The 57,671-nt window shown below is 46.8% G+C and carries 49 protein-coding genes; 3 read left to right on the forward strand and 46 right to left on the reverse strand.

Annotated features, from left to right (window positions below; genetic code table 11):
- The 41 genes from OH663_RS09715 to OH663_RS09915 all read right to left on the reverse strand — a co-directional run.
- Positions 1–163, reverse strand: a 163-nt coding sequence (locus OH663_RS09715; protein ID WP_023892047.1) for a helix-turn-helix domain-containing protein, incomplete at its 3' end; no start/stop codon positions are given.
- 102 nt (positions 164–265) lie between these two features.
- On the reverse strand, positions 266–1,432 hold the full coding sequence (gene ugd, locus OH663_RS09720; RefSeq protein ID WP_045444610.1) for a UDP-glucose 6-dehydrogenase: 1,167 nt from the start codon (positions 1,430–1,432) through the stop codon (positions 266–268).
- Between the two features lie 208 nt (positions 1,433–1,640).
- Entirely contained in the window at positions 1,641–3,047 is a 1,407-nt protein-coding gene (gndA, locus tag OH663_RS09725; RefSeq protein WP_045444613.1) for an NADP-dependent phosphogluconate dehydrogenase, read from the reverse strand.
- A gap of 148 nt (positions 3,048–3,195) precedes the next feature.
- A complete protein-coding gene (locus tag OH663_RS09730) occupies positions 3,196–4,626 on the reverse strand; it encodes an undecaprenyl-phosphate galactose phosphotransferase (protein WP_200012631.1) in 1,431 nt (476 codons plus the stop codon).
- A gap of 94 nt (positions 4,627–4,720) precedes the next feature.
- Positions 4,721–6,145, reverse strand: a complete 1,425-nt coding sequence (locus tag OH663_RS09735; protein ID WP_200012633.1) for a phosphomannomutase — start codon at positions 6,143–6,145, stop codon at positions 4,721–4,723.
- The gene (locus tag OH663_RS09740) at positions 6,129–7,571 is read right to left on the reverse strand and encodes a mannose-1-phosphate guanylyltransferase/mannose-6-phosphate isomerase (RefSeq protein WP_200012635.1); all 1,443 of its coding nucleotides are present in this window, start codon (positions 7,569–7,571) and stop codon (positions 6,129–6,131) included. The genes OH663_RS09735 and OH663_RS09740 overlap by 17 nt, the downstream gene beginning before the upstream one ends.
- Positions 7,572–8,516, reverse strand: a complete 945-nt coding sequence (rfbN, locus tag OH663_RS09745) for an O antigen biosynthesis rhamnosyltransferase RfbN (protein ID WP_200012637.1) — start codon at positions 8,514–8,516, stop codon at positions 7,572–7,574. It lies immediately after the preceding gene.
- Positions 8,517–9,578, reverse strand: coding sequence for a glycosyltransferase family 4 protein (locus OH663_RS09750; protein ID WP_200012638.1), 1,062 nt, complete (start codon positions 9,576–9,578; stop codon positions 8,517–8,519). It abuts the gene before it with no gap.
- A gap of 506 nt (positions 9,579–10,084) precedes the next feature.
- Complete coding sequence (locus OH663_RS09755; protein WP_200012641.1) at positions 10,085–11,089, reverse strand: glycosyltransferase family 2 protein; 1,005 nt, start codon at positions 11,087–11,089, stop codon at positions 10,085–10,087.
- 1 nt (position 11,090) lies between these two features.
- Positions 11,091–12,389, reverse strand: a complete 1,299-nt coding sequence (locus OH663_RS09760) for an MATE family efflux transporter (protein ID WP_200012643.1) — start codon at positions 12,387–12,389, stop codon at positions 11,091–11,093.
- Positions 12,390–12,460: 71 nt separating this feature from the next.
- Positions 12,461–13,477 carry a CDP-paratose 2-epimerase gene (gene rfbE, locus OH663_RS09765; RefSeq protein WP_200012653.1) on the reverse strand — a complete coding sequence of 339 codons (1,017 nt, stop codon included), beginning with the start codon at positions 13,475–13,477 and terminating at the stop codon, positions 12,461–12,463.
- The gene (locus OH663_RS09770; RefSeq protein ID WP_200012655.1) at positions 13,477–14,313 is read right to left on the reverse strand and encodes an NAD-dependent epimerase/dehydratase; all 837 of its coding nucleotides are present in this window, start codon (positions 14,311–14,313) and stop codon (positions 13,477–13,479) included. Before OH663_RS09770 ends, rfbE begins: the two co-directional genes overlap by 1 nt.
- A 36-nt stretch (positions 14,314–14,349) precedes the next feature.
- A complete protein-coding gene (gene rfbH / locus OH663_RS09775) occupies positions 14,350–15,663 on the reverse strand; it encodes a lipopolysaccharide biosynthesis protein RfbH (RefSeq protein ID WP_200012657.1) in 1,314 nt (437 codons plus the stop codon).
- A gap of 26 nt (positions 15,664–15,689) precedes the next feature.
- The gene (gene rfbG / locus OH663_RS09780; RefSeq protein WP_200012659.1) at positions 15,690–16,772 is read right to left on the reverse strand and encodes a CDP-glucose 4,6-dehydratase; all 1,083 of its coding nucleotides are present in this window, start codon (positions 16,770–16,772) and stop codon (positions 15,690–15,692) included.
- Between the two features lie 4 nt (positions 16,773–16,776).
- Positions 16,777–17,550 carry a glucose-1-phosphate cytidylyltransferase gene (rfbF, locus tag OH663_RS09785; RefSeq protein ID WP_045444653.1) on the reverse strand — a complete coding sequence of 258 codons (774 nt, stop codon included), beginning with the start codon at positions 17,548–17,550 and terminating at the stop codon, positions 16,777–16,779.
- Between the two features lie 19 nt (positions 17,551–17,569).
- Entirely contained in the window at positions 17,570–18,544 is a 975-nt protein-coding gene (locus OH663_RS09790; protein ID WP_200012661.1) for a CDP-6-deoxy-delta-3,4-glucoseen reductase, read from the reverse strand.
- 8 nt (positions 18,545–18,552) lie between these two features.
- Positions 18,553–19,101 carry a dTDP-4-dehydrorhamnose 3,5-epimerase gene (gene rfbC, locus OH663_RS09795; RefSeq protein ID WP_045444659.1) on the reverse strand — a complete coding sequence of 183 codons (549 nt, stop codon included), beginning with the start codon at positions 19,099–19,101 and terminating at the stop codon, positions 18,553–18,555.
- 3 nt (positions 19,102–19,104) lie between these two features.
- Positions 19,105–19,983: a glucose-1-phosphate thymidylyltransferase RfbA gene (gene rfbA, locus OH663_RS09800; RefSeq protein WP_045444662.1), complete on the reverse strand. Its 879-nt coding sequence runs from the start codon at positions 19,981–19,983 to the stop codon at positions 19,105–19,107.
- A gap of 53 nt (positions 19,984–20,036) precedes the next feature.
- Positions 20,037–20,936, reverse strand: coding sequence for a dTDP-4-dehydrorhamnose reductase (gene rfbD, locus OH663_RS09805; RefSeq protein ID WP_200012664.1), 900 nt, complete (start codon positions 20,934–20,936; stop codon positions 20,037–20,039).
- Positions 20,936–22,021 (reverse strand): dTDP-glucose 4,6-dehydratase, encoded by a 1,086-nt coding sequence (gene rfbB, locus OH663_RS09810; protein WP_200012674.1) that lies wholly within the window; start codon positions 22,019–22,021, stop codon positions 20,936–20,938. The genes rfbD and rfbB overlap by 1 nt, the downstream gene beginning before the upstream one ends.
- 371 nt (positions 22,022–22,392) lie before the next feature.
- Positions 22,393–23,286, reverse strand: a complete 894-nt coding sequence (galF, locus tag OH663_RS09815; protein WP_200012676.1) for a GalU regulator GalF — start codon at positions 23,284–23,286, stop codon at positions 22,393–22,395.
- Between the two features lie 165 nt (positions 23,287–23,451).
- The gene (gene wcaM / locus OH663_RS09820) at positions 23,452–24,840 is read right to left on the reverse strand and encodes a colanic acid biosynthesis protein WcaM (RefSeq protein ID WP_200012686.1); all 1,389 of its coding nucleotides are present in this window, start codon (positions 24,838–24,840) and stop codon (positions 23,452–23,454) included.
- An 11-nt stretch (positions 24,841–24,851) separates the two neighbouring features.
- Entirely contained in the window at positions 24,852–26,072 is a 1,221-nt protein-coding gene (gene wcaL, locus OH663_RS09825; RefSeq protein WP_200012688.1) for a colanic acid biosynthesis glycosyltransferase WcaL, read from the reverse strand.
- On the reverse strand, positions 26,069–27,349 hold the full coding sequence (gene wcaK / locus OH663_RS09830) for a colanic acid biosynthesis pyruvyl transferase WcaK (RefSeq protein ID WP_200012690.1): 1,281 nt from the start codon (positions 27,347–27,349) through the stop codon (positions 26,069–26,071). The genes wcaL and wcaK overlap by 4 nt, the downstream gene beginning before the upstream one ends.
- 23 nt (positions 27,350–27,372) lie before the next feature.
- Positions 27,373–28,851 carry a colanic acid undecaprenyl disphosphate flippase WzxC gene (gene wzxC / locus OH663_RS09835; protein ID WP_263525717.1) on the reverse strand — a complete coding sequence of 493 codons (1,479 nt, stop codon included), beginning with the start codon at positions 28,849–28,851 and terminating at the stop codon, positions 27,373–27,375.
- Position 28,852: 1 nt separating this feature from the next.
- Entirely contained in the window at positions 28,853–30,247 is a 1,395-nt protein-coding gene (wcaJ, locus tag OH663_RS09840) for an undecaprenyl-phosphate glucose phosphotransferase (protein ID WP_200012703.1), read from the reverse strand.
- A 39-nt stretch (positions 30,248–30,286) separates the two neighbouring features.
- On the reverse strand, positions 30,287–31,657 hold the full coding sequence (gene cpsG, locus OH663_RS09845; protein WP_200012711.1) for a colanic acid biosynthesis phosphomannomutase CpsG: 1,371 nt from the start codon (positions 31,655–31,657) through the stop codon (positions 30,287–30,289).
- Between the two features lie 112 nt (positions 31,658–31,769).
- Entirely contained in the window at positions 31,770–33,206 is a 1,437-nt protein-coding gene (cpsB, locus tag OH663_RS09850; RefSeq protein ID WP_045444690.1) for a mannose-1-phosphate guanyltransferase, read from the reverse strand.
- Between the two features lie 3 nt (positions 33,207–33,209).
- The gene (gene wcaI / locus OH663_RS09855; protein ID WP_200012714.1) at positions 33,210–34,433 is read right to left on the reverse strand and encodes a colanic acid biosynthesis fucosyltransferase WcaI; all 1,224 of its coding nucleotides are present in this window, start codon (positions 34,431–34,433) and stop codon (positions 33,210–33,212) included.
- The gene (locus OH663_RS09860; protein WP_045444694.1) at positions 34,430–34,909 is read right to left on the reverse strand and encodes a GDP-mannose mannosyl hydrolase; all 480 of its coding nucleotides are present in this window, start codon (positions 34,907–34,909) and stop codon (positions 34,430–34,432) included. The genes wcaI and OH663_RS09860 overlap by 4 nt, the downstream gene beginning before the upstream one ends.
- Positions 34,910–34,911: 2 nt before the next feature.
- Positions 34,912–35,877 (reverse strand): GDP-L-fucose synthase, encoded by a 966-nt coding sequence (gene fcl / locus OH663_RS09865; RefSeq protein ID WP_048221100.1) that lies wholly within the window; start codon positions 35,875–35,877, stop codon positions 34,912–34,914.
- A 2-nt stretch (positions 35,878–35,879) separates the two neighbouring features.
- A complete protein-coding gene (gene gmd / locus OH663_RS09870; protein ID WP_045444698.1) occupies positions 35,880–37,001 on the reverse strand; it encodes a GDP-mannose 4,6-dehydratase in 1,122 nt (373 codons plus the stop codon).
- A 24-nt stretch (positions 37,002–37,025) separates the two neighbouring features.
- Entirely contained in the window at positions 37,026–37,580 is a 555-nt protein-coding gene (gene wcaF, locus OH663_RS09875) for a colanic acid biosynthesis acetyltransferase WcaF (RefSeq protein WP_200012716.1), read from the reverse strand.
- Between the two features lie 9 nt (positions 37,581–37,589).
- A complete protein-coding gene (gene wcaE / locus OH663_RS09880; RefSeq protein WP_200012718.1) occupies positions 37,590–38,336 on the reverse strand; it encodes a colanic acid biosynthesis glycosyltransferase WcaE in 747 nt (248 codons plus the stop codon).
- Positions 38,337–38,341: 5 nt separating this feature from the next.
- Positions 38,342–39,559: a colanic acid polymerase WcaD gene (gene wcaD / locus OH663_RS09885; RefSeq protein ID WP_200012720.1), complete on the reverse strand. Its 1,218-nt coding sequence runs from the start codon at positions 39,557–39,559 to the stop codon at positions 38,342–38,344.
- On the reverse strand, positions 39,534–40,751 hold the full coding sequence (gene wcaC, locus OH663_RS09890; RefSeq protein WP_200012722.1) for a colanic acid biosynthesis glycosyltransferase WcaC: 1,218 nt from the start codon (positions 40,749–40,751) through the stop codon (positions 39,534–39,536). The genes wcaD and wcaC overlap by 26 nt, the downstream gene beginning before the upstream one ends.
- Entirely contained in the window at positions 40,748–41,236 is a 489-nt protein-coding gene (wcaB, locus tag OH663_RS09895) for a colanic acid biosynthesis acetyltransferase WcaB (protein ID WP_045444710.1), read from the reverse strand. Before wcaB ends, wcaC begins: the two co-directional genes overlap by 4 nt.
- A gap of 2 nt (positions 41,237–41,238) precedes the next feature.
- Positions 41,239–42,081, reverse strand: a complete 843-nt coding sequence (gene wcaA, locus OH663_RS09900; protein ID WP_045444713.1) for a colanic acid biosynthesis glycosyltransferase WcaA — start codon at positions 42,079–42,081, stop codon at positions 41,239–41,241.
- Between the two features lie 76 nt (positions 42,082–42,157).
- Positions 42,158–44,320, reverse strand: a complete 2,163-nt coding sequence (wzc, locus tag OH663_RS09905) for a tyrosine-protein kinase Wzc (RefSeq protein ID WP_200012731.1) — start codon at positions 44,318–44,320, stop codon at positions 42,158–42,160.
- The gene (gene wzb, locus OH663_RS09910) at positions 44,317–44,766 is read right to left on the reverse strand and encodes a low molecular weight protein-tyrosine-phosphatase Wzb (RefSeq protein ID WP_045444719.1); all 450 of its coding nucleotides are present in this window, start codon (positions 44,764–44,766) and stop codon (positions 44,317–44,319) included. The genes wzc and wzb overlap by 4 nt, the downstream gene beginning before the upstream one ends.
- 5 nt (positions 44,767–44,771) lie before the next feature.
- Complete coding sequence (locus OH663_RS09915) at positions 44,772–45,911, reverse strand: polysaccharide export protein (protein ID WP_045444723.1); 1,140 nt, start codon at positions 45,909–45,911, stop codon at positions 44,772–44,774.
- Between the two features lie 653 nt (positions 45,912–46,564).
- Between OH663_RS09915 and OH663_RS09920 the strand changes: the two genes are divergently transcribed.
- Positions 46,565–48,151, forward strand: a complete 1,587-nt coding sequence (locus tag OH663_RS09920; RefSeq protein ID WP_045444726.1) for a TerC family protein — start codon at positions 46,565–46,567, stop codon at positions 48,149–48,151.
- Between the two features lie 54 nt (positions 48,152–48,205).
- Here OH663_RS09920 and asmA read toward each other — a convergent pair whose 3' ends face one another.
- The 3 genes from asmA to udk form a co-directional block, all read right to left on the reverse strand.
- On the reverse strand, positions 48,206–50,059 hold the full coding sequence (gene asmA, locus OH663_RS09925; protein ID WP_200012733.1) for an outer membrane assembly protein AsmA: 1,854 nt from the start codon (positions 50,057–50,059) through the stop codon (positions 48,206–48,208).
- 26 nt (positions 50,060–50,085) lie between these two features.
- Positions 50,086–50,667, reverse strand: coding sequence for a dCTP deaminase (dcd, locus tag OH663_RS09930; protein WP_045444731.1), 582 nt, complete (start codon positions 50,665–50,667; stop codon positions 50,086–50,088).
- Between the two features lie 91 nt (positions 50,668–50,758).
- Complete coding sequence (gene udk, locus OH663_RS09935; RefSeq protein ID WP_003036776.1) at positions 50,759–51,400, reverse strand: uridine kinase; 642 nt, start codon at positions 51,398–51,400, stop codon at positions 50,759–50,761.
- Positions 51,401–51,716: 316 nt separating this feature from the next.
- Here udk and OH663_RS09940 point away from each other — a divergent pair, with 316 nt between their 5' ends.
- A complete protein-coding gene (locus tag OH663_RS09940; protein WP_263525718.1) occupies positions 51,717–55,046 on the forward strand; it encodes a diguanylate cyclase in 3,330 nt (1,109 codons plus the stop codon).
- Here the strand turns inward: OH663_RS09940 and alkA are convergent.
- The gene (alkA, locus tag OH663_RS09945; protein WP_045449689.1) at positions 55,014–55,883 is read right to left on the reverse strand and encodes a DNA-3-methyladenine glycosylase 2; all 870 of its coding nucleotides are present in this window, start codon (positions 55,881–55,883) and stop codon (positions 55,014–55,016) included. The two genes, OH663_RS09940 and alkA, sit on opposite strands and share 33 nt — an antisense overlap.
- Before the next feature lie 136 nt (positions 55,884–56,019).
- On the opposite strand from alkA, the gene yegD reads away from it, so the two are divergent.
- Complete coding sequence (gene yegD / locus OH663_RS09950; protein ID WP_045444738.1) at positions 56,020–57,372, forward strand: molecular chaperone; 1,353 nt, start codon at positions 56,020–56,022, stop codon at positions 57,370–57,372.
- A gap of 99 nt (positions 57,373–57,471) precedes the next feature.
- Here the strand turns inward: yegD and OH663_RS09955 are convergent, their stop codons facing one another.
- On the reverse strand, positions 57,472–57,531 hold the full coding sequence (locus tag OH663_RS09955; RefSeq protein WP_136345439.1) for a type I toxin-antitoxin system Ibs family toxin: 60 nt from the start codon (positions 57,529–57,531) through the stop codon (positions 57,472–57,474).
- Between the last annotated feature and the right edge of the window lie 140 nt (positions 57,532–57,671).

Here is a 57,671-nt window from a genome sequence, read left to right on the forward strand (position 1 = left end):
GGCCATACTTACGCAACCAGACAAGAACGGTGGAGCGCCCCTGAATACCATACCGCTGCTGGGCCTGTTTATAGGTCATCTCGCCTTTTTCAACCTGCTCAACAACAGCTATTTTAAAGGATAGAGGGTAATCGCGTTGGGTGCGTTTGAACTCAGTCATCATCACGTTCTCCGTATTTAAGTCAGGAACGTGCCAACGCTATTCAGGATGGGTCATTAATGTAATAAAAGGCCTTTCAAAAGGCCTTTTATACAGAAACGATATTTAATCATTGCCAAACAGATCTCGCGTGTACACCTTTTCGGCGACATCATCCAGTTCCGGCGTCATACGGTTAGAAATAATAATATCTGCTTCATTCTTAAAGGCGTCTAAGTCACGTATCACTCGAGAACGGAAGAACTCATCCTCTTTCATGACGGGTTCATAAATAATAACGGGCACACCCTTAGCTTTAATCCGTTTCATTATTCCCTGAATGGAAGATGCACGGAAGTTATCAGAACCACTCTTCATAATCAGGCGATACACCCCCACCACCTTCGGCTTACGGGCGAGGATAGAGTCAGCAATAAAATCTTTACGCGTACGGTTAGCATCAACAATCGCGCCAATAATATTATTCGGTACTGAAGCATAGTTAGCCAACAACTGCTTAGTATCTTTCGGCAGGCAGTAGCCACCGTAACCGAATGATGGGTTGTTGTAATGGTTGCCGATACGCGGATCCAGGCATACTCCTTCAATAATCTGACGCGAATTCAGCCCCAGACTCTCTGCATAGCTGTCCAGCTCGTTAAAATAGGCTACGCGCAGCGCAAGATAAGTGTTGGCGAAAAGCTTAATAGCTTCGGCTTCGGTAGAGTCGGTAAACAGGGTCGGAATATCTTTCTTCACGGCCCCTTCCTGTAGCAGTGCAGCAAAACGCTCGGCGCGCTCGGAACGCTCACCAATTACGATACGAGACGGATGCAGGTTGTCGTATAGCGCACGGCCTTCACGCAAAAACTCCGGCGAAAAAAAGATATTGTCGATACCCAACTGCTCCTTAATGGAATTCGTAAAGCCCACCGGAATGGTGGATTTTATGACCATCACTGCATTTGGATTAATTTCAACAACATCGCGGATTACTGATTCCACACTGGAGGTGTTGAAGTAGTTGGTTTTCGGGTCGTAATCAGTCGGGGTGGCGATAATAACGTAGTCAGCATCGCGGTAAGCATCATTCTTATCGGTTGTCGCACGGAAATTCAGCGGTTTCGTGGCCAGATACTCTTCGATCTCTTTATCAACAATCGGCGATTTTTTCTGATTCAGCATGTCGACTTTAGACTGAACGATATCCAGGGCAACCACTTCATGGTGCTGGGCGATCAGAATGCCGTTCGACAGGCCTACGTAACCTGTTCCTGAGATAGTTATCTTCATTCGCTCTGCAACTTCTTCCGGTTAAACATTTAAGGGTGAACGTGTCACCATCGTTAGACCCAACTTTGTCGTATCGGATCAGCATGCAATCATTATATCGTGATTTATAACTGTAAGGCCTATCAGACCAAGCCGAATGCCGTTTTTTGCCCATAAAAAAGCCCGGAGGAGCGCTCCGGGCCTGCATTTACGGTTGGGTTAAATCAGATTAATCCAGCCATTCGGTGTGGAACACACCTTCTTTATCAGTGCGTTTATAGGTGTGTGCACCGAAGTAGTCACGCTGAGCCTGAATCAGGTTCGCCGGCAATACCGCAGAACGGTAGCTGTCATAGTATGCTACGGCGGCAGAGAACGTCGGTACCGGGATACCATTCTGCACAGCATAAGCCACTACATCACGCAGCGCCTGCTGATATTCGTCAGCGATGTTTTTGAAGTAAGGAGCCAACAGCAGATTTGCGATGCCTTTGTTTTCAGCATAAGCATCAGTGATCTTCTGCAGGAACTGAGCGCGAATGATACAGCCTGCGCGGAAGATCTTCGCGATTTCACCGTAATTCAGATCCCAGTTGTACTCGTCAGACGCAGCGCGCAGTTGAGAGAAACCCTGCGCATAGGAGACGATTTTGCCCAGGTACAGAGCGCGACGTACTTTCTCAACGAACTCTGCTTTATCACCAGCCAGTTTAGCCTGCGGACCAGACAGCACTTTAGATGCAGCAACACGCTGGTCTTTAAGGGAGGAGATGTAACGAGCGAATACAGACTCAGTGATCAGAGACAGGGGTTCCCCAAGATCCAGAGAACTTTGGCTGGTCCATTTACCGGTACCTTTGTTCGCCGCTTCATCCAAGATCACATCAACCAAATATTTACCGTCTTCATCCTTTTTAGTGAAGATATCTTTGGTGATGTCAATCAGGTAGCTGCTTAATTCACCTTCGTTCCACTCGGTGAAGGTGGTCGCCAGCTCTTCGTTAGACAGGTTCAAACCACCTTTCAGCAGAGAGTAGGCTTCAGCAATCAACTGCATGTCACCGTATTCAATACCGTTGTGGACCATCTTCACATAGTGGCCCGCACCATCGGCGCCAATATAGGTTACACATGGCTCACCATCTTCGGCAACAGCTGCGATTTTGGTCAGAATTGGCGCGACCAGTTCGTAAGCCTCTTTCTGGCCACCAGGCATGATAGAAGGCCCTTTCAGTGCGCCCTCTTCACCACCGGACACGCCGGTACCGATGAAGTTAAAGCCTTCGGCCGACAGTTCACGATTGCGACGAATGGTGTCCTGGAAGAAGGTGTTACCGCCATCAATAATGATATCGCCTTTGTCCAGATACGGCTTCAGGGAATCAATGGCAGCGTCTGTACCTGCTCCCGCTTTCACCATTAACAGGATACGACGAGGCGTTTCGAGGGATTCAACAAACTCTTTTACCGTGTAGTAAGGCACCAGTTTCTTGCCAGGGTTCTCGGCAATCACTTCTTCGGTCTTTTCACGGGAGCGGTTGAAAACGGAGACGGTATAACCACGGCTTTCGATGTTGAGCGCCAGGTTGCGCCCCATCACTGCCATACCGACGACGCCGATCTGTTGCTTGGACATTACATACTCCTGTCAGGTGTGGTTACCCACCGGGACAAACTCCGGGGGCTTAAGTGAATAGCATGTTAACTCAGAGGCAAGGCAGGAAGGTAGTAATTGATGTACCAGAGCTTCCTTTTGGGTAGTAATCAGCCATGTCTAACGAGACTCAATACGCGCCGTCTCGATGTAAAACAACCTTCACTGTCTTAAACAAAATGGCAATATCATTCCAGAGTGTCCAGTTCTTGACATACCAGGAGTCAAAATACACACGCGTTTCATAGTCCACATCATTGCGACCACTAACTTGCCACAGACCTGTCATTCCTGGTTTTGCCATCAAATAATAGTCAACATCATCACAATACCGTTCAAGTTCATCCGAAATGATTGGGCGTGGCCCAACCAAACTCATCTCACCTTTTAATACATTGAACAGTTGGGGTAATTCATCAAGACTGGTTTTTCGAATAAAACGCCCAACAGCAGTAATGCGAGGGTCATTTTTAAGTTTAAAATCTTTTTCCCACTCAGCTCTCGCATCGGGATCTTTATCCAGAAGATCTTTCAATACTTCTTGCGAATTCATCACCATTGAACGAAATTTATAACACGGAAATAATTTACCGTTCCGCCCTACGCGTTGATGGCCGTAAATCGCTGGACCTCCATCTCGGGTAACTTTATACCAAAGATAAATCATAAGGGGTGATGCCACTAATAGAATTAATATTGAACAAACGATGTCAAATGTTCGTTTAAGGAAACGGGAGGTACGCTTTGCAAGATTGTTCTGTATCCTTAACAGCATAACTTCATGGCTAAAAATAAAGGACATATCTGTATTATACAATGGCAATCCGCGAAAAGAAGGAACCACAGTTACTGATCGGCAATGATGCTTTGATAACTCACGAAGCCAAAATTGTGTTTTATCTAACTCAGTATATTCATAGGCAAGAATATAATGAATATCACCTGTACGATTCAAACTCCAGATTTCTTTATCTTCTTTTATTATTGGTAACCCATTAATCTCAGAATGAATTGCATCAGTATCAAAGAAAGCAACAACATCAAATCCCATCATCTCTTCACTCTGAAGAGCACTGTATGCTCCGAGTGCATTTTGGCCACTTCCGAGAATGATGGTTTTCTTCTTCCAGATTCCAAGTTTGTTAAGCAAATGCTTTGTAAGTACACGGAATAAGGGTACCAATATCAATGCAAACGACCAGCAAAACCCCCAAACATAGCGAGAAAACTGCCATTTCGTAAATGCAATTAGCGCCAAATCAAAAACAGCAAAAATCACAATGGTACGAAAAATCTCTTTTAATTCATACCAGAATGGCTTGCGATAGGTATAATGACGCAAACGAACCCAAAACCACCCCACACACACTATAGAGAGAATGAAATGGGAAATGACACGTGTATCTAGTTGTTCCTGTGGAACAAATCGCTGTACCCCATCAAAAATCAGGTACACGCATCCCAAAGATAACCACAAAGCCACATTAAAACAAACCAGATCTGATATAGCTAATAAGATCTTACATAAGTGTGGATTATACTTATTATCAATATTATCCATTAACCTTCACCCTCTAAATGGGTATTAACACGTCAAAAAAATTTATTCCGTTTAGTATTTTCAATACATAAATGAAAAGAAAACAGTTTTCTTGTTAAGCATTGCTGATGTATGCGAGAACTCTTTCCACAATATGTTGAGCAGACTCCAGAGAATTAGCCTCAGCATAACAACGCAACTCCGGCGCATTCCCTGACGGTCGTAAATGTACTATACAGCTACTTCCAAGCGTAATCCTAACCCCATCGGTTGTATCTACAGATACAGCGATTTCATCTTGTAAACCAATAACATTCAACAACGATTGCGGATTTTCCATGCCTGTTTTGATCAGCTTACGGCTCTGTTCAAGGCTGACATTCTGTAATCGATCAGAATGGGTATATCGACAAGGTAACTGTTCAACAAGACTGCTAACATTTTTATCTCTGCTGCTGTAAAGAAGCATGATAGCGGGTAATACCGCATCACGAGTTGGTAGAGCAGGTAATAACTTACCGTTGATGACGACATCGCTTCCTAGCAGGAACCCACCGTTAGCCTCAAAGCCCGCAATACGCTCATAACTTTTTGATAATTCAGGAAAGGCAGCGATCACATAAGGTGAGCCAATCTTTGTAAGTTCCACATGCTTGAAAAAATGACAGGAAGATATGATGCTATTACAACTCACAGGGATAGCGACTGCATCAGCATTTAACGCCAATGAGCACAGCAAACCTAATACATCCCCTCGTAACCAGTTCCCTTTCTCATCCGAAATTAAAGGTCTGTCGCCATCACCATCAGTAGAAAAGATAGCATCTAGTTTGAAATGTTCAGCCCAACGAATCGCTTGTTCCCTATCCTCTTCACTTACCGCTTCGGTATCAATAGGTATAAAATTATCGCTTCTGCCTAAGCTGATGACTTCAGCACCTAAGGCCTCGAATAAGGGTTTATAGAGCTCACGCCCTGCACTTGAGTGTTCATAAATACCAATACGCTTATTCTTAAGGAAAGGTATCGGGAACAGGGAGAGATAACGTGAGATGTAATTTTCAGCAGCAATCGTTGAGACTGCCAACGCCTTAAGAACGAGCTGTTTGCATGTAGCTTCAGCATTCAGAATCGCTAACTCATCATCCTTCGTTATTTCACCATCGGGGCGGTAAAATTTTAGACCATTCCGATCAAACGGTATGTGACTACCCGTTACCATGATCGCGGGAATTTTTTCGGCCATCGCCTGAAGAGCTAAAGCCGGAGTTGGAATAACGCCATAAAAAATAATGCTAATTCCGTAATCTTCCAACGCTGCAGCACAAGCCTGAGCCATTGCGTAGCTGCTTGGTCGATTATCAATCGCCAATGCAACCTTTTCAAACGAAAAATGTTGCTGCATAACGGTCACAAACGAAGCGGTAAATGCTGCACAGACCTCAGGTGTAAAATCGATAACAAGCCCCCGCGCGCCACTGGTTCCAAAAGCGATACCTGAAGCTTTAATTACATCGTGGCTATTATAAACTCGGTTCATCTGTCCCTTCCTCCGAAAATCCTGAACGTTGCTCAAGGCGGATAATGTCATCCTCACCAAGATAAGAGCCAGACTGGATTTCAATTAATTCTAATGGAACTAGCCCAGGGTTTTCTAACGCATGAATAGTTTTAAGTGGAATAAACGTTGACTCATTTTCTGAGACCAAAAAGGTCTGATCTCCCTTTGTAACACGGGCAGTACCTGATACCACAATCCAGTGTTCTGCACGATAATGGTGCATTTGCGCAACAAATTTTTCTCCGGGTTTAACAATAATGCGTTTAACCAAATAATTATCACCACTATCGATTACATTATATTTCCCCCACGGACGGAAAACTTCCTGATGTTGCTTATACTCATCTCTATTTTTTTGCTTTAAATGGTCTACAATTTTTTTAACATCCTGTACATCATCTTTATTCGCAACAAGTACAGCATCTGCTGTTTGAACAATAACGAGATTATTTACTCCTACAGTACTCACAAATGCACTTTCCGAATAAATATAGTTATCTGCACTATTATGGGTAAACACGTCACCATGTAAGACGTTTCTTTGCTGATCTTTTGCAGAAATATCCCACAGTGAAGACCATGATCCCACATCTGACCAGCCTGCATCCATCGGCACAACCACCGCATGCTGCGTATGTTCCATCACCGCATAATCGATTGAATCACTCGGGCATAGGGCAAATGCCTCTTTATCAATACGGATAAAATCAAGATCGGGATTTACGCGTCCTACGGCTTTTTCACAAGCGAGATAAATATCAGGTGACCAATGCTTTAGCTCATTTAAATAACTGCTCGCGCGAAACAAGAACATGCCGCTGTTCCAGTAATATTTCCCCGTATCAAGGTAATGGCAGGCCGTATCAAAGTCAGGTTTCTCAACAAACTTTGCAACTGCATATGCATCATCCCCGATATTCTCACCACGACGTATATATCCATATCCCGTCTCTGCATGAGTCGGGACAATACCAAAAGTTACAAGCTTACCCTGGTGAGCTAAGGGTTCAGCCTGCTTAATGGCTCGAATAAAAGCAGTATCATCTCGAATAATATGGTCAGCGGCAAGAATCAATAACAGTGGATCATTGTCCTGCTGATTTTGTCGCGCACCGAATGCAGCAAGTGCAATCGCAGGCGCCGTATTACGGCCCACGGGTTCAAGAATAATATTATTAGCAAGTTTGTCGACAGCACGAAGCTGCTCCGCAACAAGAAAGCGATGACGGTCATTACAAATAACAACCGGCGCCTCTATTGAGAGAGGTGACAATCTCGCTATCGTATTTTGCAGCATTGATAACTTACCTTCAACGCTAAGGAACTGCTTGGGATGATACTCACGAGAAAGTGGCCACAGACGACTACCTGTACCACCTGCCATTATTACGGGAAGAACAGACATTTATCTTATCTCTTTCGATTTTAATCCCTGGAAATTATTCCAGAAACTCTTATACATACTTAAAGTTCGGCACAATGGCAATGGTAGGGATTGCCAACGCTTTCCTAACTTATAGCCCAGTAGCTTCGCAAAGATTGTCAATAATGCTCTAGGTATCCATAAAGGTGATTCTTTAAGAAGAAAACGCATCTCTGATTTAACAAACCGCAATCCTTCTCCACCAGCACCGCCAAAGTCACGCTGGATCCATGGAGTACAAGCATGGAAAACACCCGTATCAAAATATCGCTGAAATTCTTCCCGCGGGGTATAATTATGGGAGTGTTTTACTACCGCCTCAGCGCAATAGGCAACTTTATAACCTGCCAGAATCATCTTAGCCGCCATAAACATATCCTCGGCAAGAATTGTATGTTCAGGGAACCCTCCCAACTCTTCAAAAATAGAGCGGCGATAAGCAGCGAAAGAATTAGACATAAATACAGTTTTGATACCCAAGCTTTCTATATCAGCTTTGCTTTTAACAATAGACTTTGAGCTATAATTAAAATTTCTAGCATGAACTGCAAGGGGGTTAGCATCTTTATGAGGAAGTTGTCTACCGCAAACTGCTGCTATCAATGGATCTGAAAAATAAGAAACTAAATTTTTAAGTGCATCCGTATCTGCGAGAATTGCATCTTGTGTTAGAAATATTATAACATCAGAGCCGAGTGCTTTTGTAACCGCTAGATTCCTTGTACCTCCATGATTAAAGTCCTTAGAGTGAATATGCAAAACTGATATATTATCCAAGTCTGAGGCTAACTGAACCGTACCGTCTTTAGAACCCGAATCTATAACAATCACTTTATCCGGATACATAGTTTGTTGCTTTATAGCATTTAGAACATTAGGCCAGAGCGAACCAGCATTATATGTAGGAATAATTAACGTTATTTTCATTTATTTTGATTCCGCCAGCCAATTCCCAACCATTTGTTTCATATTATCAAAGTCATATCGAGCGACATAATTATCAAATCGATAAATTGTATCAGGCAATTTCTCTATGCTCTTTATTGCACTCTGCCAGCTTTTTGCATCATCAGGATTCACATATAATGCACTATCGGTTAACACTTCTCGAAATACCGGAATATCGGATACTATAACTGGAGTATTTGATGCCATTGCTTCAATTGGAGGTATACCAAAACCTTCATCAAGAGATGGATAAACAAGCGCGTAAGCTTCAGAATATAAAATTTTCAACTCATTAAATGAGATCTCATGTACAAACTTCACTTTGTCTGTGAGTTCCAGTTCAGAGACCATTTTCTGTAGTGATATAGCATAGTCAGTACGACCACATACAATAATTAAATCATAAAGACCAGCCCAGACATTTTTATTTTTTATAAATGAATGAATATTTTTATGTGGCCAACTTGCACCAACAGCCAAAAAATAATTCTTTTTCTCTTTTTTTTGTATAAAATCAGATTCATTAACACTATTATAAATTACTGATATTTTTTCACTATCCACGTTATATATTTTAGCAATGCTATCCTTAACGGTATAAGAAACCGTTAAAACGTGTTTACACCGCTTAACGGACATTTTCAGCATAAACCGGAAATATAACTTTTGGATAAAACTATCTGGATAATAAAAAGGTCTTAAATCATGTACTGTGATCGTTTGATTTCTAAGTAAGGGAATAGTGTGATGTGTAGTACACACCAATTCCTTATTACCATATTTAATAAAAACTCTCAGAGCAAGCCAGTAGCTATATGCATACCATAACAGTGGCCTAATTCGTGATGTTTTAGATGTATTGCTAACAATATTCGGAACTGTAATTACTGCAAAACCGAGATTTTCAAAATATTCAGAATGCACCTTGCTACAGATAATTGCTTCAATATTCTTTATTTCACGCAGTGCCGCTAAAAATTTAATCGAATATTGCCACATTCCCGTACCACTTTTACCTAAACGTGATAGGTTGACTATCATTGAATAGCTCTCCGTTTTTCCATTCGTGCTTGTGTAGCGATTACCATAAGAATAATTAATAGAAAAAATATTTCTTAATAAAATTTTAACTAAAACAAATCGAAATTCATGATTAGAACTAAATAAGGAACCGCACTTTAAATAAATTAATGACTTAGTAAAAAGATAAAAATATCAAGAGTGCTAATTTAATATTCTTTACGACCAATAAAAACATGAAAATAATAGCCCCTCGATCGGATAGCCTCATAAATATATCCTAGATACCATTATTTATAGATCCCAAATCAAACGCATAAGCGGAATAAAATCATTCAGGGTAGAGTAAAAAAATTAGAAATCACTAATGTCAGCAAGTATTAATATTAATAAACACATTACTTGCGTGTAATTTAAATGCCATCTGTCACTGCATATTTCTGCTCAGCATTCTAAAACCCAAAAGTGCAGAGTTACTTAGATAAAAACCATAGCATTATATAGAAAAACATCAACTTTATTTAACATCACACTACGAGTATTTTTTTGACAATATTTTTTACTGCTTTTATTTTTCTTGCATGATTGGCTAATTTTCCAAACTGGAATAAGAAATGAGTAAACCATGGGTGATAACCAAGTTCTTCATAATAAGATGCTAATTCTGCCCTATCAACTGAATTACCATAACATGCCATAGCTAAGGATGTATAAACCCAAGGGCGCTCCTTCAAAAGAACGTGTCCAAATGCGGTAGATAAATTTTCATTATCACTATAAAAATCTTTTTTTAATTTTAAGTAACCAACGAAATCAATTTTTATACGACGAGCCTTGCCATTACTTTCAAATGTATCATTATCACCTCTACAATCAACCAATGGTTGTGATATGTATTGTAAAGTTGAATTCAGATCACTTATTATTCTTAATAAAATATATACATGAGAATATGCAGTCCCAATATACGAATCATCAAACTTAATACTAGACCATCTATCTTTCCTGACTATAATTGAACTTAAATAGCTAAACAAACCACCAACAGAGTTACATTTACTGAAGTATTTAATTAAATCAGAATCATCTCTGAAAGAGAATAACCTGCTATCTTCTGATAACCATTTTCGATGCGGATTGGTTATCTTTGTCATCGATAAATCCAACTCCCTCCTATCACATAAATAAATATCAGATTCATCAGCAAGTTTCTTCTCCATTAATGCCAAGGCATTATATGAAAGAATATCATCACTCCCCAAAATCCAACAGTAATCCCCTCCTCCCATATTAACTGCAGCTAGATAGTTTCTATCAGGACCAATATTTTCACTATGCCTGTGGTAAACAATTGGGAAGTTATATTTCCTTCTCCAGATTTCTATACATTCTTTGGTATCATCAGTTGAAGCATTATCTGAAATACATACTTCTATATTCAACGAATGGTCGGACTGTTTGTTGATGCTACTAAGCAGCTCATCAATAAATTTTGATCTATTATATGTTGGAATACAAAAAGATACTTTCATGTTACGCTAACCCTTTAATTTTATATATATAATACACAGGCAACCCCCAAAAAACTGTTAATGCAAATGAAATAATCAGTCCCCATAAAATGCCGACAATCCCATAACTTCCAGCCAGAATCCATTGAGCCGCTCCACCGATCAAAGCCTGGCAAGGAACTATGAACCAAAGAATTCTTAATTGGTTCATACTTTGAAGTAACATAGCAAATGTATCACACCAGACGCGAAGACTAAAATATACTGCAAGTAAGACAAACGCCATACCACTAATACGGTAATCAATATTTTTAGCTATGATGCTATAAATATAACTTTTAAAAATAAAAATGAATAAAGTGCTACAACTAATAAAAAGAACCCCACCAAAAACATTAATGAACACTAATTTATTTAGCTTCTCCCATTGCATTTTAACTCGTAGTTCGGCACATAATGGCCATAAAGCCTGTAATACAGCCGTATAAATAAAAAATACCAAACCAAAAATCTTCATCGTTACTGTATATTTAACAATATCTGTAGCAGATAATTTTTGTGAGATAACAATATAATCAGCCTGTAGTACCAATATTGATAAAAACGAAAACATTAGGAAGCCAGTAGAACGTGATAATAAAGACTTATAATTATCAAGATTTACGTCAATCTTTATAATTTTTATATATCGATATAGTGTGTATAGAATTGGTAGCAAGGCTACAGGTGCATATAATGCTATTAAAGAAGTTGTAATGTTTGCATTCAAATTCAAATAGCGTATGAGAAAAACACCGAGCAACCCCAACATATAGGATGCCGCATTAATTGCATTTGCTTTCCATCCCAATTGTTCAGCAAATAATATCTTATATACTACATTCCCAATCCCGACAGTTATAAATATTACACTTGCTATAAAAAAAGGGGTAGCCAAACCATTTTTCATCTCATAGCTAAATGAAGATAGATATAGAGATGACACTTTGCCTGACAATAAAAACAATGTGCCAGAAAATATAATTAAGGATGCGAATAAGATGTGTATTGCAGCTTTAATATATGAATCATACGATTCATTCTTTACTCTCAACTCAGATATATAATTCTGTAAGCTACTGCCAACACCGATATCTGCAATGCTAAACCAAATTAATAAACCAGTTAAAAGTGTAAATATTGCGTATGATTCTTCTCCTAATATTTCCAGTAAAAATTTTATACTTACTAACTGAACACTTGCGATTATTATTTTTGATAACCAAGAAGACGCAGCAATAATAAGGTGTTTTGGAACATTAGCCAACCTCAATACTCTCATAATGATTTCAACTTATATATCCCATGAAGATTAATGTATATTAAATCATGCCCGCCTTCACGGGCAATATATCAGATAGTACTTGTCCAATCATACATCTTGTGGACACCATCTGTTGCAGAGACATTTGGAGCCCAACCAATTGCATTGCTAATTTTTGTAATATCGGCAACAAAAACTCGCTGATCACTCTCTCTCACAGGTAAATTTGTATATTTCATTTCTATTTCGCTATACTCCTCAAGTAATTTGAAGAGTTCAAGTAAAGACAGACTGTTAGAAATAGTCCCTCCCACATTAAAGGCATTACCTCTAATTTTTGACACATTAGCTAGAGCCGTAAAATACAATGAAATCATATCTTCAGCATGTAATACATCTCTGACTTGTTTGCCGTTCCCAGAAATAGTAAAGGGTTTAGTAATACCTTTTTTTATTTCAACTGCTTTTTGGCAAAACCAACCAACCCAACCCTGATCATAGCTAGCAAATTGTCTACCACCATACATGGATGAATGTCTGAACACTACCGTGTTTAAGCCAAAAATCCTCGCATAATCAAGCATATATTGGTCTGCAGCACCTTTAGAACATCCATAAGGCGAATGAAAATCTAGCTGGGTTGTCTCATCAAACCCATTGGGTCTATCAGTACAGGTATACCTAGTTTCAGTTTCCCTGTATTCATACTGCTCCAGATCTCCATATACTTTATTCGTAGATGAATAAATTATGTTACATCTTGGCTGATACTGCCTTACTGCCTCTAATAAGTTTAATGTACCACCTGTATTAATTTCAAAATCCATGCAAGGGTTATCAATGGATGTGGTCATTGCCACCTGTCCTGCCAGATGGAAACAGCTATCTGGCATATACTTAGTAATTAATCTTGTAACATCATTTTTATTTCGAATATCACCATGTACAAAATCAAATTTGCCTAATGAAGAAAGCCACTGTAAATTATTTATCGCACCTTTGCGTGATAAATTATCAAATACAATGACCTCAAATCCTTGGTTAATGGCATAAGAGGCCAAATTACTCCCAAGAAAACCACAGCCCCCAGTAATTAAAAGTTTCATTATTTTTCCTTCTCAACTATTTCAGATATTGCGTTAACTAGAGAATACTCTCTTTGCCAGCCTATTTTCTTAAGCTCTGTTACATTAGCACAGCTATACATTAACTCATTCTCTCTTTGTTCCACTGCACCGAACTCAATTTCAGAACAACTTTTAGTAATTCTTTGGACGGTATCAACATATTCGCGAATAGATACAGCCTCGCCGCTTCCTACTTCTATTGTGTGAAACTTCGGAAACTCATGGATATGATTTAAAATGCAGTCAAATGCGGATAGCAGATCTTTAATGTATATAAAATCTCTCTTTTGTGACCCTGAAGTTAATTTTATAGCTTTGTTATTTAAGCAACTTCTTATAACCATACTTGTAAATTTACCATCTCCATCAAAAGCACCAAAAAAATGCTCTAACTTCAATTCTAAAAACTTATTATCTGTCTTATTTATAATTACCCGTGCAATTTCAGGCAATTTTTGTTTCGTGTACGCATATAGATTTACATCTTGTGGTAATGATGTACCACAATTTATAAAAACAGAATTAAATGATGTAATGGACTCTATTACTTTGATAGGCAAGAGAATATTGCTTTCCAAAAGCACCGATGCTGATTCGTTATTTCTTCCATAGCAAGCAGCAGTATTAACAACAATGTCGGGCTTAAATTTTATAATCTTTTCAACCCACTCACTATCTGTAGTATAAATAATATTTTTTCTGTAATCCCCACTTTTTTTCTTCCTTGCCAAACCAACTACCGAATGTTGGCTTTCAAAGTAAGACATAAGTTGTGAACCAAGATATCCAAATGCTCCCATGACGAGAATTTTCATATAGTTAAAGGGGAATTCATTCCCCTCCCTCAAAAATTAGAAATTCAGACCAAAGAACTCTTCAAATTTGCTAACTACGTAGTCCAAATGCTCAGTAGTTAGTCCTGGGTAAATACCAATCCAGAAGGTTTGATTCATTATGCGATCTGTATTTGTTAACTCACCCACTACTCGGTACTTCACATTCGCAAAATACGGTTGACGAGTCAGATTACCTGCGAATAACAGACGGGTACCGATCTTGGCTTCATCAAGAAACTTAACTAAATCAATGCGTTCAACGCCGCTAGTTTCTTTAAGCGTGATCGGGAAACCAAACCAGGATGGGTCAGATTTCTCTGTGGCTTCCGGTAACTCAAGAAACTCAGCACAGGATTGCAAACCTTGCTTAAGGTATGCAAAGTTCTCTTTGCGTTTTTGTACGAACTCTTCAACACGTTCTAATTGTGCCAGGCCACATGCAGCCTGCATATCCGTAATTTTCAGGTTATAACCCAAATGAGAGTAGGTATATTTATGGTCGTATCCGAACGGCAGAGAACCCAGTTGCTGTCCAAAACGTTTACCACAGGTATTGTCGCAACCTGGTGCACAATAACAATCACGTCCCCAGTCACGGAAGGATTCAATCAGTTTCTTTAATTCGCCTGATTTGGTAAATACAGCCCCGCCTTCTCCCATTGTGATATGGTGTGCAGGATAGAAACTCACAGTACCAATATCACCAAAAGTACCGACCATTTGACCATCATAAGTAGATCCGAGCGCATCGCAGCAGTCTTCGATAAGCCAAAGGTTATACTTATCAGCAATACGGCGCACTTCCGTTATATCAAACGTATTACCCAGTGTATGGGCGATCATAATCGCTTTTGATTTTTCACTCACTGCGGCTTCAATAAGTGAAGCGTCAACATTATAAGTAGGGATATCAACATCCACAAAAACAGGAATCAATCCATTCTGGATTGTTGGGTTAACTGTGGTTGGAAACCCTGCTGCTACGGTAATAACTTCATCACCAGGCTTGAGCGCACGATCACCAAGTTTCGGTGACGTTAATGCTGTTAAAGCCAACAAGTTCGCTGATGAGCCTGAAGTGGTTGTTAATACGTGAGGCACGCCAATAAACTCACCGAGTTTCTTCTCGAAAGCATCATTAAAACGACCCGTTGTAAGCCATCCATCTAAAGATGCTTCAACCATCAATTGCAATTCTTTCGCACCAATAACCTTCCCTGAAGGTGGGACGACACTCACACCTGCATTAAATGGTTTTGGGCTCAGTGCCTCATCGGCATACTCAGCAACGAGTTTGGATATTTGTTCACGCAGGTTTTTTGCTGTCATTGCTATAATTCCTGTACTTATCTATTTTAGCTAAAAGTGGTAGTGGTCATATAATCATGAATTTCACGTTTCGAGCATTCCAACATATCTGCTCCGTTTATCCATGCTTTATGCCATTTAACAATACGACCAAGTGTTTCAACGAGCTCCCATCTAGGGTGCCAATCTAATTGCATATGGGCTTTCGAACAATCCAGTTTAAGATAGTGTGCCTCATGGGGATGATCCTGACCATCCAACTGCCAACTGGCCCCCTCACCCCATAATGTCACCATTTTGTCGACAATGAACCCAACCGTTTTTGCATCCTCCTCACGAGGACCGAAATTCCACCCTTCTGAATATTTGACCCCCTCAACATAGAGGCTCTGTGCCACCACGATATACCCAGAAAGCGGTTCAAGTACATGTTGCCATGGACGAATGGAATGAGGATTGCGAATAACGACCTGCTTCTTTTTCTCAAAAGAACGCAAAATATCTGGAATCAAGCGATCTTCTGCCCAATCACCGCCACCAATCACATTACCCGCCCTAACCGAAGCCAAGCCAACGCCATGGTTTGCATAATCCTTAGGATTAAAAAACGAATTACGAAATGCGGAAGCAACTAGTTCAGCGCAGCCTTTGCTGTTGGAGTAGGGATCGTAACCGCCCATCGCTTCATTTTCGCGGTAACCCCAAACCCATTCACGGTTTTCATAGCATTTATCGCTGGTGATATTGACTACAGCCTTAATACCCCCAACCTGTTTTACCGCTTCAAGCAAATGTACAGTGCCCATCACGTTTGTTGAATAGGTTTCGATAGGTTCTTTATAAGAAAGCCTTACTAGCGGCTGGGCAGCCATATGAAAAATAATTTCTGGCTTAAAAGACGCTATAGAATTACGTAATTTATCAAAATCACGAATATCGCCTATTTCCGATTCCATCAAGTTACTGATATTAGCGGTGTCAAATAAGCTAGGATTCGTCGGGGCCTCAAGGGAGTAACCTTTTAGTGTTGCCCCCATTTCGCTTAGCCATAGAGAAAGCCAACTACCTTTAAAACCCGTATGGCCGGTAATGAATACGCGTTTACCCTGCCAGAAGCTCTTATCAATCATGCAGTCACTCCCATGTTTTCCAGGGCGCAGTACCTTTTTCCCATAAACCTTCAAGGTACGTTTTATCGCGCAGTGTATCCATCGGCTGCCAGAACCCTGCATGCTCGTAAGCCATGAGTTCTCCCTGTTTAGCCAATGTCATCAACGGTTCCTGTTCCCAGGTAGTCGCATCATTTTCAATAAGATCGATCACTGAAGGATTTAGTACGAAGAAACCACCGTTGATCATCGCGCCATCGCCTTTAGGCTTCTCCTGGAACGATTGAACCTGGCCGCCACGGATATCCAGGGCACCAAAACGTCCAGGAGGGAACGTTGCCGTCAAAGTTGCTTTTTTGCCATGCGCTTTATGAAAATCGATCGTAGCTCTGATATTGAGATCGGCAACACCATCGCCATATGTAAACAGAAACGCTTCATCATCTTTTACGTACTCAGCCACACGTTTCAAACGGCCACCGGTCATAGATGAATCACCAGTATCAACTAGCGTTACATTCCACGGTTCTACGCGCTTGTGGTGAACTTCCATTCTATTTTCTGCCATATGAAATGTTACATCCGACATATGCAGAAAATAGTTCGCAAAGTATTCTTTGATTACATATCCCTTGTATCCACAACAGATAATAAAATCTTTAATGCCGTGGGCGGAATACATTTTCATAATATGCCAAAGAATCGGCTTACCACCAATCTCAACCATTGGTTTTGGTTTTACTATTGTTTCTTCACTCAATCTGGTACCAAGTCCACCAGCCAGAATTACCGCTTTCATACCTAACCCTCTATTATCATTATTTAGATGCGGTAAAAGCATCAGAATAGAAATTATCAACAGACAGATTTTTCGAAATAAAGTCTTTTTTGCTTACATCGATCATGATGGGCGACCCACATGCATAAATATCAAACGATTCAAGCGAGTCAAAATCTTCCATCACAGCCTGGTGAACAAAGCCTTTACGCCCATTCCATGTTTGATCATCCCCGGACACCACGGGAATAAAATGTATCCGATCAAAATCCCTGCTCCATTCGTCAGGAACTTTCGAATAGAAATCTTTCGCAAATGGCATCCCCCAATAAATATAGATATCGCGAGAGATTGTTTTTTTCACTAAATACTCAACCATGGATTTAACAGGGGCAAACCCTGTACCACCGGCGATGAAAATAATTGGGCGATCGTTTTCTCTAATGAAAAAAGTTCCACACGGGCCTTCAATACGCATCAAAGTATTAACTTGTAACTCATTGAAAATCAATGAACTCATTTGGCCATTGATAACATTCCTGATATGTAACTCAATACCATCTGCTTCATTGCTATTCGCAATAGAATAGCTACGCGTTACACCTTTGTATTGCAGATTAATATATTGCCCAGGAAGAAAACTCATTTTAGCAGTTGGGGGGAGACGAAGAGTGATCTTCATAACATCAGCAGAAACAAGATCGATACTATTGACTTTACAAGGTACGATCTTCTTCACCTGCCCTTGTAATTCTGGATAGTAAAGGGCCTGCAACTGTATATTACTTTTAGGCTTACAATTGCAGGTGAGAACTTTATCCCCTTGTGCATATATCCTGCCCATGGGATCTGTCGCTTCTCCGGCAAGTAATGTAGATTCACAAACCCCGCAATCTCCATTTTTACAGCTGTGCTCCAGATGTATACCCGCAGAGAGCGCAGAATCGAGGATTGTCGAGTCTTCTTCACCTGAGAATTCAATATTGGATGGGAAAATCTTAATTAGATGTGACACAGTAATTCTTACTCAGATAATGAAACTTGTTCTAACGACGGAGCAACAGCATCTTTTGCTGAAAGTTCTGGAGGTTGTGTAATCGGCCACTCGATACCAATTATTTCATCACTCCACAATATGCTACCCTCAGCAGATGGGGCATAATAATTTGTTGCTTTATAAAGGAACTCAGCGGTTTCACTCAGTGTGACAAAACCATGTGCAAAACCTTCAGGTATCCAGAGTTGCTTCTTATTTTCTGCTGACAGATGTACGCCAACCCATTTTCCAAATGTCGGTGAATTTTTGCGGATATCAACAGCCACATCAAATACCTCACCAAGCGTGCAACGTACTAACTTGCCCTGGGCATGTGATCCTTTTTGAAAATGCAGCCCTCTAAGCACTCCTTTTCTCGATTTAGAGTGATTATCCTGCACAAAAGTAATTTTACGCCCAACCGATTCTTCGAAAATTTTCTGACTAAAACTTTCGAAAAAGAACCCACGCTCATCTCCAAACACTTTCGGTTCAAAGATCAACACTTCCGGAATTGCTGTTTGAATAACGTTCATCTCTTATAAACCTTTAACCATTTTTATAAGATACTTGCCATAATCGTTCTTTGATAAAGGCTCTGCCAGTTTTTCAACCTGAGAGACATCAATAAACCCCTTACGAAAAGCTATCTCTTCCGGGCAAGACACTTTTAGCCCCTGGCGTTCTTCGATGGTGGCAATAAAATTACTGGCTTCGATCAGACTCTGGTGTGTCCCTGTGTCCAACCACGCATAGCCACGCCCCATCATTGCTACAGATAAACGGCCCTGCTCCATATAAATTCGGTTAATATCTGTGATTTCCAGTTCACCGCGCGCCGAGGGATTCAAGCTTTTTGCCATTTCCACGACATCGTTGTCGTAGAAATATAATCCGGTAACCGCATAATTGCTCTTTGGCTCTAGAGGTTTTTCTTCAAGACTAATAGCGGTACCATTCTTATCGAATTCCACTACACCGTAGCGCTCTGGATCGTTCACATGATATGCAAATACTGTTGCCCCACTTTCTTGATTGACTGCATCACCCATTAATTTTGGCAGGTCATGTCCATAAAAAATGTTGTCCCCCAATACTAATGCGCAATCATCATTTCCGATGAACTCTTCACCAATGATAAATGCCTGGGCCAGTCCATCCGGAGTAGGTTGTATTTTGTATTGGAGATTTATCCCCCATTGGCTGCCGTCACCCAGAAGTTGTTCGAAACGAGGAGTATCCTGCGGGGTACTAATAATCAGAATATCACGAATACCAGCCAGCATCAGAGTAGAAAGCGGGTAATAAATCATCGGCTTGTCATAAATAGGCAATAGCTGCTTACTCACTGCCATAGTTACTGGATATAAACGGGTGCCCGATCCACCAGCTAAAATAATACCTTTACGCGTTTTCATTTCATTTTCTCTTTATGCGCAAAATGCCCGCTTACGCAGCATTATTATCATGTTCAGATTGCTGTTGTAGTAAATAATTCGTTCAGCATACGCTTTACACCAGACTCCCACTGTGGAAGAACAAGCCCAAAGTGACGCTGGAATTTTTCAGTATTTAGACGAGAATTATTCGGTCGGCGAGCAGGTGTTGGATAAGCATTGGTTGGCACTTCATTCAATTTATTAATTGCTAATTCAACACCAGCTTTTCTGGCCTCATCAAACACCAAAGCAGCATAGTCATGCCATGTGGTAACACCACTCGCAACCAGGTGATAGAGACCAGCAACCTCATGATTTTTAATAGCTATACGAATAGCATGGGCGGTACAATCCGCCAGCAACTCCGCACCTGTCGGTGCACCATACTGATCGTTAATAACTGACAGCTCCGTCCGTTCTCTCGCCAGCCGTAGCATGGTTTTGGCAAAATTATTACCTTTACCGGCATAAACCCAACTAGTACGGAAAATAAGATGTTTCTGACAGTATTCTTGTAACGCCTTCTCACCAGCCAGTTTAGTTTCGCCATAAACATTCAACGGTGCCGTAATATCATCTTCACGCCACGGTATTTCACCGGTACCGGGGAAAACGTAATCCGTTGAATAATGTACCACCCACGCTCCTGTTTCAGCGGCAGCTTTAGCGATGGCTTCTACACTTGTAGCATTGAGCAACTGCGCAAATTCAACTTCTGACTCAGCTTTATCTACAGCGGTATGTGCCGCCGCATTAACAACTACATCGGGACGTATCTTACGTACGGTTTCAGCAATACCTTCTGGATTACTGAAATCTCCACAGTAATCTTTAGAGTGAACATCAAGAGCAATAATATTGCCAAGTGGGGCTAATGCTCGTTGAAGTTCCCAACCCACCTGACCATTTTTCCCAAAAAGCAGAATATTCATTACTGACGTTCCCCGTAATTCTGTTCAATCCAGGTTTTATAGGCACCACTTTTAACGTTATCTACCCATTGAGTATTGTGCAGATACCATTCCACCGTTTTACGGATCCCGCTTTCAAAGGTTTCTCGCGGCTTCCAGCCCAGCTCGCGGCTAATTTTATCTGCATCGATAGCGTAGCGGCGATCATGGCCCGGACGATCAGTTACATAGGTGATTTGTTCTCTGTACGAAACCGCTTTTGGTACAATCTCATCCAAAAGATCGCAAATGGTATGAACTACATCGATATTTTTTTTCTCATTATGGCCACCGATATTGTAGGTTTCACCAATTTGACCTTCTGTCACAACGGTGTACAGCGCTCGGGCATGATCTTCTACATACAACCAATCACGGATTTGGTCGCCTTTGCCATAAATGGGCAGAGCCTTTCCTTCAAGAGCGTTAAGGATCACTAACGGAATCAACTTCTCAGGAAAGTGGTACGGTCCATAGTTGTTTGAACAGTTGGTGACAATCGTGGGTAATCCATAGGTTCGCATCCAGGCGCGAACCAGATGATCGCTGGAAGCTTTCGATGCAGAATATGGGCTGCTAGGTGCATAAGGTGTTTTTTCTGTAAACATCGGTAATTCTGCACCGCTCGCCACTTCATCCGGATGCGGCAAATCGCCGTACACTTCATCCGTCGAAATATGATGAAAACGAAACGCCGACTTCATCTCAGAGTCCATTGTTGACCAATAGGCACGCGCGGACTCCAACAGCACATACGTGCCCACAATATTCGTTTCAATGAAGTCAGCAGGTCCGGTAATAGAACGGTCTACATGGCTCTCGGCCGCAAGGTGCATCACTGCATCAGGTTTATGCGTAGCAAAAATACGCTCCATTGCCGTTTTATCGCAAATATCCGCATGCTCAAAATGATACCGACTGCTTTCATTAACTTCAGCAAGCGATTCCAGGTTACCGGCGTAGGTTAGTTTGTCAACATTAACAACCGCATCCTGGGTATTTTTGATTATATGACGAACAACTGCAGATCCAATGAACCCCGCCCCACCAGTAACAAGTATTTTCACTTTTTAATTCCGAATATCATATATATGGCTACTATTAAGATGCTGGTATAAAAACAGCCCCCTGGATATTTATCCACGCTACCGCCCCTGGCTTCACAGCTACCAGAGCACTACATAAATTTCCAAAGATGTAACCAGCCCCGCTAGCTATCGCAAAGCTCTCTTAAGCTCAAACGCTAATTGTCTTACCAAATGCTGTCATAAACAAGGGAAAATCTGACAAAGATAAGATTAAACTTAGTAGTTTAACTCGTTGTTATTGGTTGTTTTTAATAAAAAAACGACAGTAACATTCCATTGCATCAAGCATAGACGCTGGAATGTTAGCTGCCGCTATTTTTTGTGGAGTATTGTCACAAAGAAATCAAAATCTATTCGCTAAGCAACTTCTCAATGCTCTTGCGAAACTTCGGTCCTTCCTTCAGGTTGCGCAGCCCGTACTTCACAAAGGCCTGCATGTAACCCATTTTTTTACCACAGTCATAGCTATCGCCGGTCATCAGCATGGCATCAACAGACTGTTTTTTCGCCAATTCAGCAATTGCATCGGTTAACTGAATACGTCCCCATGCGCCAGGTTGCGTATGCTCTAATTCAACCCAGATATCTGCAGAAAGCACATAACGCCCCACGGCCATCAGATCGGAGTCCAGCGTTTGTGGCTGATCGGGTTTTTCAATAAATTCAACGATGCGGCTAACTTTACCTTCATTATCTAAAGGTTCTTTAGTCTGAATGACGGAGTACTCGGAAAGGTCGCCTTCCATACGTTTTGCCAACACCTGGCTACGCCCAGTTTCATTAAAGCGGGCAACCATAGCAGCCAGGTTGTAGCGCAACGGATCTGCACTTGCATTGTCAAGAATAACATCAGGTAACACCACCACGAACGGGTTATCCCCTACAATCGGGCGGGCACATAGAATTGAATGACCAAGGCCAAGCAGCTGAGCCTGACGAACGTTCATAATAGTCACGCCAGGAGGGCAGATAGATTGTACTTCGGCTAGCAGTTGGCGTTTTACGCGTTGCTCAAGAAGAGACTCTAATTCATAAGAGGTGTCGAAGTGGTTCTCTACTGCATTCTTGGATGCATGAGTAACCAGAACGATTTCTTTGATCCCTGCAGCAACAATCTCGTCGACAATGTACTGAATCATCGGCTTATCGACGATCGGCAGCATCTCTTTTGGGATGGCCTTTGTGGCAGGCAACATATGCATCCCCAGGCCCGCTACCGGAATAACTGCTTTCAAATTAACCATTAAGTCATTCACCTATACAATAGTTGCTGAATTATAGCTTTTTAGCTTGTTTTAGCCAGTATGAATTACATTGATCAGATGCCTCACATGTTACTCCGCTTATGTGCCAAATGCAGTAGTATTAATCTCAAGCTGGTATCATTTTAGGCAGAAAAGCTCGTAAAATTACCGCTCCGGTAGCGTAAAATTCACTGTATCCACATTCACCACCTGATGATTCACCCTGTCGATATCGGCCGAACTCTGCCCGGTCTCATTTACCGCATTGACATTAGCCAGTGACAGCAATGTATTCTCTTTGGCCATAAACTTCCCGCGAATGTCCTTACGCAAATCGAAGTGCATTTTTAGCGCGGGACCCACTGTGGATTGCTGCATTACCTTGATATTACGTAAAAACAGATGCTGCGGTTTGTTATGTAGCTCAAGCGTTCCACGCTTCATATCGACATTGGTGATGGATACGAAAGAGGTAGCATTACCTGAGGAAATCTGGATGCCGCGTAATTTATAATCAAAACTAGTGTTATCCAGTTGAATATTATTTAATTTAAAGTTTTGAGGTATCGATAAATATCGCCCTTTGACTACGCCGTAACCAATCAGTATTCCCGCGCTATTCCTCATCTTTATATTATCTATCACAAAATTATCACACCCATAAATAGCAATCGTTGCATTATCAATACCCGCTTCCTTACTGAAATCCGGAGTGATATTCCGCGCATTGACATTACGAATGATAAAATGCTTACCGTTCTCCACATGGATTAACTGGCGGCAGTCGCTACCGGTGATATTCGCAACCACAAAGTTTTTCACTGCCTGGTCGTCCGGGTAGGTATTGTCATAGGTACTTCCCGCCAGCCCTATACCGATGCCCCAGTTAACATTGCCATTGGTACAGTTGATGCGCTCTATAACATGGTCGGAGATAAGAATATCGCGATCGTTTATTGCCACATTCCACTCAATGGCATCGCCCTGCAAATCACTAAAGCGACTATTAGTGATTTGCACACCATCCAGTTGGTTATGAAATCCCTGGCGCAGGATCCCGTAATTAGCATGGGTGATGGTAATATCATCGATGGTAAGGTTGCGCATCACCCGCTTTTTTTTACCGCCGATATATATCTGCGTCACCGGACCAAAACCGCTCATCATGATTCCTTTAATCAGGCAGTCCGATCCACGCACATCGAGGGTAATATTATGCAGGCTCCCGCCTTTCTCCCCTACTACCTTGCAACCATCCTGCAGAACAAATCGACCACGCCCATTACTGCTTATGTGACCTTGCAGAAGTAATGTTTTACCTTGCGGAATGAAAATCCCGGTATTCATGTTTCCACATACCAACCCGACAGGTACAACGACCGTTTGTGCCTCTGAAAATGCCTGTCGGAACGAAGCTACCCAATCCTTTGGATCGTAGTCCTGAATGTTAACGCTGCGCCCGGTTTCAAGCGAGCGTCCAACCGGTGAATGGAGTACGACAAGCGCGGAGCCTGCCGCCAGAAAGGTACGTCGGGAAAGTTTTTTCTCTGGCATACAACCTCGAATCACAGCGTTTGCAACAGGCTGGATAACTGCGTATTGATGACTGACTGATTGAATTCAGATTCAATTTTCTCACGTGCACGCAGCACAATTGGCTTTAGCTCTCCGCTGTCGATATGAGTCAATGCTGCCAGTCGTTCTGCCAGCGCCTGCGCATCGTTTTCGGGAACCAGCCAGCCTGTCTTACCGGACTCAACCAGCTCAGGGATACCACTGTGAACGGTAGAAACGACCGGGATCCCCACAGCCATCGCTTCCATCAGTGCCACCGGGATCCCCTCCATATCACCATCCGTCCCTGTGATTGAGGGCAGCAGAAATACGTCCGCTCGCTCGAGCATCTCTTTCACCTGATGACTGGGCATAAAACCCGACATTTCAATCACATCATCCAGTTGATATTGCTCAATCAGCGTACGCAGACGACGCTCCCAGGGGCCAATGCCCAGGATCCGATAACGAAATGCCATGCCCTGCTCTTTCAACTGACGACAGGCTTCGATGGCGACGTGCAGCCCTTTTTTCTCGGTTAATCGTGCGACAGAGAGAATTTCCAGCGGAGCAGCAGGTGCTTTCACTTCACGAGGAGTAAACCGTGTCATATCTATCCCCATGCGTGATACAGCGATTTTTTCTGGCGGGCATCCCATCTTTTGTAAACGCCCGGCCCAAAGATTACTGATCGGCAACATTAAATCTCCGCGCTGAAACAGCTTTTGATATTCCGGGGTATAACGGGCAAGCACCTCCCGATGTGAAATATCAATGCCGTGAAACACCGTCGCTATTTTGCCGCTAATTACACCAAGCTCACGTAGTTTCGCCGCCGTCACACCTGCCGGTCCAAAGTGAGCAATAAACACATCGGCATGCAATGCCTTTGGCGTTAACCCGCATATGGCGGCCAAAATCAGGTTGCGCGCCTCATCACCGTAGCGCGAAATATTGAGTGCCTTCCAGGAGACCATGCGGGTAATCCCTTGTAACGCAGTAGTAATCCGGTATTGCAACTTCCTCAGTTTGTCGTTCGGTTCATCAAGCAGCCAGCGCGTTTTTTCTGCCAGCTGATAGGCATCGTATGAGGCATGCGTATTTTCAAGGTCGCCCTTATGCAAGGCGACAATTTCCACTTCATAACCCATATCAATAAACGCAGTGATCTGATTAAGCACAAAAGTTTCTGATGAAAGCGGGAATTTGAGCAGGAAAAATCCAACCTTCATTTTTCCTCCCCGATACGAGCTAATACCGACTGCACCATACGCAACCCCTGTTCACGTTCACGCTTTACAGCGTCTTCCACGCGTACGTTCAGTTCCAGTAGTTGGCCGAGGGTATCGGTAACCTTACCTTCCAGGCTGCCATCCAGCAGATGACTAATATCAACAGCCATCTCCGGTAGCCCCAGTTGTTGCATTATCCCTGCCGATTTATGCTCGTAATTAATAGCGATGGCTGGCGTCATAAAGTTCATCGAGATAATAGCGGAGTGCAGACGAGTACCTACCGTCAGACGGCATGCGCCGAGAATTTTTCCCATCTCGAGGTCATTCAGTTCATCCATTACCACGTAGTAACGGTCTGGATCGTTGATGTACTGACGCAGATTCAGCGCCACCATGCGGTCATCTTTGTTGTAACTATCAATCCCGGTACACGTTGACAGCGCCACCACCTGGTAACCTGCGTCAAGGATCCGGTTCACCACCCCGGCAAACGCTTGCTCATAGGCCTGCTGCGTTGTTCCCAGACGCTTATCAAACGGAGCCAGTTCACGCAGGGTAATGGCGACGGTTTTTTGTTTTGCCACCGTTTGTAACCAGTGCTGTACAGCATAACCAGGCTCAAAATCATCCTGATGATTGTCAACGAGCCAGGCTGTATCCACGCCGGACTCAACTTTCGCCGTGGTTATTTCACTGCGTTTCATCAGTTCCAGGCTGACGGACTCACGCAAAATAAGCGCATTACAGTGACCAAAGACATAATTCGCCAGTTGGTTAAACTGTGCATCCTGGAATGGCCCGACGCTGTGACCGATCATGTACAGCGGCTTTTTCGCCATAAACGCGCACAGGGCATGTTCAAACTGCGGCACGCCGTACAGATCGACAAAAAAAGATCCGCCGACCTGGATAATGGCGTCATAGCGCGAAAGCAGACGGACAAAGTCGGTAAATCCCTGAGCAATTGCGATATTACGCAGATTGCCAGAATCAGTGACGCGAGAAAGCAGTACCTGATGCTGATAGCGACGGCGCAGTATTTTCTTCACCCGCCCTACCACACCCGCAGCATTGTTGTGCTGCTTCATTTGTGAATACAACGGATCGCCCATCACCGGGCGGTTCAGTAACCAGGAGGAACTCACCGGGTAGCGGCTCATCACATCTACTTCAGTCTCTGGCTGTAGCGTATTAATGGCATCCAACAAACCGCGCAGAATAGCGCTATCACCACGATTTCCGCAGGTGTGGTTGCCCAGAATTAGTAATTTCATAATGACCTCTTAAAACGATTTTCTTACCCTGCGCGTAGCAGTGTTTTCATTTTTTCACTGCGGCAGAACTGGCGCTTAACCTCCACCACCAGCGGATGACGCGAAAGTAAAATCATCACGGTAAACGCCAGCGCCCCTGCCGCTATTTGTAAGGCCAGCAGCATGCTTAACAGCAACTGACCTTGCAGCGTAATTCCAGTCAGGTAACTCACAACCAGTGTCGGTAAGGAGAGATAGAACGGTAACCACAGACTGAGCATGTACTGCCGGTAGCTCGGCCCCAGTACCGGTTTGATCATCACGAAATAGCTAAGGATGGTGTTAATGATCTGTACCAGCAAAAACCCCAGCGTGACGCCAAGCGCACCAGCAATATTCCCGCCAACCAGAATGGCAGGGATAAACAAAAAGGTTTTGAATACATTGAATTTGAAGCTGATATCGACACGTGCTTTTGCCATCAGCAAAGAACCTATCGGATTACCGACTGAACGCAGCAGACCCACAATGCACAGCAGTTGCAGTACCGGAACGATACTGTTCCACTTCTCACCAAACACCAGCGGCACCGCGTTGTTCGACACCACCATTAATCCCAGCAGCGCCGGGAAATTGATAATCCCCACGACCGACAGCAGCTTGTAAAAATTCACCCGTAGCTTTTCCGTGTCGTCCTGAATTTTGGCAAACGCCGGAAACAGCACGCGGGTAATAATCGGGTTCAGTTTGATTGGCGGGACCACCGCCACGTTCCAGGCGAGATTGAATCCCCCCGCCACGCCTGCGCCCAATGTTCTGGCCAGCACCAGCGTGGAAAGATTGGTATTAACGTAATTGATGATGCTGTCTGCAGTCAGCCACGCGCCAAAACGCAGGTTTGCCGACACGCTAGCGAGGGAAAAATGCAGTCCGGGGCGATAAATTTTGCGACCCAAATAGCCGAACAGCAGCGTTCGCAGCACACAGTTCACCAGATAGCCCAGAATAGCCGTCATCGCTAACGGCCAAACGTGGGCGCTGACCACGGTAACGGTAAACCCGGCCAGCACCGAACTGGTTTCGATGATGCCAATTTTGTTGAATTCCAGCTCTTTTTGCATCAGGGCGCGGAACTGTTGGCCACGCGGTATTACCACAAACGCCAGCGACAACGCTTTTATCAGCGGCGCCAAATCGGGGGTGTTCAGTACACTGGCAATCGTATCACTGAGCAGAAACATCGCTACGCAAACAACAATACCCAGTCCAACGTTTATCCAGTACAGGGTGGTGAGTTCAACATAACCGATCTCTTTGCGCTGAATAATAGAATTGCCGATACCAAAATCTGACAGCGTATCTGCCAGCGCGATAATCACCAGCGACACGGTTAACAGCCCGAACTGATGGCTATCAATAATGCGCGCCAGTACAGTCATCTGGATCAGGCCAAGGCCAATGATGATCACCGTGGCAATTGCTGACCACTTTGCGCCGTTGAGGGTTTTTTCTCGTAAACTCATATTAATACGCCGCTTTATTCACAAAGCCTTTAAACACCGTCAGAAAAACAATCTTGATATCGAACCACACGCTCCATTCACGAATGTACTCAAGGTCAAACTCAACGCGTTTTTCCATTTTTTCCAGCGTATCGGTTTCACCACGCCAGCCATTGATTTGCGCCCAACCGGTAATGCCGGGTTTCACCTTATGGCGCAGCATGTAACCTTCGATCAACTGACGATACTGTTCGTTATGCGCCACCGCATGCGGACGTGGGCCGACAATAGACATCCCCCCCGTCAGCACATTAATAAACTGCGGCAGTTCATCAAGCGAAGTGCGGCGCAGGAAGTTGCCTATGCGGGTCACACGCGGATCATTCTGGGTCGCCTGAGTCACCACCGCATCGTTTTCCATTACCTTCATGGAGCGAAATTTCCAGACTTTGATCGGTTTGCCGTCTATGCCGTAACGCGTCTGGCGAAAAATGACTGGTCCCTTTGAGGTCAGCTTCACCATCAGCGCAATGGCGCATAACACCGGAGAAATAAGCAACAGAATTAACGACGCCAGCACGATATCTTCCGCGCGTTTCAGCAGACGGTTAATGCCTGACAGCGGCGTGTCATACAAGGGGACAACCGGCACACCATTCATCTCTTCAATCCGCGAGTGCAGGATATTGAAAGTAAAGACATCGGGAATAAGGATCACCGAACAGGTGGTATCAGCCAGGTCGCGCACCAGTTTTTTTATGCGTGCCCCGTCGCTCATCGACATTGCGATATAGACGTTATGAATGCGTGAAGATTTGGCGTCATCCACCAGTTGTTGCAGATTTCCGGCCCAGTCACGAGAGTTTCGTCCAGGCTCTGGGTCATGATAGACGCCAGCCACCTCAAAACCGAGCCACGGTTCATGGCGAAAGCTATCCAGCAGCATCTGCCCTGCGGGGAGATCGCCTGCAACTGCTACCCGTCGAGTGTTATAACCGCGGTTTCGCAACCATCCCGCACCGAAGCGAATAAAAGCACGGCACAGCACCAGACCGACGCTTGAAAGCAAATACCACGCCAGCCACAGGGCCAGTCGGTTATCAAAATCGTTATTAAAGGCAATCAATCCCGCACTAAAAATCAGACTCAGCGTCCAGTTTTGCAGCAGTAACACCAGCTCAGTGGATATTTTGACGCCGCGCCAGGAGCGGTAAAAATCCGTTATTCCGCCCAGCATCTGGAAAACCACCAACGTGATTAACGCCACCAGCAGGTGCATGTACAGGAAAGGCAAACCGGCCAATTCGCAGACCATCCACAGTCCGCCAAACATGATGGTGATATCCGAAAAGCGTTGCACCATCGAGATTAACGACGCATTGGTTTTGGTTCGTTCGCGCTTTTTTAGATGTGTCATCGTAGTTCCTGTTAGTCAACCCGTCCGGAAGAACCGGCATTACTGATTCAGCAACGCCAGAAGAGTGCGCGTTCGCGCTTCCATCAACGGAATATCTCCGCGCGATTCCACATTAAGGCGCACCACGGGTTCGGTGTTGGAGGAACGTAAATTGAAGCGCCAGTCGGCAAATGACATGCTGATACCATCGGTTCTGTCCACCGTCAGCGCCTCACCTGAAAAATGTTGTTCCACACGATTGATAGCCACTGCCGGCTCCGCCAGCGTGCTGTTAATTTCGCCACTCGCCGGGTACGCCGCCATCCGGTCACGTACCAGTTCGCCCAGCGACTGTCTTTTCAGACACAGCAATTCCGCTACCAGCAACCACGGGATCATCCCACTATCGCAGTAAGCAAAATCGCGGAAATAGTGATGGGCGCTCATCTCACCGCCGTAAACCGCATCTTCATGACGCATACGCTCTTTGATAAAAGCGTGGCCGGTTTTCGACATCACCGGCGTGCCTCCCGCAGTGTTCACCACATCCACCGTGTTCCAGGACAAACGCGGGTCGTGGATAATTTTGGCCCCCGGATATTTCTCCAGAAATGCCTGTGCCAGCAGGCCAACGATGTAGTAACCCTCGATAAACTGGCCCTTCTCATCGAACAGGAAGCAACGGTCAAAATCCCCGTCAAAAGCAATCCCCATATCCGCACCGTGTTCAATCACCGCATTCCGGGTATCTGCACGACATTCCGGTAACAGTGGGTTGGGAATACCATTAGGGAAGGAGCCATCCGGGGTATTGTGAATTTTGATGAATTCAACCGGCACGCCCAGCGTCTTAAACCGGGCTTCAATGGCATCCACCACCGGACCTGCCGCACCATTACCAGAATTAAGCACCAGCTTTATCGGTTGCAGATTGTTGACGTTGATATAACTCAGCAGATGGTCAATGTAAGCGTCACGCAGATTAATAGTCTTGTAACTACCGCGTGTTGTCGGGTTGACGGGCGGAAAATCGTTAGACTGTGCCAGGCGCTGCACGTCTCGCAGGCCGGTATCGCCGCTGATGGGTCGCGCGCCTTCGCGCACCAGCTTCATCCCGTTGTAGTCCATCGGGTTATGACTGGCGGTGACTTCGATACCACCGTCAACACCAAGGTGAAACGTCGCGAAGTAAATCTCTTCAGTGCCTGACATACCAAGATCCAGTACGTCCACCCCCGCGTCCTGCAGCCCTTTCGCCAGCGCCAGCTTAAGCGCTTCGCTACTCAGACGCACATCACCGCCCAGTACCACCGTTTTCGGTTGCAGGAATTCACCACAGGCGCGGCCAATACGCCATGCAATGTCTTCATTCAGCTCGTCGCCTAGCTTGCCGCGAATATCGTAGGCTTTGAAACAGGTTAATTTCGTCATGATTTCCCCTTTTTCAGGCAACAGTTAGCCCTGACCGGAATATGGCCAAAACAGGTTGTTGTCATTATTTGCCCGATAACGCTGTGCTTACCGGGCCTACAGATTTGTAGCGTTAAACCCGTCCGTAGCGGTCCTCAAAGCGCACCACATCGTCCTCTTCGAGATAGGATCCCGAGCGCACTTCAATCAGGTCTAGCGGAATTTTTCCGGGGTTCTCCAGGCAATGAGTCGCCCCCAGAGGAATATAGACCGACTCATTTTCGCCAAGCAGTTTGATGTCGTCATTGACTGTCACCTTAGCCGTACCGGCCACCACCACCCAATGTTCGGCGCGGTGATGATGCATCTGCACAGACAACCCCTCACCCGGTTTAACGGTAATACGCTTCACCTGGTAGCGTTCTCCGGCATCAATAGAGTCATACTTGCCCCACGGACGGTACACTTCACGGTGAATATGGTGTTCATGGCGTCCGTCAGCTTTAATCTGTTCAACCACCTTTTTCACATCCTGTACCGCGTTGCGATCGGCAATCAACACCGCATCTTTGGTCTGTACCACCACCAGATCCTTCACACCAACAGTCGTCACCAGGCCTGACTCCGCGTAGACATAGCTGTTTTCAGTTTTGTGGCTAATCACGTCGCCGTGATGCACATTACCTTCGGCGGTATGGGCGCTGATTTCCCACAGCGATGACCACGAACCCACATCACTCCAGCCCGCGTTCATCGGCATCACTACTGCGTCAGCCGTATGCTCCATCACCGCATAGTCCACCGACTCTTCCGGGCAGGCGAGAAAGGCCTCTTCATCAACGCGAACGAAATCAAGATCGGGATCGGCCATGCTCATGGCATTCTCACAGGCGTCGAAAATATCTGGACGGTACTTTCTCAGTTCTTCGAGGTAGCGACCGGCACGGAACAAAAACATACCGCTGTTCCAGTAGTAATCGCCGCTTGCCACATAACCCCGCGCGGTTTCAAGATTGGGTTTCTCAACAAACTGCGCAACGTCAAAAGCGACAGCATCGGTATTGGTGGGGGAAACATCGCCACGCCGAATATAACCGTAGCCAGTTTCAGCCTGATCCGGCACGATGCCAAACGTCACCAGTTTACCCGCATCGGCATAAGGCATGGCATTGCGAACCGCTTCGCGAAAAGCCCCTTCGTTGGTAATCACATGATCAGCTGCCAGCACCAACAGTACCGGATCCCCCTGCGGGGTGTGACGTTTTGCCGCAAGCGCAGCCAGCGCAATCGCTGGGGCTGTATTGCGCCCTGCGGGTTCAAGGATAATGTTCTCGGTCAGCTTATTAAGTTGTCGTAACTGTTCCGCCACGATGAAACGGTGTTGTTCATTGCAGATAACGACCGGGCTTTCGCACTCTACGCCGTTCAGACGACAAATTGTGGTCTGCAACATGGTGAGATCGCCTTTCAGGCACAAGAACTGTTTTGGATACAGTACACGGGACAACGGCCACAACCGACTACCAGAGCCACCGGCCATAACGACCGGAAAGAGTTTGGATTGACTCATGATTTATCCCCGTATATCTGCAATAAATTGGGTGAGCACATTTTCTTTATCCAGCGTGCATTCGGCATAGTTTCGCGCCACCGTGTTTACTTTTGGCATCATCAACGCCTGTTCAATACCACTGACCAATGCACTCACCGACTCCGGCTCCACGCAAACCGCAATCCCCGGATAGCTTTCACAGAGCTGACCGAGTTCGGTTTCAGGCTCGGCGGTGATCACTGCATTGCCGCCAACAGCGAGTATATTGGTCAGTTTTGAAGGCAAAACGGCATCCGCCGCACCACGTTTTTGCACGACTAAATGGCAATCGCCCATCTTCAGTAACGCAGGTAGCGCGTCATAAGACTGCAGGGGGAAAAATTTCACGTTGTGCAGACCAAGTTCACTGACCATCTTCTCCAGCCGCGCTTTTCCACCACCCTGCCCGACGATCACAAACAACCATGGTTGATTCCTAAGTTGAACTGCCGCATCAATCACGCTTTCCAGTCCCTGTTTTTCTCCAACATTGCCTGAGTAGAGAATGATTTTTTGATCTTCAGGCAAACCGAGGTACTGACGTAGTGCCTGAGCATCGGCTGTGGACACCTCACGAAAACGCGCCACTTCCGACCAGTTAGGAAAGAAAATAACCTTCTGCGGCGCGACGCCTTTTCCCTCAGCTTTGTTCATCATGGAACGAGAGATTGTCGAAACGTGGTCCACACTGTGCAGACCACTGCGCTCAAAAGCGCTGGCCAGTTTCGCCACTGCGCTGCTTTTGCTTTTCCCGACCATCCCGAGCCCTAACATAGCGTCAACTTCATAGTCCTGGATGTGCAGCAGCGTCCGCGCCCCGGAAAGCCAGGCCAGCAACCGCATGCCAGGCGTACAAAACAGCGTTGGCACTACACCAATAATGCGATCCGGTTTCCAGCGACGCTGGGCCATTAGCGGGAAAAAACTACTCAGAGCGAAACTGCCTAAATGCAGCAGGCGCTTAAGCGTTGATGGCTGTTCAGGCACGTACAGCGGACAACGCCAGACAATGGCATCACCCTCCTCACGACGGTAGCGCCAGCAGGAATAGCGACCGTTTACTTTCCACTGTGGATAATAAGGAGGCGCGGTGATCACCCGAACGTCATGCCCTTTGCGCGCCATCCACTCCACCATCTCACCGGTGTACTTGCCGATGCCAGTTAGCTCGGGAGAATAGTTAATGCCATACACCAGGATCTTCATATTCCCGCCACTCCGGGCTGACGCTCCGGCATAAAGTACGCCAGGCTATTATCGTGCACGTTCTCACACTCCAACAGTGCCTCAGGTGTTAGCCAGCGATACGCCTCATGCTGGGCATCAGGCAATTGCAGTTCGTTTTGCTGCACCCGCAGACGAAAACCGAGCACGATGTAGTGGGTCGAGAAATCCTCACCGGAAAAGTTATCGTCATAAAAGTGCTGCCAGACCCCATAAAACTTGCCTGCGGATATCGATAAACGCAGCCCCAGTTCGGCTTCGGTCAGGCGTTCGAAGGCCATGTGAAGCGGCTCATCTTTTTGCACCCGCCCCCCCGGTACAAACCAGTATCCCTGAGCCGGGCGATTGATGCGCTGACCAAACAGGTACTCGCCACGCGCGTTTTCCACAATCAAATCAATAGCCACCAACGGGGCAGAGCGCACGACGGTGGCAAAATCTTCATGGCGTAAAAACATAATTACCCCCGATACCGCTGCTGATTCTCAAGGAACCACTGCCAGGTGCTGGCAAGTCCGGCCTCCAGCGACACTTCGTGATACCAGCCAAGCTGGTGTAGTCGCGTGACATCGAGCAACTTCCGTGGTGTACCATCCGGTTTCGAGGCATCAAACACCACGCGCCCTTTGTAGCCCACTACCTTCGCGATAGTCTGCGCCAGTTCGCGAATAGTGCAGTCAACACCTGTACCTACGTTGATATGCGACAACATCGGCTGGGTGTGCTCTCGCCAGACTTCGCGAGCCAGCTCCATCACATGAATACTGGCCGCGGCCATATCATCCACATGCAGGAACTCGCGCATCGGCGTCCCGCTCCCCCACACCACAACGTCCGCCGCATTTTGATTACAGGCATCATGAAAGCGGCGCAGCAACGCCGGGATCACATGCGAATTGCTCGGATGAAAATTGTCGTGCGGCCCGTATAGATTGGTGGGCATTACCGAACGATAGTCGCGGTCATATTGACGGTTGTATGACTCGCACAACTTGATCCCGGCAATTTTTGCAATCGCATACGGTTCATTAGTGGGTTCAAGCGCCCCCTGCAATAGTTCACTTTCGTGCATCGGCTGTCTGGCCATCTTCGGGTAAATGCATGATGAGCCGAGGAAGAGCAGCTTATTCACGTTATGCTGATGAGCCGCATGAATAACATTGCTCTCAATCATCATGTTTTCATAAATAAAATCAGCAGGATAAGTATTATTTGCCACAATACCACCCACTTTTGCCGCTGCCAGATACACCTGGTCAATACGTTCGGTCGCGAAGAAGTGACGCACCGCATTCCCGTCCAGCAGATTAAGCTCATCACGGGTACGCAGCACCAACTCAACGTTATCGCGCTGCGCCAGTTGCCTCACGATGGCAGACCCCACCATCCCGCGATGGCCCGCCACAAAAATACGTTGTTTCATCATCCTCAGTACTCCAGCGCGATGGCGACCTCATACCCATGGGATTTCAGCAGAGAATGTCGCTTCGCCGCCTCCAGATCGTTGGCAACCATTTCAGAGACCATCTGGCGCAGCGTAATTTCCGGTTTCCAGCCCAGTTTTTCGTGAGCCCTGGCCGGATCGCCCAGCAGAGTTTCTACCTCAGCCGGACGGAAATAACGCGGATCGACAGCAATCATCACATCGCCCGGTTTAACACCTGGGGCATCATGGCCGGTCACGGAAACGACAATCCCTTTTTCGTTCACGCCCTGACCTTCAAAGCGCAATTTAATGCCCAACTGTGCCGCAGCCATTTCCACAAACTGACGTACGGAATACTGCACACCAGTGGCAATAACAAAATCTTCTGGTGTTTCCTGTTGCAGCATCATCCACTGCATCCTGACGTAATCTTTGGCATGTCCCCAGTCGCGCAGGGAATCCATATTGCCGAGATACAGACACGACTCCAGCCCCTGGGCGATATTGGCAATCGCGCGGGTAATTTTCCGCGTGACAAAGGTTTCCCCCCGGCGCGGGGATTCGTGGTTAAACAGAATGCCGTTACAGGCGAACATGCCGTAGGATTCACGGTAGTTGACGGTGATCCAGTAGGCATACAGTTTGGCAACTGCATACGGCGATCGCGGATAAAACGGCGTGGTCTCTTTCTGCGGAATTTCCTGTACCAGGCCATACAATTCAGAGGTGGATGCCTGATAAAAACGGGTTTTCTTTTCGAGACCGAGGAAGCGGATCGCCTCCAGCAGGCGCAGCGTGCCAATCGCATCGACGTCAGCGGTATATTCCGGTGATTCAAATGACACCGCTACGTGGCTCATCGCCCCCAGGTTATAAACTTCATCCGGTTGAACTTCCTGTAAAATCCGGGTCAGGTTGGAGGTATCCGTCAGATCGCCATAGTGCAGATGGAATTTGGGATTACCCGAATGCGGATCCTGGTAAATATGGTCCACGCGTTCGGTGTTAAACGATGATGCACGGCGTTTAATACCATGCACTTCATAACCTTTTTCCAGCAAAAGCTCTGCCAGATAGGAACCATCCTGCCCGGTTACGCCAGTAATGAGAGCGACTTTTGACATGTTTTCACCTCTTAAATGATCCCCTCAGGGAGTAACTTTTTCGACGCGTTTGCGCGTAACAACTGCGGGATTACCCCGACAAACGGTATTTGCCGGCAGCGATTTAAAAACGCTGCTTCGTGCACCCACTACGGTGCCATCGCCAATCGTCACACCAGGAGCAACAAAAACATCCGTCGCCAGCCAGCATTTCTCACCAACAACAATCGGCGTGGCGGTAATATCAAAATATTGACTGGTGAAATCATGACTCCCGGTGCATAAATAACTTTTCTGTGAAATAACCGCGTGCGCACCAATCGTAATATTACCCAGCGTATATAAAACCGTGTCATCACCTACCCAGGCATAATCTCCCAGGGTTAATTTCCACGGATAAGTAATTTTTACTGAAGGTCTGATTACTACGTTTTTTCCTATTTTCGCGCCAAACATTCGTAATAAAAATGCGCGCCAGCGATACATCACCTGTGGTGACAGCCGAAATAATGTCGCCTGTACTACCCACCATAATTGCACTTTAATGGCGCCGCCACCGCGAAAACCTTTCGGTACTGAGAAGCCATTTAAATTCTGCATAGTGTGCCCCTACGTTTTACCATATAAGGTTTTTGTCTTACCGGTTGTTCGCAGGCGTAAACACCAGGAAAGCTCAGCCCAAAAACCTGGCATCCGTAATATCTGTCGCTGCACTTTTTTTGCATCCCGGCATAATTCCAGATTATTCGTAGTAGACACACCGCCCATAGAGAACTCTGACACCAGTCCGGTGATTTTTTTAAAAGAAAATCCGCACTTATATAATTTGGCAGCCAATGCATAATCTGAGGATATTTTATATTGCAAGTCATAACGCCAGACATTCAATCCGCTAACCGGAAAAAAAATCGCCTGATGGCTGGCCGGTAAGCTGTGATAGATATACCAGCCTGGTTTAGCCCGGCGTTTAATTTTATTACCATCACCGAAATCCAGTAACGCATCACCGATAACCATCGCGTTATCACTTTGCGCTTTCAGCTGACGAACAAACTTTGCGGCATCTGCATGTAGAACATCCCCGGAGTTAAGGAACAAAGCGAACCGCCCGCGCGCCAGCGCAATACCTTTATTCATCGCATCATAAATACCGTTATCCGGCTCGCTGACAAAGCGTAACCTGTGCTCTCCGTTAAGATCCTCAAGATACGCTGACGTACCGTCAGTGGAGCCACCATCAACGACAATCCACTCAAAGCTGATATCTCCCGCCTGCGCCAGGTGAGACAGTGACGCGTGAGTTTTGATAACCCCTTCCAAATTGCGAAAGGCGACGGTGATAATACTGAGCAGCATGTAAATTACCTCGCGATATTCAGCGCCTTGCGCAAAATAAACGGACACACAATTAAAAAAGCGTATTCCGGACTAAATACTGAACCGGTGAAAAACAACGACAATGGCGTAAAAAGATAAAGCTGCACCCGATAATTCTGATTATCGCCAAACGCATTCAGCATCATTTTCATGACTGTCCCCATATACCAGAGGGCTAATATCACGGCAAACCATGAAAAATAGATAATCAACAAATACAAACCATTGTCTATCGTTTTACCTACATCCGCACCGTTAAAAATTCCGAATGACGCAACATACTCATAAAGTGAGCCGAATCTGACTACGCCATCAATATTCAGCAGAGAATAACCAACCATTACCAATGGGCCGACGATACGATAATACGATGACGAACCTTCTGTACCTAAATCTCCCAGGCGCGTCGAGATGTATGGAAATGCAAATACCACTCCAATCAGAAACACGCTCAGTGAGATAATCGCCAACGGTAACTTCTTTTTTATCGCATCTTTATTCAAATACTGGAACACCCACTCCAGTAAATAAAACAAGATAAATGCCATCACCCCCGAAAACGATCCTGATAATATTACCCCTAACAGAATCATAGCATCGGACTTAGGCGTTTTGATACCAAACTGTTTGATACTGAGCCAAATTGAGATTAAGGCCAGAGCGAAAAATGCCGGTTCGAAATAGAGTGCGGTAGTACGTTTGCCACCAAACTTAATAAAGTTCAGAACATAACTATTGCTGTAAATAAGATATTTCGAAATAACTTCCATTACGCTACTGCTACCGCTCAGAATAATCTGTGTCATTTCAATCGCAGCAAGCCCCACCACCAGCCCTACTACCAGCCAAAAGGAACGTAAAATTTTCCGATAGTTATGCGGCGAAATCGTTTTGAACCGAATACTCCACACCATACCAATGATGATCACGGTATACACAAAAAGCATCGCGGAGGTGACATATTTGCTGGCATCCAGAGACTGACCGAACAGATAGTTAAATGCTGTCAGTCCTCCACCGACACCGAGCGCAATCAGCAACTTTTTGATATTGATGCGTTCAATAAACAGCAACAACAGAACCGGTAAAAAAGTGACGATCGTGACGGGAAAACTTTCTCCCAGTTGTGCAAGTTTGACATTAACCAGCAGATACAACAGCGGTAACATCAGGTAGCTACAGATTCTGATAGAACGAGACATATTCCTCCAGCATCTGTTGCCCGCTGTATGCAGCCCGACTACGCTGGCTAAACGTCGCAAGCGAAGTAGCGAATACAGCCTGAGCTATTTCTGACTTATTCAGTTGTACCAGTCGCAGGACATCAGCGTCGCTGAACGTTTTTCCTCCCGATTTAGCCAGCACTTCCTGCGCTGCCTCGCTATGCGTGGCGATCACCGGCACACCGATAGATAGCGCTTCGCATAAAATCAACGGATAGTTATCAACCCGGGAACTGAATACCAACCCATCCATTTGATTAAGAGCACTCATTAACTTGCCCTTATCGGTTTCAAATCCGTGATTGGTTACGTTCACCCCGGTAAACGGCGAAAACTTACCGAAGGTATGTAGCTCTATCTTGTCGCCCAGCGCGACCATCTGGCGCACCAGTTGCTGGTTCGTTTTACCGTCATAGCGCAAGTCGTGAGCCACTACTGCAATTTTCGGCCTACTGTGATGTTCCATTGCCTGTGGCAGGTCAGAGAGAATGGCTTCCGTTGCAATATCAATCCCGTTATTTATAATGCGGCAACGTCCTGCGCCGTACAGGTGGTTAAACGCATCGGCTACATGCTGACTGGGAGAGATGAACTGGCAGCCTAACGCCAGCATGGCGCGAAACATCTGTCGTTTGCCGGGCAGTTGTTGGTGCGCCTTATCGACTTTTACTGGGGGATAGTTGGTCAGCGTTGGGCATTTCTGACAGTCAGTTTTCCAGCCCTCACAGCCGTCGGTAAAGGCACAGCGACCGGTGACACTCCAGTGATCATGTAATGTCCAGACGAAGGTGATATCGGGTTTATGCAACTTCACCTTTTGGCAAAACGCCACTACCTCTTCCAGATTCAGCCAGTAGCTGTGCAGCACATGAAAATGCAGCACCAATGGACCAGATGTACGGGTAACTGTGCGGTACAAATTATCGAGATTGCCAAACAGGTCGCGGTTAGCCAAACGAAACAGCGCAATATTCGCCGCCGACGTCAGACGTGGCGTGTGCTTAATCACGTGTGGATAGTTGTCGTGGCTGATACTTCTCTTGCCGCCTTTGCCATAACCATACACAAAACGCGACGACAACCCTTTATCCAGCGCGCGCAGGTGCAGATCCAAAGCTACCCCTGCTGCCCCTCCTTCTGCGAGTCGGACATTAAACTGTAATATATTCATTTCGTTGCCTTAACCCGTGCTTTTTCACCCACCACCAGCGCGTCGTCAGGAACGTCATCAAGTACAACGCTGCCTGCGCCAATCGTCACGTTATGACCAATGGTGATAGCGCCAAGCAGAATGACATTAGCCCCCAGCTCAACACCGTTACCAATCACCGGGCAGGCCATATCTTTTGCACCAACATTACCGATGGTAACGCCGTGGCGAAGGGTAAAATCGTCACCTGCCACTACATGTTTGTTGATAACTACCCCATAGCCATGATGGATGGTAAAACGACGACCGATAGTTGCTGCTGCCTGAATTTCATAGCCAAATACACATTCAGTGATAAGGCGATACATCACCAATATCGGTGCTGCCCACAAGTTGTTCAGCACGTTTTTTTTACGCCACACGGAGCAAAAATGAGCAATCCGATACGCCCCTACCATGCAGCAGGGACGCAGGCTCCAGCCGTTCGCTCGTAAATCTTCCAGCATATTTAACGCCCTCTCAGCCCGGCGGCCAGACGCTTGCTGTTACGCACTGAAAGTAACGTCAACAACGTGCGCCAGTTCATTCGTTTGTTACGGATCTGATAGAGAGTAAACAGCTGATACTTTTTGCTGGCCCGGTCAAATTTGCCTTTGTGCTTGCGGTAGAACTGGAAGTAACCGGAGAATTTTCGTGGTGATGATGTAATACGCATCTCGCCGTGATTAACATGCAGAATTTGCGTTGCCTCTTTTACCTTCCAGGGCTCGCCATACGCCACCACCATACGCAGGAAAATGTCGTAATCCTGTGCGGCTTTCAACGTTGTATCGAACAGGCACGCTTTAAAGCGCCAGGCCCAGGTAAAGACCTGATTACCAATAATGTTGCGCTTATAGAATTTACGTCGCGAGTACACGGACTTTGGGTAGAGCGGCAGACTGGCTGGCTGCGAATAGACCTCGCCTTCACAGATATAATCATCGGCATAGAGAAACGCACGAGTCACCAGTTGATGACGATATTTAAGGAAGACGCTCAAACGGTTTGGCGTCCACTCGTCGTCGTCATCAATCCCCGTAATGTATTGTCCGCTGGCCTGCATAATGGCCTGATTGCGTACCGCGCATGCCCCGGAGTTAATGGCATTATGAATATAGGTAACACGTGGATCGTTCAGCTCATCGACAAACTGCTGCAACTGCTCCCAGGACGAAGAGCAATCATCCACAATGATCATCTCCCAGTGTGGATAGTCCTGGCGCAGCACCGATTTAATTGCCCGGATAGCCAGTTGCTGACGGTTCCAGGTCGGCATATAAATTGAAATTAGCGGGTTGTCTGTTGTCATTCTCATTCCCCAGATCGAGATACGTTTGTCGGCCAGATAAAGCGCGTTTATGCCACCTACCGGCACCGTTCATTACTTACTTCGAATCCGACATGTACTCATATTCGTAGTAGCCGTAATCCTGGTATCCACTGGCGCGACGGAAGATAGAGTTGAGGATCACCCCTTTCACCTGAATGCCGTTTTGTTCAAAGCGGCTCAGGCTGGTTTCGACTTCTTTCAGGGTGTTGACGGCATAACGGGCGACCATCAGCGTAGTGCCGGCATGACGTCCCGCAATCGCCGCATCGGTCACTGCCAGTATTGGCGGGGTATCGATGAGCACCAGATCATAGTTCGAGCTTGCCCAGGCCATCAGTTCGCCAAAGCGTTCACTCATCAGAAGTTCTGAAGGATTCGGTGGAACCTGTCCGCGCGGGACCAGATCAAAATTCGCGATTGAGGTTGGTTTTGCACAGGACGAGATGTCACCCTTACCAATGAGGAGATCGGACAGACCATTGACGTTATTGGTCCCGAGCAGTTCGTGCGTATAGCCTTTGCGCATATCGCAGTCGATCAGCAGAACGCGTTTGTGGGTCTGACTAATGACCGCCGCCAGGTTGGCGCAGACAAACGTTTTCCCAATTGACGGGCTGACCCCGGTAAGCATCAGCACATTGTTGCGCGCCTGCATCATGGCAAAATGCAGGCTGGTACGCAGGCTGCGTACTGCTTCTATCGCCAGGTCGGTCGTATTCCCCACCGCCAACAGCTGACTTTGTTTGTAACGCTTAACACCTTTAATGGTTTTGACGCTATCACGTGCTTTTTGCCACTCAGAAAGAGGAATACTGGCATATACACTGATACCGTTCTCTTCCAACACCTGAGGATTCTCGATCCCACGATTAAACAGAGAACGCAGCAGAACGCCAACAACTGAAAGCATCAGGCCAAGGATAATGCTACCGAGAATTATCAGCGCGGTTTTCGGTTTCAGTACGCCAGGCTGAGCAATGGCGGGGTCAACAATACGAACATCACCTACCGTACTGGCTTCGGTTATCTTCAGCTCCTGCTGTTTGTTCAGTAACTGCATATAAACCTGCTGACCAGACTCAACATCGCGGGTCAGGCGGACAATTTCCTGCTGCGTTTTCGGCATTGCGGTCACGCGCCCGTTCAGTTTGCTTTTCTCATCTTCCAGCGCCTGGCGTTTTTCCAGCAGCGTGCGATACGCCGGGTGCGCTTTGGTGAACAGTTTGGAAATTTCAGCTTCTTTGAACGTCAGTTCATTCAGCTGAGCATCAATATTCACCATCGAATCCAGTACCGCTTTCGCCTCCAGCGGAAGATCTACTGAGTCCTTATCCTGGCGAAACGCATTCAGTTTATTTTCCGCAACATCCAGGTGGTTACGCACCTCGGGCAGTTGCTTTGCCAGAAACGCCAGGCTTTTGGCCGCCTCTTCAGATTTACGCGCCACGTTTTGTTCCAGGTAGTTACGGGTAATACTGTCGAGGATCTGGCGGATCTGCTCCCGGTCTTCACCGGTAAATGTCAGGCTCAATACGCCGGTGTCTTTCCCGGTTTCAGTGACGCTCAGGTTATTTTGAAGGGTATTGATCATCCCAAGCGTGGAAAATTTACTGATGGTGAATTCGCTGTCGGGACTGGCATGAATTGCCTGGACCTGCATCGTAACCCCATCGTGGTTTAACAACTTTCCGACCTGCCCCCGGGCGCTAAAACCCCCGTCGCTCGTCAGTTGGTAACTTTTGGCATTCAGCACGGTCAGCGTAAAGATCTGTTCATTCATCGGCTTTGGAAAAGTGAATGTCGTCACTTTGACCGTTTCGTCCTGGCGGCCCATGAGTCGCTCCCAGCCCGCACCGAAAATGGGAAACGTATTTTTGGTGACGGCGATATCCAAATCGAGATCGTCCACCGTTTTACCCAATACCAGTCGCGACTGGATAAGCTGGATTTCGGCTTCAGAAGCCGGGGGCTTGTTCGATAACGCTGAACCAATATCCTGAACCAGCGAGTTACCGGTATTTTGCTCAATTTGCACCAGAGCATCAGCACTGTAGATAGGGGTGGCAAACAAGGTGTAGATCGCAGCACACAGCGCAAAAGCAGTGGTTATGCCAAGCACCCACCAACGCGCTTCTATAACCGTCCCCACCAGGCGACCGATATCGATTTCATCGTTGCCTGTTACCGGCGTGGCAGACTGTTTTATTTTTTCCGTCATTGTTTATCCTGCTCCGCGTTCAGCGCCTTAGCCCATTGGCGGGCAGACCGTTCAAGTAATGCGTATACCGAGTCAAATGCTTCGTGGCTTTTGCGATAGGGATCGGGGATTTCACGCTCACCGTCCCAGTGACCAAAAAGCATCACTTTGCCCCGCATCTCCGGCACCATTTCACACAGCGCTGTAATGTGGCGCTTTTCCATGGTCAGGATCAGGTCATACTCCCGACACATTCGCCCCGAAATTTGACGCGCGCTATGATTTGCAAGAGACAGGTCGTGTGTCTGAGCCACGCTAATGGCTTTGGGATCCGCACCTTTGCCGACCAACGCGCCCAGGCCCGCGGAAGAGACCGTCAACGCCGGATGAAATTGCCTTAACAACCGTTCTGCCGTTGGGGAGCGGCAAATGTTCCCCACGCAAACGACTAATATCTTGTTAAACATGGCGATTACCAGTTGTGAAGGTCGCTGGCCGTATCCGTCATGTAACGAACACCGCTGATAGTCGGCAGCAACTGATTGATCAAACGGTTCCAGCGAGAAACCGGCGCGGTCGTGACATACACCACGTCGTATGGCTGAAGTCGGAAAGAGGTCGCCATCACCAGAGAGGTCGCATCTGACATATCCAGTTGGTAGATATTGGCAATTTTGCCGCTGCGTTCGCCCTCGCCTTTTAACGGTCGAATGACGAAGATACCGCTGGCATTGGAGGTGGTCAGGTCGATACCTTCCGCATTTCCCAGCGCTTCGGTAAGCGTCATCCCGCTGAAGTCCATTTTGAGGGTGCTCTGTTTTTTCACTTCCCCCATCACGAAGACTTTCAGATCGTCATTACGTGGGACAAACAGAATGTCGCCAGGATAGAGCAGACGGTTCTGGCTCAGATCGCCATTTTGCATCAGCGCCTGCAGGGAAATACGTTGCTCCTGTCCACTATGGGTGAGCACAACGTTACGCCAGTCTGCCGCCTCGGTCAGTCCACCGGCGGCGTTAATCGCATCAAGGATAGTTAACGGAACGTTGGTGATGGCCTGCTGGCCGGATTTATTAACCTGCCCGGAGACATACGCCTTCTGCGAGCGGAAAGCAGCGATATTAACGTCCACCTGCGGGTCAGCAATGTACTTCGCCAGGCGCCCGGTAATATCACTACGAATTTCTGCCAACGTTTTCCCAACAACGCTCACTTTACCAATGTAGGGATAAAACATGGTGCCATCAGGTTGAACCCAGTTGCCGGTATCACTTGAGCTTCGGTATTGCCCCGCTGGCGTTGTGAGTTCTGGATGATCCCAGACGGTCACATTTAGTACATCACCTGCGCCGACCCGATACTGGTACCCCGAAATCTCCTGGTCCAGCGACATATTGGGTTGTGCAACATTCGGTCGTGGACGTAATTGCTCTACCAGTCGAGGGGTTAGTGGATAAACATTCACCATCCGATTGATATCAAAATCAGCATCCTGCTGTTTGATCACATCTTTACCCATCGTAGACATATTGCTGCCCGGAAGTACGGTACAACCGTTGATCAAGATTACCGATACCAATACTGGTATTAATCTAAGTTTGGATTTCATCATTGATTATTTATCACTTTGGCAGAGTAATTATCACGTGCATTCTAAATAGCGTCTTCACCTGTGCCATTTACATTGCCGTTAATTAAACGAAAATATAATCGGCATCAGTCCTAAAAAAATGAATTCGTCAGCAGTCTGTTGACAGATTAATTCAGGCTTATCATCAGGCGACCAGGCACGCTACCGCCCCTGGCTTCTTTAGCTACCAATGCACTGATTAATTTATATTTTTCTCGCCCCTCTATTTTCATCACTTTCATAGCAACAATGCAGCAGAAATAGCACTGCGGGGTGATATAGTAATATTTCTCTTTTGGTGATTACGGAAAGAATTGTTACAGCTAACGGTGTTACAGGCAAGAAAACAGCTCGTCGTCTCCTTGCTTTTAAGATTAATATTAAGGACGCATAATTTATATTTTTAGGATTTTATTGATATTGACATTATCACTCTGCAATTACGTAACCTGCGATATTTCTTAAATATGTTAATATTTATAAAACTATATCCTGTAGTAAATTTAAGGTTATTATCTCGTGTCACTCCAGATATAAACGGCAGAGAAATCCCTTATCGCCATTGCATTTTCCGTCGGCTTTATCCATGATCGAATTGTGACAATTGTCATACAACTATGGGTATAGCTTTTACTATGGAATGGATTGCCGATCCGTCGATCTGGGCCGGACTCGTCACGCTAATCGTGATAGAACTTGTTCTTGGCATTGATAACCTCGTTTTTATTGCCATCCTCGCGGAAAAACTGCCACCTGGCCAGCGGGACAAGGCGCGTATTACCGGACTATTGCTCGCGATGGTCATGCGCCTGTTGCTGCTGGCGTCAATATCCTGGCTGGTGACGCTAACCACGCCACTATTTAGCATCCGGGATCTGAGCTTCAGTGCACGTGACCTGATTATGCTATTCGGGGGATTCTTCCTGCTGTTCAAAGCCACAATGGAGCTTAACGAGCGACTGGAAGGAAAAGACAGCGATAACCCCACCCAGCGTAAAGGCGCTAAGTTCTGGGGAGTCGTGGCGCAAATTGTGGTACTGGATGCCATTTTCTCTCTGGACTCAGTGATCACCGCCGTGGGGATGGTCGATCACCTGGCGGTTATGATGGCGGCTGTCATTATTGCTATTAGCCTGATGGTGCTGGCCAGCAAGTCGTTGACCCGTTTTGTAAACAGCCATCCAACCATCGTCATCCTGTGCCTTAGCTTCCTGCTGATGATCGGTTTCAGCCTGGTCGCAGAAGGGTTTGGCTTCCATATTCCGAAAGGCTATCTGTACGCCGCTATCGGGTTCTCGGTCATGATAGAAGCGCTGAACCAGTTAGCTATCTTTAACCGCCGTCGTTTCCTGTCAGCCAACCATACTTTGCGCCAGCGTACTGCCGAGGCGGTTATGCGCCTGCTAAGTGGACAAAAAGAAGACGCCGAACTGGATGCAGAAACCTCTGCTATGCTGGCGGATCATCACGACGGCCAGATTTTTGCCCCGCAGGAGCGCCGGATGATCGAGCGCGTACTGAACCTGAATCAGCGTACCGTCAGCAGCATCATGACTTCACGTCATGATATTGAGCATATCGATCTCAATGCACCTGAAACAGAAATCCGCGCGTTACTGGAGAAAAACCAGCATACGCGCCTGGTTGTGACCGGAGAAGACGAGCAGGAAGATCTGCTTGGCGTGGTGCATGTGATTGACCTTCTGCAACAATCGCTACGTGGCGAGCAACTCGACTTACGCGTCCTGATCCGCCAGCCGTTGGTATTCCCGGAGACACTGCCGTTGCTTCCGGCGCTGGAGCAGTTCCGTAACGCCCGGACGCACTTTGCTTTTGTGGCTGATGAGTTTGGTTCGGTTGAAGGGATCGTGACACTGAGTGACGTAATGGAAACCATCGCCGGTAACTTGCCTAATGAAGTGGAAGAGATCGACGCCCGACATGATATTCAGAAGAACGCCGATGGGTCATGGACAGCTAACGGACATATGCCACTGGAGGACCTGGTGCAATACGTTCCTATTCCACTGGACGATAAACGTGAGTATCACACGATTGCCGGGCTGTTAATGGAGTATTTGCAACGCATTCCAAAAACCGGGGAGGAAGTTCAGGTTGGTGATTACCTGCTGAAAACCTTGCAGGTAGAAAACCATCGAGTGCAAAAAGTACAGTTAATACCGTTGCACAATAATGAAGAAGAGATGGATTACGAAGTGTAGGTAACGTGTTGTAAGTCGGACAAGACGTTAAGACATCTTGTCCGACAATACAAATCAGAGTTTATCGAGCAGCTTTTTAACGTCCTTGCCGTTGCGGGAGTCTTTATTGCGATCGGCCCAGTCATTCAACCGGCGTTTCGCTTCATCCTGCATGTGCTTACGCAGAAGCTGGTCTACCTGCAGGTTGTAGTTTAAAGCCTGCCACTTACCGTAGACCCTAAGCGGAATAGGAGTGGCTTTCAGGAAATCAATCAGTTTGCTTTCCCCATTCCAGCCACCCAGCACGCGTACGTTAAACTGTGTATCACAGTTCTGTTCAACCAGATCTAACGTGCCTTTACCTGAAAGTGCCAGCATCGCGGACTGCCCTTCCATGTCGTCCAGCATAACCTTGCCGTTATTCAGCGTCAGATCGGTAACAAAACGATCCAGCCGGGTGACATTGTCCAGATCTTGCTGCGATGTTACATCACCGCCGCTGCGCTCAACCGCCTGCTGCACCAGTTGCTGGAAGTTCATCCCTTCCATACGCGTGTCGCTCATCTCGACGCTGGCCTGCCCCTGCCAGTTGTGACGAAATGCCTGAGCGTCAATATCTGAACCTGAAAAATCGCCAGTCAGCGACAGCTTGCCCGTCAGCGCAATCGGATAGTCAAAGGCTTTGAGGATAGTCCCAATTTCTACATTTTCCAGACGTGGATGAAACACCGCTCGCGGCTGAGTCTTTCTGGCATCCAGCGTACCGGGAAGTGAGATAATCCCACCATTGCTTTTTCCCTGTAACTCATCAATGTTCAGCAATCCGGAGTCGTTAGATATCTTCGCGGAAACATTATCAAAGGCCATTTTCCGCCAGAGAACCTTGTCCGCCTGCAATGTAATATCCGCAGAAAACCCCTTCAGTCCTTGATAAGATACGGCATCAACCTGCGAGGCGATGACCGGTCGAGCCAGCGTCGATTGACTCTGTCCCTGTTGCGCCCCACCGTTTGTTACAGCAGCGGCATCCTGTTGCACAATCAGGTTGTCGAGATTGAGCTGACCAAATCGCAGGTCGACCGACCATTCCGGCTTATCCGCCAGCGCGACCATAGCCTGCCCGGTCAGAGAGCTGTCATTAGCCGTCATCTTAATCTGGCTAAATGCGAGCTGTTTTTTATCTTCCTGCCATTGAGCCTGAAGCTGCCCCTGGCCGCGAATCCCCTGCTGCGGCAGGTCGGCGCCCTGTAACTGCCAGCTAAGCTGCTCAATATTAGCCGCGAGATTGTGCGGATAATCAGAAGCATCTACGGTGCCGCTAAGGGATAACGCAAGATCACGCTGATCGCGGTTCACGCGTCCGGTGAAGTCGAACGTACCGCGATGCTGGGCATCCTGTTCCATATTCAGGTGAATGTCACGAACCGTAATCTGTTCATCGTCTTCATGCTGAAATACCAGAACGCTGTCAGCAACCCGCAGACGAGCGATATCAAACGACCATCCGCGATCGTCTGCCAGATCAGGAAACGTATTATCTTTCGGAGCTACGGGCGCATCTTCTCCGCGCACCGCTTCGGTTTGTGGGGTCAGTTGGATCACAGCACCTTTGAGCATCACCTGCTTAACATCGAGCTGATGGCTCAGTAACGGCCACAACGCCACATCAAGACGCATATTGTCGGCACGTACCAGCGGTTCGCTGGCACCCTCAGCCGTTAACACCATGCGCCCGGAGAGGATGCTTAGCTGAGGCCATACATGCCAGCGCAAAGGACCATCCAACTGCAACTGATATCCGCTACGCGCAGCAACCTGCTTTACCATGTACGCGCGGAAATCATTCGGATTAACCAACAGTACTAACGCGGAAAAACCGGCCACCAGCACGACCAGAAGAATCATCAGCGTCGTCAGAAATCGTCTCATGCTATCCCCAATGGACTGACAAATACTCAGTCTTTATCAATCCGGCTGGCTACAGCGCCCTGCTGGTCGCGATATTTCGCATCCTGACGACGATTGTAAGGTCGCGCAGCCGGACCGGAAAGCGGCTCAAAACTCAGCGCGCCAATCGGCATGCCGGGGCGTAGGGCCAACGGTAATTTCCCGGAGTTGTAAAATTCCAGAACAATGCAACCCGACCAGCCCGGATCGATGCGGTGTGCAGTAACGTGTACCATCAGACCCAGACGCGCCAGTGACGAACGTCCGTCTAACCAACCAACGAGATCGGATGGCAGCGTAACGGACTCCAGAGTGACAGCCAGTGCTAATTCACCCGGATGCAGGAAAAACGCCTCACCATCATCGAGAACGATTTCATCACTCATCACGCGATCCAGCGCGGCACTGACTTCATCCTTCGGTCCGCTCAAATCAATATACGGTGCCGTATGACCGCGGAACGTACGAAATTTGTTTCCAAGGCGCACATCTACCGTTGCGCCATTGATTCGCTCGACAGGAGGGCGTGGATTGATCGACAGACGACCTTCATCCAACCAGGCTTCAATATCTCGGTCACATAAACGCATGGCACTTTCTCCTTTCGTGCTTCAACCCCTTAACACCAGACGTGCTAAGGGTGAACCAGGTTATCACTGAACGGTACACAATTCGCTGAACTTATTCAAAGAACTGACTGATTTTCGCCTTCAGAATATCAATTGCGATGCGGTTTTTACCCCCACGCGGCACGATGATATCGGCGTATTGTTTTGAAGGTTCAATAAATTGCAGGAACATCGGACGGACGGTTTTTTGGTATTGCGCCATCACCGAATCCATGGAGCGGCCTCGCTCATTCACGTCCCGTTTGATACGACGCATCAGGCAAATGTCCAGTGGTGTATCAACAAAAATAGAGAAGTTCATCTCGTCACGCAAACGTGCATCCGTCAGCAGCAGAATGCCTTCCAGGATAATCACTTTCTTTGGTTCAATATGAATGGTGTCTTGCGTACGCGTGTGCTCAACATAGCTGTAAACGGGTAATTCAATCGCCGACCCGCGTTTAAGCGTTTGAAGATGCTGAAACAGCAGGCTGTGATCCATCGCGTTCGGATGATCGTAATTCGTTTTTACACGTTCTTCCATCGACAGATGGCTTTGATCTTTGTAATAACTGTCTTCGGGAATAACGCCAATATGTTCGTCACCCACTTGTTCGCGCAATTCGCGATAAAGAGTACTGGCAATAAGACTCTTGCCGGAAGCCGATGCGCCGGCAATGCCGATAATGACGCACTGATGAGACTGATCAGTCATAAATTTAGCGACCTGATTAACCTGGATGTAAGGAAGGGCGGCGTCGAAACGCCAAACGCGGCAATTATAGGGATTTCATTGGCGCGATGCCAGCCCAGGCTGCACCAATGCTGTCCCTGTCGCAAATTAAAATGGTCAGTTTTAAAGCAGGCACGCCATTTATTCTCCCGCCTTATGAATTAATAGCTTGGGAGTGTTAATTTATGAGCAGCTGGCGTATAAATTGTAAATTGTTTGTACTAGCATAATCTCAGATTAAACAGTACGCGCCCGGCATCTCCTCCAGGGCGACATCAGCTATTTGGGTAGAGTGGTAATGAGTAAACAATCCCAACATGTTTTAGTTACCTTACCTCATCCTCTACTGCGCCTGGCCAGTTTAGGTCTGGTGGCTTTTGTCTTTACGCTGTTCTCGCTGGAGCTATCACGCTTCGGAACGCAGCTGGCACCGCTTTGGTTCCCCACCTCTATCATGATGGTGGCATTTTACCGTCATGCGGGACGAATGTGGCCCGGGATTGCACTGGCTTGCTCCTTCGGTAGCATCGGTGCGTCTTTGCTATTTTTCCCTGGCGAGTCACTTAATTTTACCTACACGGCCATCAATATTATTGAGGCAATCACTGGCGCAATGTTATTGCGCAAACTGTTACCCTGGTACAATCCATTACAAAATCTTAATGACTGGTCACGCCTGGCATTCGGTAGCGCCGTCGTCCCGCCGCTGGTTGGCGGCGTTTTAATGTGGCTGCTCCTCCCAGGCGAAACATCGCTAAATACGTTTCTCATTTGGGTTCTGTCAGAATCCATCGGCGCCCTCGCGCTGGTCCCATTAGGTTTGCTGTTTAAGCCTCATTATCTGCTGCGCCATCGCGATCCCCGTTTACTGTTTGAGACTCTCATCACCCTGCTGGTGACCTTAACATTAAGCTGGCTCTCCATGATGTACGTTCCATGGCCGTTTACCTGCGTTATCGTTCTGCTGATGTGGAGCGCCGTTCGTCTACCACGTATGGAGGCGTTTTTGATTTTCCTGAGCACAGTCATGATGGTTTCGCTGATGCTCGCCGCTAACCCATCGCTGCTCTACACACCAAAAACGCACATTATGACGAGCATACCGTGGCTGCCGTTTTTAATGATTCTGTTGCCTGCCAACATGATGACCATGGTGATGTACGCATTCCGGGCTGAACGAAAACACATCTCTGAAAGCGAATCACGCTTCCGTAATGCTATGGAATACTCGGCGATAGGCATGGCACTGGTCGGTACTGAAGGACAATGGCTTCAGGCAAATAAAGCCCTGTGCCAGTTTCTTGGCTATAGCCAGGATGAGCTGAGAGCGTTGACATTCCAGCAGTTGACATGGCCGGAAGATTTGAACAATGACCTGGAACAGTTGAATATGCTGTCTCGTGGGGAAATCAATAGTTACTCCATGGAGAAACGCTATTACACTCGCGCAGGCGAAGTTGTCTGGGCGTTGCTGGCCGTTTCGTTGGTTCGCCATAGTGATAACACCCCACTCTACTTTATTGCGCAGGTTGAGGACATCAACGACCTGAAGCACACGGAGTGGATAAATAAACGACTGATGGAACGTATTACGCTGGCAAATGAGGCGGGCGGCATTGGTATCTGGGAATGGGATCTGCAGCCTGACGTGATCAGTTGGGATAAACGCATGTTCGATCTCTATGAAGTTCCTGCGCATATCAAACCAACCTGGCAAGTCTGGTACAACTGCGTCGTTCCTGAAGATCGTGAGTACGCCGAAAATGTGATTCGCGATTCGCTTGCGGCGCGGATCCCTTTCAAGCTCGAATACCGTATCGCGGTAAAAGACGGCGTGCGCCATATTCGCTCGCTGGCTAATCGGGTGCTGAACAAAGACGGTGAAGTTGAACGCTTACTCGGCATTAATCTGGATATGACCGAAGTGAAGCAACTGCATGAAGAGCTTTATCAGGAAAAAGAGCGTTTGCATATTACGCTCGATTCCATCGGCGAAGCAGTGATTTGTATTGACGTTAATATGAACGTCACCTTTATGAATCCAGTTGCCGAGAAAATGAGCGGCTGGCAGCAGGAAAGCGCAATAGGTATTCCATTGCTGACAGTGCTACGCATCACCTTTGGTGAAAACGGTCCGCTCATGGAAAACATCTACAGTGCCGACATGTCACGTTCGGCAATAGAGCAAGAGGTGGTCCTGCATTGTCGTAACGGCAGTAGTTACGATATTCAGTACAGCATCACCCCGCTCAGCACTCTTGACGTCGGTAGTATTGGTTCCGTACTGGTGATTCAGGACGTCACTGAGTCACGTAAAATGTTACGTCAACTCAGCTACAGCGCCTCGCATGATGACCTGACCAATCTTGCCAACAGAGTCAGTTTCGAGAACCATCTGAAACAATTACTGTACACCGTACAGGACTCACACCAGCGTCATGTACTGGTCTTTATCGATCTGGATCGTTTTAAAGCGGTGAACGATAGCGCTGGACACGCCGCAGGCGATGCCCTGCTGCGCGAGTTGTCTTCACTGATGCTCAGTATGCTGCGCTCCAGCGACGTACTGGCACGTCTTGGCGGCGATGAGTTCGGTCTGTTACTACCGGATTGCAATATTGAAAGCGCACGCTTCATCTCGGGCCGTATCATTAGCGCCATCAACGATTATCACTTTATGTGGGAAGGCCGCTTACATCGTATTGGTGCCAGTGCAGGGATCACGCTGATTGATGAAAAAAACCATGTCGCGACCGAGGTCATGTCTCAGGCAGATATTGCCTGCTACGCAGCGAAAAACAGTGGTCGTGGGCGAGTATGCGTGTACGAGCCAGAGCAGAGTCAAACGCATGGTACACGAGGGCTGCTCTTGCCAGATGAACAGAAACAGATTATTACCCACAACCCGATACTCATGGTTGCCAGGGGTGTCGCATCCCCGCGCATTCCTGAGACATTTAGCTTCTGGCTTCTCTCACTACGTCTATGGAATAACGACGGCGAAGTCATCGAAGAACAGACCTTCCGCGCCGGTCTGGCAGATCCCATACTCAATCATGCGCTCGATCGGCGGGTATTTAATGAGTTTTTCTCTCATTCCGCCTCAGCTGTCGCCAGCAAAGGACTCAGTATTGCCCTGCCGCTTTCCGCCGCCGGACTGCTAAATTCGGAGATTGTGGATGAACTGTTGGAGCATCTGGAACAGAGTTCGCTGCCGCCACGGTTACTGCATCTGACCATCCCGGTGGGAGTGATGAATACGCATCCTACGCAGGCCGTATCAGCAATCCATCGCCTACGTCATGCAGGCTGTCGTATTATTTTAAGTCAGGCAGGTCGGGACTTAGAGGTCTTTGACAACCTCAAGTATCACGTAGCCGATTACCTTTTGCTCGACAGCGAACTAAGCGCCAGCGCTCACGGTAATCTGATGGATGAAATGTGGGTTTCCATTATACAGAGCCATGCACAGCGTCTTGATATCAAAACCATCGCTGGCCCGGTACAAATGCCACTTATCATGGATGCGCTTTCTGGCATCGGTATCGATATGATTTATGGCGATATCATTGCCGATGCCCAACCGCTGGATCTGTTACTCAACACCAGCAACTTTGCTATCAACTGACGGTTGCCAGCCTTCTGTATACCAGATATGCAACAGCGCATAGGAACGCCATGGCTTCCAGCGCTCTGCATATCGCCGGATTTGCGCAGGTGTCATGCCTGGAAAACGCTGTTTAATCAGGTAGTCATCTGGCAAAAAAATATCCTTCGCCTGCCATCCGCGCAGAGCAAAGTAGTTGGCAGTCCAGCGCCCAATTCCTGGAAAAGTTTGTAGATGCTTCACGCCTTGTTCAATATCAGACGGGGCAACAGATGCAAGCGTACCCTCCAGCGCGGACCGGGCCAGGTGGATCAACGCTTCAGCACGTTTCAGCGGCATACCTAACGCTTTCAGATGCAACGGATCGGCCGAGGCCAGCGCTTCAGGGAGGGGGAAACATACATATTCTGGAGCGTCTTCAAGTGTATCACCGTAGGCATGGGCAACTTTCGCCGTCAATTTTGCTGCCATCGTCACACTCACCAGTTGTCCTAAAATTGCCCGACCCCCCTGTTCGAAGGCATCGACCGATCCTGGTAGCCGCAGCCCAGGGCGAGCAGCCCCCAGATTACCCAATGCGCTGACAATATGTTGGGGACGGCAGGTAAGATCGAACAATCGCTCGATTTTCGCCAGACACTCGGAGGCCACGGGTTGTAACCCTGGACTCAACGTAATCTGCAGCAGGTTGGCTTCCGGATCAGGGGTGACGCTCACCAGGCCGCGATGCTCACCGATGGCCAGGCTTCTTTCATAATACAACTCCCCGACGGTTTCTACGCCATCCACCGCACGTGCGGCAAGAAACCCTAACATCCAGGGCCAGTCATAGGGTGGGTGCCAGCTCAGCGTTAACATCTGGTTTTCCTTTTTATTCAAACCTACAGCATAAACGGTATCCGAACGATGTGCCTTGCTTTCATATTCCAGTTGTCTGGACGGCAACATTTCGCTAAAGTCACGCCCCTTCTTCACTGGCATGGGGATTTTTACGGTGTTTATTGGTTTTGACTACGGTACGGCAAACTGTTCAGTGGCTGTAATGCGTGACGGGCAACCACAATTGCTCAAAATGGAAAATAACAGCACGCTACTCCCCTCTATGCTTTGCGCTCCAACGCGCGAAGCAGTAAGTGAATGGCTGTATCGCCATCATGATGTGCCAACAACAGATGACGAAACGCAGGCTCTGCTGCGTCGCGCGATGCGCTATAACCGCGAAGAAGACATTGATGTTAACGCCAACAGCGTGCAGTTTGGTCTGGCGTCGCTGGGTCAGTATATTGAGGATCCGGAAGAGGTTTACTTCGTTAAATCGCCTAAATCTTTTCTGGGTGCCAGCGGCCTGAAGCCACAGCAGGTTGCCCTGTTTGAAGATTTAGTCTGCGCAATGATGCTGCACATCCGCAACCAGGCGCAAAACCAGCTACCCGAAACCATCACCCAGGCTGTAATTGGTCGTCCGATAAACTTTCAGGGGTTAGGCGGTGATGACGCCAACACTCAGGCCCAGGGCATTCTTGAGCGCGCGGCAAAACGTGCTGGTTTCAAGGATGTGGTCTTTCAGTACGAACCAGTAGCAGCGGGTCTGGATTACGAAGCTACATTGCAAGAAGAAAAGCGCGTACTGGTTGTGGATATCGGCGGCGGTACCACTGACTGCTCGTTACTGCTGATGGGACCACAATGGCACCACCGAGCCGATCGTGAAAACAGTTTGCTGGGGCACAGCGGATGCCGCGTAGGCGGTAACGACCTGGACATTGCGCTGGCATTTAAACATCTGATGCCGTTGCTCGGCATGGGTGGAGAAACAGAAAAGGGCATCGCTTTACCCATTCTTCCGTGGTGGAACGCGGTCGCGATCAACGATGTTCCCGCACAAAGTGATTTCTATAGTACCGCCAACGGACGGTTGTTAAACGATCTGATCCGCGATGCTCGCGAAGCTGACAAAGTGGCCCTGCTGCTTAAAGTCTGGCGCGAGCGCCTGAGCTATCGCCTGGTGCGCTGCGCAGAAGAGAGCAAGATTGCGCTGTCGGGCCAGACAAACATCACTACAGCACTCCCGTTTATCAGCGATGCACTGGCAACAGCTATCAGCCAGCAGGGGCTGGAAACGGCGCTGAATCAGCCCCTGGCGCGTATTCTGGAACAGGTACAACTGGCCCTGGATAATGCACAGGAAAAACCGGATGTCATTTATCTGACCGGCGGTAGTGCCCGTTCACCGTTGATTAAAAAAGCCCTTGCAGAACAGCTCCCGGGGATCCCGATCGCCGGTGGTGATGATTTTGGCTCTGTCACCGCGGGACTGGCTCGCTGGGCGGAAGTGGTTTTCCGCTAAGTGGCTCGCAGGCTGAAAAGCACGCGTATTGACATCATCACTACTGTGGCTTATTTTCAGGAGTGAGGGTTAGGGAAGGTTTCCCTTCCACCTGGAGTCTTAGTAAGCCGGTAAGCTAATCACTAAGAGTATCACCAGTATGATGACGTGCTTCATCATAACCCTTTCCTTATTTTGGCCCCTTCCTCGGGAGGGGCTTTCCCGTTCCAGCGTCCCGCTGAAATCTTTGGCTTTCCTCCTTTTTGCCGTGCCAGCACTCTAACGCACAATGACGTAATCGCTATTTTCACCGCTGATTG

It is taken from the genome of Citrobacter sp. Marseille-Q5395 (assembly GCF_947057495.1).
Taxonomy (GTDB): domain Bacteria; phylum Pseudomonadota; class Gammaproteobacteria; order Enterobacterales; family Enterobacteriaceae; genus Citrobacter; species Citrobacter murliniae.

Coding starts and splice junctions, on each gene's coding strand:
- gndA (WP_045444613.1), bottom strand. CDS start 3,047: ATGTCCAAGCAACAGATCGGCGTCGTCGGTATGGCAGTGATGGGGCGC.
- OH663_RS09760 (WP_200012643.1), bottom strand. CDS start 12,389: ATGAGAGTATTGAGGTTGGCTAATGTTCCAAAACACCTTATTATTGCT.
- rfbF (WP_045444653.1), bottom strand. CDS start 17,550: ATGAAAGCGGTAATTCTGGCTGGTGGACTTGGTACCAGATTGAGTGAA.
- wcaE (WP_200012718.1), bottom strand. CDS start 38,336: ATGCTGCTCAGTATTATCACCGTCGCCTTTCGCAATTTGGAAGGGGTT.
- wcaD (WP_200012720.1), bottom strand. CDS start 39,559: ATGTCTCGTTCTATCAGAATCTGTAGCTACCTGATGTTACCGCTGTTG.
- wcaC (WP_200012722.1), bottom strand. CDS start 40,751: ATGAATATATTACAGTTTAATGTCCGACTCGCAGAAGGAGGGGCAGCA.
- wcaM (WP_200012686.1), bottom strand. CDS start 24,840: ATGCCAGAGAAAAAACTTTCCCGACGTACCTTTCTGGCGGCAGGCTCC.
- OH663_RS09940 (WP_263525718.1), top strand. CDS start 51,717: ATGAGTAAACAATCCCAACATGTTTTAGTTACCTTACCTCATCCTCTA.
- rfbH (WP_200012657.1), bottom strand. CDS start 15,663: ATGACAGCAAAAAACCTGCGTGAACAAATATCCAAACTCGTTGCTGAG.
- wzxC (WP_263525717.1), bottom strand. CDS start 28,851: ATGAGTTTACGAGAAAAAACCCTCAACGGCGCAAAGTGGTCAGCAATT.
- cpsB (WP_045444690.1), bottom strand. CDS start 33,206: ATGAGTCAATCCAAACTCTTTCCGGTCGTTATGGCCGGTGGCTCTGGT.
- OH663_RS09755 (WP_200012641.1), bottom strand. CDS start 11,089: ATGAAAGTATCTTTTTGTATTCCAACATATAATAGATCAAAATTTATT.
- OH663_RS09740 (WP_200012635.1), bottom strand. CDS start 7,571: ATGTCTGTTCTTCCCGTAATAATGGCAGGTGGTACAGGTAGTCGTCTG.
- wcaF (WP_200012716.1), bottom strand. CDS start 37,580: ATGCAGAATTTAAATGGCTTCTCAGTACCGAAAGGTTTTCGCGGTGGC.
- OH663_RS09735 (WP_200012633.1), bottom strand. CDS start 6,145: ATGAACCGAGTTTATAATAGCCACGATGTAATTAAAGCTTCAGGTATC.
- OH663_RS09730 (WP_200012631.1), bottom strand. CDS start 4,626: ATGGATAATATTGATAATAAGTATAATCCACACTTATGTAAGATCTTA.
- OH663_RS09920 (WP_045444726.1), top strand. CDS start 46,565: ATGGAATGGATTGCCGATCCGTCGATCTGGGCCGGACTCGTCACGCTA.
- wcaI (WP_200012714.1), bottom strand. CDS start 34,433: ATGAAGATCCTGGTGTATGGCATTAACTATTCTCCCGAGCTAACTGGC.
- wcaK (WP_200012690.1), bottom strand. CDS start 27,349: ATGAAATTACTAATTCTGGGCAACCACACCTGCGGAAATCGTGGTGAT.
- galF (WP_200012676.1), bottom strand. CDS start 23,286: ATGGTTAATTTGAAAGCAGTTATTCCGGTAGCGGGCCTGGGGATGCAT.
- wcaJ (WP_200012703.1), bottom strand. CDS start 30,247: ATGACACATCTAAAAAAGCGCGAACGAACCAAAACCAATGCGTCGTTA.
- udk (WP_003036776.1), bottom strand. CDS start 51,400: ATGACTGATCAGTCTCATCAGTGCGTCATTATCGGCATTGCCGGCGCA.
- alkA (WP_045449689.1), bottom strand. CDS start 55,883: ATGTTAACGCTGAGCTGGCACCCACCCTATGACTGGCCCTGGATGTTA.
- wcaB (WP_045444710.1), bottom strand. CDS start 41,236: ATGCTGGAAGATTTACGAGCGAACGGCTGGAGCCTGCGTCCCTGCTGC.
- OH663_RS09750 (WP_200012638.1), bottom strand. CDS start 9,578: ATGATAGTCAACCTATCACGTTTAGGTAAAAGTGGTACGGGAATGTGG.
- fcl (WP_048221100.1), bottom strand. CDS start 35,877: ATGATGAAACAACGTATTTTTGTGGCGGGCCATCGCGGGATGGTGGGG.
- rfbN (WP_200012637.1), bottom strand. CDS start 8,516: ATGAAAATAACGTTAATTATTCCTACATATAATGCTGGTTCGCTCTGG.
- ugd (WP_045444610.1), bottom strand. CDS start 1,432: ATGAAGATAACTATCTCAGGAACAGGTTACGTAGGCCTGTCGAACGGC.
- cpsG (WP_200012711.1), bottom strand. CDS start 31,657: ATGACGAAATTAACCTGTTTCAAAGCCTACGATATTCGCGGCAAGCTA.
- wcaL (WP_200012688.1), bottom strand. CDS start 26,072: ATGAAGGTTGGATTTTTCCTGCTCAAATTCCCGCTTTCATCAGAAACT.
- OH663_RS09915 (WP_045444723.1), bottom strand. CDS start 45,911: ATGATGAAATCCAAACTTAGATTAATACCAGTATTGGTATCGGTAATC.
- OH663_RS09860 (WP_045444694.1), bottom strand. CDS start 34,909: ATGTTTTTACGCCATGAAGATTTTGCCACCGTCGTGCGCTCTGCCCCG.
- OH663_RS09770 (WP_200012655.1), bottom strand. CDS start 14,313: ATGAAAATTCTCGTCATGGGAGCATTTGGATATCTTGGTTCACAACTT.
- rfbD (WP_200012664.1), bottom strand. CDS start 20,936: ATGAATATTCTGCTTTTTGGGAAAAATGGTCAGGTGGGTTGGGAACTT.
- rfbG (WP_200012659.1), bottom strand. CDS start 16,772: ATGATTGATAAGAGCTTCTGGCAGGGTAAACGCGTATTCATTACCGGC.
- wzb (WP_045444719.1), bottom strand. CDS start 44,766: ATGTTTAACAAGATATTAGTCGTTTGCGTGGGGAACATTTGCCGCTCC.
- rfbA (WP_045444662.1), bottom strand. CDS start 19,983: ATGAAAACGCGTAAAGGTATTATTTTAGCTGGTGGATCGGGCACCCGT.
- rfbC (WP_045444659.1), bottom strand. CDS start 19,101: ATGAACGTTATTCAAACAGCAATTCCGGAAGTGTTGATCTTTGAACCG.
- wzc (WP_200012731.1), bottom strand. CDS start 44,320: ATGACGGAAAAAATAAAACAGTCTGCCACGCCGGTAACAGGCAACGAT.
- wcaA (WP_045444713.1), bottom strand. CDS start 42,081: ATGACAACAGACAACCCGCTAATTTCAATTTATATGCCGACCTGGAAC.
- asmA (WP_200012733.1), bottom strand. CDS start 50,059: ATGAGACGATTTCTGACGACGCTGATGATTCTTCTGGTCGTGCTGGTG.
- gmd (WP_045444698.1), bottom strand. CDS start 37,001: ATGTCAAAAGTCGCTCTCATTACTGGCGTAACCGGGCAGGATGGTTCC.
- rfbE (WP_200012653.1), bottom strand. CDS start 13,477: ATGAAACTTTTAATTACTGGGGGCTGTGGTTTTCTTGGGAGTAATTTG.
- dcd (WP_045444731.1), bottom strand. CDS start 50,667: ATGCGTTTATGTGACCGAGATATTGAAGCCTGGTTGGATGAAGGTCGT.